A 57671-nucleotide genomic window follows, 5' to 3' on the forward strand; every position below is an offset into this window, starting at 1 on the left:
CCAATGCCGCTGCCACCTACAACCGTACCGATGCAAACGGCAATGTGGTGATCAACCCGGAAACCAACAAACCGTTCGTCGATACCGTCAACCTGGCCAATCCGTATGCACTGGCCCATGGCGGCAAGTGCGCGCCTGGCAATATGGACTTCTACGGCGATGGCAACTGCTATTTCGACTCGCCGTCGACCATTGAAATCAATCCCGAATCGAAGCGCGACTCGCTGTTCAGCTCGGGTACCGTCAAGCTGGGCAAGACCGGCTGGCAAGGTTTCTACGACTTCGCCTACACCGAAGCGAGCATCAAGGCCAGCATCGCGCCGTACCCGGCCGATTTCTCCATTTCCCCGAATTCGCCCCTGTTCAGCAAATACATTGCCTCGCAGTTGAGCCCGTCGCAGCTGGCCAATGCCGTGAGCGGCGTCGCCAAGTACCGCCTGTCCGAAATGGGTAACCGCGTGTACGACTACGGCAACAAGGCGACCCACCTCGTCGGTGGCGTGGAAGGCAGTGCATTCGGCTGGGATATCAACACGGCCGTGACGTACTCGAAAAACAAGCAGACGCAGGACTACGTCAGCGGCTTCCCGCTGTCCGACAAGTTCAACGCCCTGCTCGACGCCGGCACTATCGACCCGTTCGCCTACCCCGTGGGCGCCATGCCGGACGCCATGCGCCAGGCCCTGCTCGGCACTGGCTTCAGCGGCACCTACAACACGCAAACCGTGGAAATGAAGGGCGTCGACGGCCGCGCTTCGCGCCCTGTGTTCTCGCTGCCGGGCGGCACCGCCATGCTGGGCGTGGGCGCCGACTACCGCAACACCTCGTTCAAGATGCAACAGGCGGATGTCGCCAAGCAGGCGCAAATCCTGTTTGACAATGCGCAAGTCGACAGCGAATACGCACGCGACAACGCTGGCGCCTATGCCGAGCTGATGCTGCCGATTTCGAAAAAACTGGAAGTAACCGGTTCGGTGCGTTATGACCAGATCGGCGCCATCGACGACAAGCTGACGGGCAAGACGGTAGGCAAGAAAGAAAACGCCACCACCTGGAAAATCAGCGGCAAGTATTCCGCGACCAAGAGCCTGATGTTCCGCGCCGCTGCCGGCACCGGCTTCCGCGCCGCCAGCATGCAGGAAATCGCCGGACCGCTGGAAGACTGGGGCGTCACGGGCGGTAACTACCAATGCCCATTGACGGCGGCAAACGGCATGGGCGGTCACCCGCTGGCCAGCTACTGCAGTGGCGTTGGACGCCAGCAATTCGAAGCCTTCCAGGGCGGCAATCCTGAGCTGAAGCCGGAAACGTCGAAGCAATGGAGCATCGGTACCGTGTTCGAGCCGATCGACAGCCTGTCGATGTCGTTCGACCTCTGGAACGTGGAAATCCGCGACCAGGTCACGGCCGTCTCCGAAGGCTTGATCTTCAACAATCCAGCCAAGTATGCCAACCTGTTCACCACCAAGCACATCACCTCGACGGGCCTCGACGTGCTGGCCATCAAGCTGCTGCCGATTAACATCGGCAAGGTGGAAAACCGCGGTATCGACTACGACTTCACCCACAAGATGAAGTTGCTGGACGGCCGTCTGACGAGCCGCCTGATGGGTACCTATCTGCTGCGTTCGCGCTACACGACGCCGGGCACCGATGATCAGTGGGAAACCAGCCTGAACCGCTACGGTTCGAACGACAAGGTCAGCTTCCGCAACATCATCCGCGCCACCACCTCGTATGAGACGGCCAAGTTCACGCATACGCTGAGCGCCAGCTACCGCAATGGCTACACGGACAAGGAACAGACGGTCGACGATTGCGCCGTGATCGTCGCCGGCAGCCCTGGCGAATGCTATGGCATCCAGCTGGAAGTGCCGAGCTACACCACCTTCGACTTCCAGACGGCTTACCGTCCTATGAAGAACGTGGAAATCACGGGCGGCATCCTGAACCTGTTCGACCGCAATCCGCCGTTCACCCTGCGCAACACGGGTTCGCATCAAATTGGCTACAACCCATCGTACTCGAGCGCCCTGGGCCGCCAGTTCTACCTGAGCGGTTCCTACAAGTTCTAAGCTGATTGCATCGGCTGAAAACTGAAAAAGCCCGGAAAGCTTAGCTTTCCGGGCTTTTTTTCATGCTGCGCGCCACCTTATTCCGCGTCGCCCTGCAGGCGGCGCTGCCTGACGGCCGCCGCCAGGTTTTCCAGCACGGCCACGCTGGCGCTCCAGTCGATGCAGCCATCCGTGACGGACTGGCCATAGATCAATTCCTTGCCCGGGATCAAATCCTGGCGGCCCGCCACCAGGTGCGACTCCACCATCACGCCGACGATGCGGCCATCGCCACCGGCCACCTGGCTGGCGATGTCGGCACACACGGGAATCTGGTTTTCCGGTTTTTTCGAGCTGTTCGCATGCGAGGCGTCGATCATCAGGCGCGCCGCCAGGCCTTGCGCGGCGATCGCCTTGCACGCCTCGTCCACGCTGGCCGCGTCATAGTTCGGGGTTTTTCCGCCGCGCAAGATGATGTGGCAATCCTCGTTGCCGTTGGTCGAAACGATGGCCGAGTGGCCGCCTTTCGTGACGGACAGGAAATGGTGCGGCTGCGAGGCGGCCTTGATGGCTTCCACGGCGATTTTCACATTGCCGTCCGTGCCATTCTTGAAGCCGACCGGACAGGACAATCCCGACGCCAGCTCGCGGTGCACCTGCGACTCCGTCGTGCGCGCGCCGATGGCGCCCCAGCTGATCAGGTCGGCGATGTATTGCGGGCTGATCACGTCAAGGAACTCCGTGCCGGCCGGCAAGCCCAGCTCATTGATATCGCGCAACAGTTCGCGCGCCATGCGCAAGCCGTCGTTGATGCGGAAGCTGTTGTCCATGTACGGGTCGTTGATCAGGCCCTTCCAGCCCACCGTGGTGCGCGGCTTCTCGAAGTAGACGCGCATGACGATTTCCAGTTCGCCCGCGAAACGCGCGCGCTCCTTGACCAGCAGGCGCGCATATTCCATCGCCGCCTTGGTGTCGTGGATGGAGCAAGGCCCGATCACCACCATCAGGCGGTCGTCCTGGCCATGCAGGATACGGTGCAGGGCAATGCGGGCGCTGGCGGCAGTCTGTTCGGCTTGCTCCGAGCAGGCAAATTCGCGGATCAGGTGGGACGGCGGGGTCAGTTCCTTCATTTCGCGAATGCGCAAATCATCGGTGCGGGGCATCATTTTCTCCAAAATTTAAGGAAGGGTAAAACATCTGGGTAAAAAAAAACCGCCATCGGTGGCGGTTTTTTAGAATTTGCTGGGATCTCGTTTTGCTGCTACGTGAACCGACCGCTACTCCACCGCCTTTGGGTTGGAATTGCTAAAGTAAAAATAAGCGGTAAAAAAGTGGCGAGCGAACATGCGAGTCATCCGTAAGTGATGAACGACTATAAACCTAAATTGCAAGGGTTGGCAAGCATATTTGTCGGCAAAGCCGCATGCCGCTGCCGTTTTACACTGCATAACCCGCAAAAAAGCATAAAAAGTTGCGCGCTGTGAATCTCGCCGCGACTCTGCATCCCCGGCGCCACCGTTGTGCCCGTCGTGGCAACCACGCCACGCCAGCCATTCTATCGACGACAAGCGGTGCACTCCTTGATCCAGGTCTAGTCCCGGCGTCGCCGCACGGACAAAACTCAAGGACGTATCGACGACCTTTGACTGCCTGACCTTTCCGGAGAACCGCATGATCCCTACACCATCCTTGCATTTCGCTGCCTTTTCACCACCCAGACTGGGCCTGGCACTGGCCAGTGCACTGCTGAGCCTACCCGTCCTGGCGCAGGACGCCGCGCCGATTGCGCGCGTGGAAATCACCGGCTCGAACATCCGCCGCGCGCAGGCGGAAACGGCGTCGGCCGTGCAAACCCTGAGCGCGGCCGACATTGAAAAATCGGGCAAGTCCAGCGTGGCCGAACTGCTGCAGACCCTGGCCGTCGACAACCAGGGCTCCGTCCCCACCACCTTCGGCAACGGCTTTGCCGCCGGCGCCTCCGGCGTGTCGCTGCGGGGCCTGGGCACGGCCTCGACCCTGGTGCTGCTGAATGGCCGCCGCGTCGCGCCGTATGGCCTGGCCGACGACGGGCAGAAAGTGTTTGCCGACCTGAACATCATTCCCCTGGAAGCCGTGGAACGGGTGGAAATCCTCAAGGATGGCGCCTCGGCCATCTATGGTTCGGACGCCATCGCCGGCGTCGTCAACGTGATCCTGCGGCGCGACTACCAGGGCACGGCCATCAAGGGCAATTACGGCAAGACGAAGGAGTGGGATGGGCGCGACGCGCGCGCCGCCATCACGCACGGCTTCGGCGACATCGACACGGACCGCTACAACGTGCTGCTGAACCTCGAGTACAGCGAAAAAGCCGCCATCTGGAACCGCGACCGGGCCGGGCGGGGCGCCGTCGGCCGCAGCGACTTGCGCGACCTGGGCTTCAGCGCGCAGGAAACCCTCAGCGGAGCGGGCGCCATCACCACCAACAATGCGGCCGGCAGCGCCGTCAACGGCAATGTGCGCAATCCCGACACGCTCGACTACTACAACCGCGGCAACCTCGCTGGCGCGGGCTTTACGCGCACCTTCCCCGGCGCCGCCTGCGGCAATTTCACGACTCACCCGCAGGGCGATCCGGGCGGCGGCTGCCTGACCGATGCCGCGCAGCAATATGGCCAGATCCAGCCCAAGCAAAAAAACATCAATTTCTTCGGCCGCGGCGCCTGGCAACTGACGCCGGAGCTGCAGACGTATGCCGAGCTGAATCTGTATCACAGTGAATCGCACTCGGCCACCACGCCCTCGACGGTCAGCGGCTCGGTCGGCTATCCGGGCGGCCCCGTCAGCAATGCAGGCGTATCGCTGGGCGCCGCCCACCCGGACAATCCGTATTTCGGCACGGCGGCGCGCCTGCGCTACCTGGCGGCCGACGTGGGGCCGCGCCTGTCGGAAGTCACATCCACCTTCATGCGCTTTGTCGCCGGCATCAAGGGCAGCGTGGCGGGCTGGGATATCGACAGCGCCTTGCTGTACTCGCAGAACAAGGTGTCGAACGACCTGGACGGCTACCTGCAGCGCGACGTCGCCTTCGCCCTGCTCAACCCGAGCGCCGCCAATGTGGAGCGGGCCAGCCTGAACCCCGCGTATGCGGCCCTGCCGGCCGGCAGCCTGTGGCGCATCGCGGAAAACGCGGGCCTCAATTCGCGCGAGCTGTACGCGGCCCTGTCGCCGCGCATCTCGAACGACGCCAAGACGCATATCGCGCAGATCGACTTCAAGGCCAGCCGCGAGGTGGCCAAGCTCGACGGCGGCGCCCTGGGCGTGGCCGTGGGCGCGGAATTCCGCCACGAATCGACGGAACTCAAGCCCACCACGGGCACGGAACGGGGCAATATCATTGGTCTCGGCTATTCCGCCTACAAGGGCAGCCGCAATGCCTCGGCCATCTATGCCGAGATGCTGGCGCCCGTGCTGAAGAGCGTGGAACTGTCGGGCGCCCTGCGCGCCGACCATTTTACCGACGTGGGCAACTCCTATACGCCGAAAGTGGGCGTGAAATGGACGCCCGTGCGCGAACTGGCCCTGCGCGGTACCTTCGCCAAGGGCTTCCGCGCCCCCAGCGCGGCGGAAAACGGCGTCGGCGGCCTGGCCGCGTTCTCCACCGCCAGCGATCCGCTGCGCTGCGCACTGGGCGTGGAAGCGGCCTGCGATCCGGCTTCCATCGCCGTCATCACCTCGCCCAATCCGAAGCTGTCGCCCGAACGTTCGCGTAGCTATTCCGTGGGCGCCGTGTGGGACCCATTGCCGCGCACCAGCATTTCCGTCGACCTGTGGCAAATCCGCCGCAAGAATGAAATCAACCAGGAGCAAACGGATACGGCCATCGCCGAAGGCCATGTGGCGCGCGACCCGTCGACGGCCACCGGCATCGCCGGCGATCCGGGCGCTATCACGGCCGTGCTGGCCAATTATGTGAATTCGGCGCAAACGACGGTGCGCGGCATCGATATCGACGCGCGCCAGCGCTTCAGCCTGGGCAGCGACTATGGCAACCTAACCTTCGACTTGAAGTGGACGCATCTGTACAAATGGCTGCGCACGGAACAGGACGGCACGCAGCGCGATTTTGCTGGCACACATGGCAATTGCGACGTGTCCAACTGCATGGGCACGCCGGACGACCGCATCAACCTGGGCGCCACCTGGGAACGCCAGAACTGGCGCGTCACGGCCAACGTCAACTACCGCGCGCCGCTCGATAACCTGCTGTTCAAGAATGACCCCGACGGCTGCGCCACGCACTTCGCCGACGGCACGGACGCGCCGCGCGGCTGCCGCATCGCCTCGTTCACCACGGTGGACCTGACGGCCCGCTGGCTGGCCACGCCCAAGCTGGAAGTGTTTGCGACCATACAAAACCTGTTCGACAAGATCGCCCCGCTCGATCCGCTCACGTATGGCGCCACGGGCTACAACCCGCTCGACTACGCGGGCGCGGCGGGACGCTTCATCAGTGCGGGGGTGAAGTACAAGTTCTGAATTTCGTCATATTTTCAACGTATCAGGCGTTTCAGGAACCGTAGCGAGCAAGCCCAATATTGGGTTGAGTAGCGCAGCTGTACTTCAGGTACAGCGAGCAACGCAAACTCAAGAGTGGGCTGCGCAGTAGGTTCCTGAAATGGCGATCTAAGCCGTGCCGCCGACGGTAATGCCGTCCAGGCGCAAGGTCGGCTGTCCCACGCCCACGGGCACGCTCTGCCCTTCCTTGCCGCACACGCCCACGCCCGAGTCCAGGCGCATGTCGTTGCCGATCATGGAAACTCGGTTGAGCACGTCCGGGCCATTGCCGATCAGGGTCGCGCCCTTCACCGGGTAGCTGAGCTTGCCATTTTCAATCATGTACGCTTCGCTGGCCGAAAAGACGAACTTGCCATTCGTGATGTCGACTTGGCCGCCGCCGAAGTTGACGGCATATAAGCCGTTTTTGACGGAGGCGAGGATTTCGCCCGGGTCCTTGTCGCCGCCCAGCATATACGTATTCGTCATGCGCGGCATGGGCAGGTGGGCGAACGATTCGCGGCGCGCATTGCCCGTCACGGGCATCTTCATCAGGCGCGCATTCATTGTGTCCTGGATATAACCCTTCAGGATGCCATCCTCGATCAGGGTCGTGCACTGCGTGGGGTTGCCCTCGTCATCGATATTCAACGAGCCGCGCCGGCCAGCCAGGGTGCCGTCGTCGACCACGGTGACGCCCTTGGCGGCCACGCGCTCGTCGATGCACCCGGAAAACGCGGACGAGCCCTTGCGGTTGAAATCGCCTTCCAGGCCATGGCCGATGGCTTCGTGCAACAGGATGCCGGGCCAGCCCGGCCCCAGCACGATGGTCATGGGGCCGGCGGGCGCGGGACGCGCTTCCAGGTTCACCAGGGCCGAATTGACGGCGTCCGCCGCGTATTGTTCCAGCACGGCATCGCTGAAATAGTCATAGCTGTAACGCCCGCCGCCGCCTGCCGAGCCCGTTTCGCGGCGGCCATTCTGTTCCGCGATCACCGTCAGCGAGACGCGCACCAGCGGGCGGATGTCGGCCGCCAGCACGCCGTCGCTGCGCAGCACCAGCACCACGTCATATTCGCCGGCCAGGCCCGCCATCACTTGCACGACCCTGGGATCTTTCGCCCGCGCCATCTTTTCCACGCGTTCGAGCAATTGCACCTTGGCCGTGGCGTCCAGCGAGGCGAGCGGATCGTTGGGCAGGTACAAGGACCGTCCGCCCTGCGGCTGCATCTGGCCCGCGATCTTGATCCTGCCGGCGCCGGCGCGCGCAATGGTGCGCGTGGCCGCAGCCGCTTCCAGCAGGGCACGCTCGGAAATGTCGTCGGAATACGCAAACGCCGTCTTGTCGCCGGACACGGCGCGCACGCCCACGCCCTGGTCGATGGAAAAACTGCCCGTCTTGACGATGCCCTCTTCCAGGCTCCAGCCTTCGCTCTTGGTCGACTGGAAATACAGGTCGGCATAGTCGACCTTGTGCGTAAACATCGTGCCCAGGGCTTTCAACAGCTTGTCCTCGTCCAGGCCGAACGGCGTGAGCAGAATCTCGCGCGCCACGGCCAGGCTGGACAGATTGGGTTCAAATGGCTTCATAACTTTGCACTCGCTAATTATATTCAACTCATTCTCAGTACCTGACAGAAGCGTAGCGAGCGGCAGTGATTTGTGGCCGAGAAGCGCAGCCGTGCTTGAGCACGGTGAGCATCGCAGGCCGCAAAGCACGACGCGCAGTAGCTTATGTCAGGTACCCTCACATAGTGCGGTGCGCCAGGGCTGGCAAGGATTCGCGCACGCCGGCCAAAAACACCAGGTCGATCTCGCCGCTCACCACGCCCTCGCCTTCGGGCAACACGGTTTTCACTTCGCCCCACGGGTCGATCAGCATGCTGTGGCCCCAGGTGCGGCGGCCGTTCGGATGCAAGCCGCCCTGCGCCGAGGCCAGCACATAGCACTGGTTTTCGATGGCGCGCGCGCGCAGCAGCACTTCCCAGTGGGCGCTGCCCGTCGTATGGGTAAACGCGGCCGGCACGACGATCAGCGCGCAATCGCCCATGGCGCGGTACAGTTCGGGAAAGCGCAAGTCATAGCAGATGGACAGGCCGACCCGTCCGAACGGGGTCTCGATCGAGCGCACCTGCGCGCCCGGCACGATGGTGCGCGATTCGTTGTACGACTCGGCGCCGCGCGTAAAACCGAACAGGTGGATCTTGTCGTAGCGGCCGGCCGGTTCGCCTTGCGGGTCATACACCAGCGTGGTGTTGAGGACCTTGCCCTCCTCGCCGGAAATCAGGGGCAAGGTACCGCCGATCAGCCAGATGCCGTGCTGGCGCGCCATCTGCGCCATGCCATCCTGGATGGGGCCGCTGCCGGGCTGTTCCGCGTGGGCCAGCTTGTCCGTTTCCTGCTTGCCCATGATGGCCCAGTACTCGGGCAGGACCACCAGCTGCGCGCCACCGGCGGCGGCCTGCGCCACCAAGCGACGCGCCGTGGCCAGGTTGTCTTCCACGGAAGGCGAGGAAATCATTTGTACTGCTGCGACTGTATGCATCATTGCCACCTCTTCTCCATTCGAACGCCGCGCCTATTTCGCCACGGCCTCCGCCGCTGCGGCGGCAGGCACGGCGACAGGGTCCAATTTACCACCATCGAGCTTGGTCACGACGGGCGCTTTCCACGGCCCGGCGATCTGCATATGGTAAGTGAGCGCCTTCATCACGGGCGCGCGCAGGAACAATTGCGCCAGGAAACTACCCAGGCCGATGACGGGGTTCACGGCCAGCGCGTACACGAGCGGCCCCGTACCCAGGTTGAATTCCGGGATCACCACCACGTGCAAATTCGTCGTTTCATTGGCGATATCGGCCGTGCCATCCATCAGCACGGTTGCCGCCACGCCATGCATCTTGAGGTTATCGGTGCTCACCACGCCGCGCTTGATGCTGGCGTTGGCCGTGATGCCGTCGAAGGCCAGGCCTTCGGAAAACACGTCGTGGAAATCGAGTTTCAGCAAGCGGGGCAAGGCTTGCAGGCTGAGCACGCCCAACAGCTTGGCCGCGCCCGGATCCTGCTTCAGGAACTGGCCCGATTCCACGTTCATCTCGATCTGCCCCGACAAGGTGGGGATGTCGAGCGAATACGGCAAGCCGTTCCAGGCGATGTCGCCGCTCAGGCGGCCCTTGCCGCGACGCACCGTGTCGGCAAAGCCGAAGCGGTCGAGCAACTTGCCCGCATCGACGATATCGAGGCCGAAACGCAGGCTGGTCGTGCTTTGCCCATCCTTGATGACCCATTTGCCATTGCCGCTCAGGGCGCCATCGGGATTCGACAGTTGCAGCTTGCCCACGCGCCATTCGCGCCCGCCCGCCGCCATGGTGTTATAGGCCTGCAACTCCAGCCGGCCGATCTTCTTGTTGAACAGTTCAAATTGCTCGGCGACGATATCGAGCGAGGGAATCGACTGGGCGCCGTTCTTTCCCTCCAGCAAATTCTTCACGTCGTTGGCGGCCGACTCCGGAATGATCAGCGACGACAGGCGCGCCGTCATCTTGCCCAGGCCGGACGGCGTTTCCAGCCAGGTCACATAGCCTGACACTTGTTTTGCATCAATATTGGCTTGCCATACATCCTTCTGGTGCGTGGCGCCCACGACCACGTTTTCCAGCTTGCGCTCGCCCAGCATCAGTTCGCTGGCACGGGCGGCCATCATGTCCGGCACCACGTATTGCGCGATATCGGGGGCATCGTCGGCGGCGCCGCTGTCGGCGGATGCCGAGCCGCTGCCGGCGATCTCGCTGCCGGCGGCGATCCAGCTGTCCACGTCCAGGGTTTTCATGTTGACGTTGAACATCATGCCGCTGTCCGGTTCCGGCGCCGGCACGTTCACGCCGATGCCGCCGCGCACCAGGCGCCAGGCGTCCTTGCCCTGCTTCTGGCGCTGGTAACGCGCGGCAATGCCGGATCCCAGCGCGATGCGGATATCGTCCGTGCGCAGGCCCGCGCCGTTGGCCGCATTGCCCGTCAAGGTGAATTTCACGGGCAGGCTGTCGCCGGCCGGCTTTTTCAGGGGGGCGGGGAAATCCAGGCCCAGGCCCGTCAGCGGCGATTCGACATTGACCACCACCTGGTGATCGCGCGCCGTGATCAAGCCGCTGTAGCGCGCGCCGCCGTTCAAATGTTTCGCCAGGCGCTGCAGCACGGGCGCCGGATACGTCTTGCGCAAGCCGTCGATGGTCATGTTGCCGGCAATCTTGACCTGGATGGAACTGTCCGCCTGCGTGCCGCCCGAGATGGCCAGCGGCCCGCCCAGCAGGCTGCCGTTCAAGCCGTTCAGGTTGACGCCCTTTTCGTTGAATTCGATCTTGCCCTGCGTACCCAGTACGGGCGGCATGTCGTGGAACAGCACCACGTCGTTGCCCGCCAGCTGCAAGCTGCCCTGCACGGTCGATTCGAGCATGCGCTCGATCGGCAAGTGCAATTTGAGGGCCAGCCTGGCGTTGCCCGTCGCCGTCGTTTCATCCGTGAAATGCTCGATCCAGCCCAGCACGGGGCTGGCCGTCACGTACTTGAGGAATTCCTGCATGGGGCCGGCCGCGTTGCCTTCAATGTCGAGCAAGGTATCGAACACGGTCAGGTCGGGGATCACGGCTTTGACATTCGTCAAGGCCACGCCGCCCGTGATGGCCGTATCGCCGCGGATTTCCATGCGCGCCCGTTCAAACACGAAACTGCCCTTGATCTTGTCCGCCTGCGGCCACAGGGGAGCCTTGCCGGCCAGCGGGCCGCTTTCCGCAAATTCGCCGGGCGCGTAGTTCAGGGTGCCATTTTCGAGCTTGCCGGCCACGCGGAAATCGCCCCGATTGCGCTGGGCGGGCGTGTCGGCCTTGAAGGGGAAATGCTCGAGTTCGCCGCGCAGGCGCAGGCTGACATCGCGCGCCACGCCGCCTTCCAGCGCCCCCGTCAGCCAGTGGCGCAGGTGCTCGGGCGTTTGCAGCGGCAGGTAGCGGCCGATGGTGTTGATCTGGAAATTGTCTATCGTGCCCGTCAAGTCGACCTGGCCCAGGTTCTTGCCGTCGAGCGGCATGCGGTGCGTGCCTTGCAAGGCGACGCGCAAGCCTTGCTGATTGAAGTCAAGCTTGTCCAGCTCGACTTGCAGCATATTCTCCGCTTCAAACGTCCAGCGCGCCTGCATGGCGAATTGTTCGAACGGCATGGCCGGTTCGCTCAGGTACGATGGAAACTGCAGCACCAGGTCTTGCGCATCGATAGCGATGCTGCCGCCCTTGTCGTTGGCGTCGATGGTGCCGCTGAGTTTATCGAAGCCGGGAATGGCCGGTGCGGCTGCCTGCGCGGGGCTGCTCGCCGTCTTCGCCACGGCCAGGCGCGCCGGCTGCGCATTCAGGCCCAGGTCGATGAGCTTGCCACGCAGCCGGTAGCTGGCCGGTGTCGCCATCTCGCCTTCCCATTGCGCCGAGAAATCCTGCAAACGCCCGCGCGGCGCCAGGGCGTCGAGGCGCTGGCGCTGCTGTTCGCCCAGCGGCAGCTTGTCGGCCAGCGCGGCCAGGGTTTGCAAATCGAGCGACTTGGCCGTGATTTCCGTGCGCGCCGGCTTGCGCTTGGTGGCGGCAATGAAACGCTCGGACAGGGTCGTGGGCGGCAGGCTGAGACCGTCGCGTGTTTCTACCGCGAAATTCGTCAACTCCACCTGATGGCCATTCGCGCCGAAGGTGGGCTTGCCGTCCGGCACCTGCGCCGACAGCTCTTCTTTTGCCGAAATGCGCCCGCTGACCGACAACAAGTCGAGCGGGGCGATATGCTCGCCCAGCTGCGCCTGCACATCCGTCAAGCCCACGTCGGCCGTGAAGCCGGCCAGGCGCGCGTGATCCAGGCTCAACCAGGCGCGCAAGGCGCCCTTGCCCTGGCTCAGCTCGAACGGGTAATCGAGGTAGCGGCGCCAGGCGGCCAAGTCGGCGTTTTTCAGGTCCGCATACAGCTCGCCCTTCCACATCGACACATCCGAGATGCGCGTGCTGAAAGGCGGATGCGTGAAGTGAGCGCGCACATCGATGGGCGCGGCCAGGCTGGCGGGCGGCGTGGCCTGCAAGCCCAGCCGGTGGCTGCGCCAGCGGTTGCGCAGCAGCAAGTTGACCTGGGTTAAAGCCAGCTCCGGCGTGCCGCGCGCTTCGTCCGTCCAGCGCACCTTGCCGTCGCGAATGATGATGTCATGCTGCGACAGCAGCCAGTCGGCGCCCTTGCCGTCGCTGCCCTGGCTGCTGTCGACGAGCACGCCGGCCACATACAGCTTGCCATCCATGCTGCGCCGCACGTCCAGGTCGGGCCGCGTGATTTCCAGGGTAGTGAAGCGCACGGAACCGAGCACGCTCCACCATGACACAGTCGCCGAAATGCTCGGCAGGCTCAGCGCCTGGCGCCCCGCCTGGTCGCGCAGGGTCACGTCGCCGAGGAAGAGGTTCGGCCGCACGCCATGCCAGGAAGCATAAATGCGCGCGATACTGACAGGGTTGCCCAGCGCGCGGCTGGCCGCCCGCTCGATATCGCCTTTGTAATAGTCGATATTCGGCAAGATGGCGTAGCGCAGGAATAAAAACAGCACGGCGAAGGCGAAATACGCCAGCAGCACCAGTTTGATGGTAAAACCCAATACATGGTGGGTGGCCAGGTTGGCCATGCGATAGGCGGCACGCAGCCTCTGCCAGCGCAGGGCCAATGGCACATGTTCTGTCACGCTTGCTTCTGGCGGTTTTTGCATCAATAAGCTAATAAACTGGCCCGGCGTCAAATAATGGCAAAAATCGTCTGCATTCGTGGTGCGCGCCTGCATCCTTGCGCTTGCGTCTGAGCAAAGCCTCCCTTACCATCGTCCGGAAGAGCACGCACTACCGGCGGTATACGGCCAGCGGCACAATTTTACCGCATCCCCCGCCGTTCGCAGCCAAGTTAAACAAGAACATGCACGCAGCATCCACGAGACCCTTACCGATACCATGAGCACACAGCCTTTGATTTCCGCCTCCCGTTTCTACCAGCGCTGGCTGGACGCCGCCCCCGAGCGCGCCGCGCAGGTGGCGCAACTGGTGCGCGCGCCGCTGGACGGGCTCGACTTTGCCGCCAGGCTGGCCGCCCAGGCGAACGCCGCCACGCCGCCGCTGCCGCCCGAACGGGCCATGCGCCGCCTGCGCAACCTGCTCGTCTGCGGCCTGATCGCGCGCGATCTTGGCGGCCAGGCCGACTTGAACGAAGTCGTGACCGCCATGACGGGTTTTGCCGATTTCGCCATCCGCACGCATGTGGACGCCATCATGGCCGAGATGGTGGCCCTGCACGGCATGCCCGTCGGCGAGGAATCGGGCGAGGAACAAGCCTTGATGGTGCTGGCGATGGGCAAGCAGGGCGGCGGCGAGCTGAACGTCTCGTCGGACATCGACCTGATCTTTGCCTATCCAGAAGATGGCGATACGCAAGTCACCTTGCCGGGCCAGCGCAGCCTGTCCAACCACGAGTTTTTCATTCGCATGGGCAAGAAACTGATCGCCGCCCTGGCCGAGATCACGCAAGACGGTTTTACTTTCCGTGTAGATATGGCCCTGCGTCCGAACGGCAATTCCGGCCCGCTGGCCGCCAGCCTGGGCATGGTGGAACAGTACCTGATCGTGCAAGGGCGCGAATGGGAGCGCTACGCCTGGGTCAAGGCGCGCGCCGTGACGGGCAAGCCGGAAGACATCGCCGCGCTCGACGCCATCGTGCGCCCCTTCGTCTTCCGCCGCTACCTCGATTTCGGCGTCATCGATGCCATCCGCACCATGCACGGCCAGATCCGCGCCGAGGTCAACCGCCAGGAGCGGCTGCACCCGGACCGCAGCAATAACGTCAAGCTGGGCCGTGGCGGCATCCGCGAAATCGAGTTCCTCGCGCAAGTGTTTCAATTGATACGGGGTGGGCGCGACGCCGAGCTGCGCGAACGTTCCACGCGCGCCACCCTGCGCACGGTGGCGGACAAGGGGCTATTGGAGCCGGCCATCGTGGAACAATTGCTGGGTTCCTACACTTTCCTGCGCAACCTGGAACACCGGCTGCAGTATCTTGACGATGCGCAAACCCATACCTTGCCCGCGAACGAGGCCGACCGCCTGACCGTGGCGCAGATGATGGGTTTACCCGACACGCCCACCCTGCTGGCCCAGCTGGAAGCGCACCGCGTGTTTGTTGCCGGTCAATTTGACGAAATGTTCAGCGACAAGAGCAGCGGCACGCCGCCGGCCGACACGGGCATCGACCCGCAAACGTCGAACGACTGCGCCGCCTCGGATCAGCAGGAAGCCATCGAGGCGCGCTTCGCCGCCCTGGGTTTCCATGAACCGGCCGCCTGCGCGCGCCGCCTGCTGGCCACCTGGCAAGCGCCGCGGCTGCAATCCTTGCCCGAGGCGAGCCGCACGCGTTTAGTGGCCCTCGTCAATTCAGCCCTGCCCCTGATCACCGATTGCTCCGTGTCCAACGGCAACGCCAGCCAGCTGGCCACCCTGGGCCGCCTGCTCGATTTCCTGGAGGCCATCGCGCGCCGTTCGGCCTATCTGTCGCTGCTGACGGAATACCCGCATACGCTCGAGCGCGTCGTGCGCATGGTGTGCGCCAGCGGCTGGGCCGCCACCTTCCTCACGCAGCATCCGATCCTGCTCGACGAGCTGCTGGACGAGCGCATCCGCAATACGGTGCCTGACCCGGCCGCGCTGGCGCTGGACTTGCAGCGCCAGCTCGACGACGCGCCCGGCGACACGGAGCGGCAGATGGATATCCTGCGCGAAACACACCACGCGCAGCTGTTCCAGTGCCTGGCGCAAGACCTGGCGGGCGACCTGAGCGTGGAGAAGCTGGCCGATTACCTGTCCCAGCTGGCCGACATCATCGTCGCCGCCACCGTGCAAGCCGTCTGGCAAACCTTGCCGGCGCGCCACCGCGAGGTGCCGAAATTCGCCGTCATCGCGTACGGCAAGCTGGGCGGCAAGGAGCTGGGCTATGTCTCGGACCTCGACGTCATCTTCCTCTTCGACGACGACGACCAGGAAGCGCCCGGCCTGTATGCCAAGCTGGCGCAGCGCTTCATTACCTGGATGACCTCGCACACCTCGGCCGGCATTTTGTTCGACATCGACATCGCCCTGCGTCCCGACGGCGCCTCGGGCATGCTGGTTTCCAGCGTGCAAGCGTTCGAGCGCTACCAGGGCAGCGCGGCCTGGGTGTGGGAACACCAGGCGCTGACGCGCGCGCGCTTCTGCGCCGGCGATGTCGGCATCGGCAAGCACTTCGAGCGCATCCGCGACACGATCCTGCGCAAGGAAAGGCCGGAAAACGGCCCCCTCAAGGGCGAAGTGGTGGCCATGCGCAAGAAGATGCTGGACGCCCACCCGCCCCGCCCCGGCAACTTTGATTTGAAACAAGATCCGGGCGGCATGATCGACATCGAGTTCATGGTGCAATACCTAGTGCTCCAGCATGCGGCGCAGTACCCGCAGCTGACGGCCAACTCGGGCAATATCGCCCTGCTGCGCCTGTGCGGCGAACTGGGGTTGATCGACGCCCAGCTGGCCGCCCTGGTGGCCGACGCCTACCGCGCGCTGCGCAAGCTGCAGCACCAGCTGCGCCTGCAAGGACAGGACCTGGCCCGCGTGGAACCGGAAAGAGTGCGCGTACATGCGGACAACGTCATGCGTCTGTGGCAAGCCATCTTCGGCGCGACCGCCTGAGGCCGGCCCGGGCATGCCGCTTCATTACCTGTCCCGCCTGAGCGGATCGGCGCGCGATACGCAAGCCAATCTGCAGCTGGGCTGCGTGCTGGCGCTGGTGGCCGGCGCCGTGAATGCGGGCGGCTTTCTTGCCATCGGCGGCTATACCTCGCACATGACGGGCATCGTCTCGGGCATGGCGGACGACTTGGCGCTGGGCAATATCACGCTGGCCCTGGCGGCGCTGGGCGCCTGGCTGGCCTTTGTCAGCGGCGCGGCCGTGACGGCCATCATGGTGAACTGGGGCAAGCGGCGCCGCCTGCACAGCCAGTTCGCCGCCAGCCTGCTGCTGGAAGCGGCATTATTGCTGCTGTTCGGCTTGACGGGCAATTACCTGGCCACCATGCCCGACGTGCTGGGCCCCGTCACCATCTTGCTGCTGTGCTTTGTTATGGGTTTGCAGAACGCCATCATCACCAAGATTTCAGGCGCCGTCATCCGCACCACGCACGTGACGGGCCTGTCCACCGACATCGGCATCGAACTGGGCAAGATGGCGTATTACAACCGGCGCCACCTGCCGGACCGGATGGTCAAGGTCAACCGCGGCAAGCTGAGAACGCACAGCCTGCTGATCGTCTGCTTCTTCATCGGCGGCGTCAGCGGCGCCCTGGCCTTCAAGCACATTGGCTTTCCTGCCGCCACCATCCTGCTCGCCGGCGTGCTGACCCTGCTGTCGGGCGTGCCCGTGCTGCGCGACTTGCGCCTGCTGTGGCGCTTTTACCGGCGCCGCCTGCACATCCTCCGTTAGTAAAAATATTTTTCTTTAAAGCAATAATATACTGGTTTTAATGCTAATATTTTTCTGTGTCCGGCGAGCCAATCAGGCTTGGCAGGACGGCGTTTTGATTTGACACCCTATCGTTGTCCAATTGTGAAAGCGAGAAAAATGATTTCCATCAAAAAAGCCCTGTTTGTCTTTGCCGCCGCTGTCGGAGTTGCCGCCTCGTTTGCCAGTAACGCGACCGAACATGCACGCAGACCGCCGGATACGTGCACCTATCTCTTGAACAGCTGCTATCAGGGCAATAACAATGACTGCGAGCTCTGGTACGCACAGTGCGCCAACGTCGACCCTGAGTAAGCGGACTAAAGCAACAGACGAAAAAAAACGCCCCGAAGGGCGTTTTTGCTTATGCGGTCAAAAGATTACTTGGCCGACATCAGTGCAACGGTGGTGTCGAGCATGCGGTTCGAGAAACCCCACTCGTTGTCGTACCACGACGACACTTTTACCAGGCGGCCCGACACTTTGGTCAGGGTCGAGTCGAAGTTCGACGACGCCGGGTTGTGGTTGAAGTCGATCGAGACCAGCGGTTCGGTCTGGTACGTCAGGATGCCTTCCAGGGCGCCTTCCGAAGCGGACTTCATCAGGGCGTTGACTTCTTCCACGGTGGTGTCGCGCTTGGCGATGAAGGACAGGTCGACCAGCGACACGTTGATGGTCGGCACGCGGATGGCGAAACCGTCCAGCTTGCCATTCAGCTCAGGCAGCACCAGGCCCACGGCGGCAGCGGCGCCCGTCTTGGTCGGGATCATGCTCATGGTGGCCGAACGGGCGCGACGCAGGTCTTCATGCATCACGTCGGACAGCACCTGGTCGTTGGTGTAGGCGTGCACGGTGGTCATCAGGCCAGTTTCGATGCCGATGGCGTCGTTCAGCGGCTTGACCAGCGGTGCCAGGCAGTTGGTGGTGCACGAAGCGTTCGAGATGACGGTGTCCGTCGATTTCAGGACCGAGTGGTTCACGCCGAACACGACGGTAGCATCGACGTCCTTGCCGCCTGGTGCCGAAATGATGACTTTTTTCGCGCCGCCCTTCAAGTGAGCCGAAGCTTTCTCTTTGGTGGTGAAGAAGCCCGTGCATTCCAGCACGACGTCCACGCCCAGCTCGCCCCATGGGATTTCAGCCGGGTTGCGCTGTGCGAATACGCGGATCGGATCGCCATTGACGATCATGTTGTCGCCTTCGACGGTGACCGTGCCCGGGAACTTGCCGTGCGCGGTGTCGTAGCGGGTCAGGTGGGCGTTCGATTTGGCATCGCCCAGGTCGTTGATGGCAACGATCTGGATATCCTGTTTCTTGCCGCCTTCGTAGAAAGCGCGCAATACATTACGGCCGATGCGGCCGTAGCCGTTGATTGCAACTTTGATCGTCATACTCTGCTCCTGATTAAAAAAAAAGGTATCAGCACAGCACCCCGGCCAGCACATGGCCAGGGTCTGCTCAAAATCAATATTAGCCAGCGATAACGGCTTTAACCTTGGCTACGACATTCTCGACCGTGAAGCCGAAGTGCTTGAACAGCACGCCGGCCGGAGCCGATTCGCCAAACGTGTCGATACCGACCACGGCGCCTTCCAGGCCCACGTATTTGTACCAGAAGCTGGTCACGCCCGCTTCGATGGCCACGCGCGGCACGCCTTTCGTCAGCACGCTGGCCTTGTAGGCGGCGTCCTGGCGGTCGTACACGTCGGTCGACGGCATCGACACCACGCGCACGGCGATGCCTTCGGCCGCCAGCGCGCTGGCGGCGGCGACGGCCAGTTCCACTTCGGAACCGGTGGCGATCAGGATCGCCTTGGCGTCGGCCACGTCGTTCAGCACATAGCCGCCGCGGTAGATGTTCTCGATCTGTTCGGCGCTACGTTCCTGGTACGGCAGGTTCTGGCGCGAGAAGATCAGGGTCGACGGGCCATCCTTGCGGCGCACGGCGGCGCCCCAGGCAGCAGCCGACTCGACGGTGTCGCACGGACGCCAGTTGTCCAGGTTCGGGATCAAACGCATCGACGAGACGTGCTCGACCGATTGGTGCGTCGGGCCGTCTTCGCCCAGGCCGATCGAATCGTGGGTGAACACGAAGATCGAACGCAGTTTCATCAGGGCAGCCATGCGCAGCGCATTGCGGCTGTAGTCGGAGAACGTCAGGAACGTGGCGCCGAACGGGATGTAGCCGCCGTGCAAGGTGATGCCGTTCATGATGGCGCTCATGCCGAATTCGCGCACGCCGTAGTTGATGTGGTTGCCAGGCTGGCCCGAACGCACGGCCACGCACTCTTTCCAGTTGGTCAGGTTCGAACCGGTCAGGTCGGCCGAGCCGCCCAGGAATTCCGGCAGGGACGATGCCAGTGCCTGGATGGCGTTCTGGCTAGCCTTGCGGGTGGCGATGTTTTCTTTCTTCTCGACGCAGGAAGCGATGGCGGCCGACAGCGCCGTTTCAAACGCGGCTGGCAAGTCGCCCTGCATGCGGCGGCTCAGTTCAGCGGCTTGCTGCGGGAATTCGCGGCCGTAGGCGGCGAAACGCTCGTTCCAGTCCGCTTCCAGCAGGGCGCCTTGCTTCTTGGCATCCCAGGCTGCGTACACGTCGGCCGGCATCTCGAATGGGGCGGCATCCCAGCCGATGTATTCGCGCACGGCGGCGATTTCCTTGTCGCCCAGCGCAGCGCCGTGGACCTTGTCGCCGCCTTGCAGGTTCGGCGAACCCTTGCCGATGATGGTCTTGCAGCAGATCAAGGTTGGCTTGCTGGCCTTCTTGGCGGCGGCGATGGCGGCAGCCACGGCGGCAACATCGTGGCCGTCGACGGCGCGGATGACGTTCCAGCCGTACGCTTCGAAGCGGGCCGGGGTGTCGTCCGTGAACCAGCCTTCGACTTTGCCGTCGATGGAAATGCCGTTGTCATCGTACAGGGCGATCAGTTTGTTCAAGCCCAGGGTGCCGGCCAGCGCGCACACTTCGTGCGAAATACCTTCCATCAGGCAACCATCGCCCACGAACGCGTAGGTGTAGTGGTTGACGATATCGTAGCCAGGCTTGTTGAATTCAGCGGCCAGCAATTGCTCCGACAAGGCCATGCCGACGGCGTTGGCGATACCCTGGCCCAGCGGGCCGGTGGTCGTTTCCACGCCTGGCGTGACATCGACTTCCGGGTGGCCCGGGGTTTTCGAATGCATCTGGCGGAACGCCTTGATGTCATCCATCGACAGTTCGTAACCGGTCAGGTGCAGCAGCGCGTAGTGCAGCATCGAGCCGTGGCCGTTCGACAACAGGAAACGGTCGCGGTTCTGCCATTTTGGATTCGCGGGATTGTGGCGATAGTGACCGCTCCACAGGGCAACTGCGATCTCGGCCATGCCCATCGGCATGCCTGGATGGCCGGAATTGGCCTTTTGTACAGCGTCCATTGCCAGTGCGCGGATCGCATTGGCCATTTTGGTAGTCGGGAGCGTAGTTGTCATGATGGTATGGGTCAGTCGCGAGTTTGGAATTCGTTTGCAACAGCACGGACAGGGAAGCCGGCTGCTTTCTGTGGTCAAGTATTTTACCAGACTGGGGGGCCGCAAATTAGAATTGCGGCGTACTGGCCCGCCAAATGGCTATACTTTGACGTCTTTCCCCCCCACTTATACCCCCGTTGAGGATTTGCATGCCGCGTTTTTTCTGTCCCCAGCCGCTCGTTGCCGGCACCACCATCGCCCTGCCGGAGGCTGTCGCCCACCATATCCAGGTCGTGCGCCTGGCGCCGGGCGACGTGATCACCCTGTTCAATGGCGAAGGGGGCGAAGTGCAAGCGAGCCTGGTAACGGTCGCCAAGCGCAGCGTGACGGCTGAAATCCAGACGCACGTGGCGCGCGAAGCGGAGCTGCCGTATGCCGTGACCCTGGCGCAGGCCTTGCCGGAAGCGTCCAAAATGGACTGGATTATCGAAAAAGCCATCGAACTGGGCGCGGCGGGCATCGTGCCGCTGTCGGCGCAGCGCTGCGTCGTGCGCCTGTCCGCCGAGCGGGCCGAGAAAAAACTCGCACATTGGCAAGGCATTATCGTTTCCGCTTCGGAACAATGCGGGCGCAACCGCCTGGCGCAGCTGGCGCCATTGCAGGATTTCAATCACTGGAGCCGCCAGCAAGATTTGCATAAACGCATCATTTTGACGCCGCGCGCGGAGCAGTCGCTGGCCGACTGGGCCCGCCACCAGCCGCCGCAGGCGATCACCGTGATGGTGGGCCCGGAAGGCGGCTTTTCGGAAGCGGAAGAAAAGGCTGCGCTGGCCGCCGGCGCCATCGGCCTGGCCATGGGCCCGCGCATCCTGCGCACGGAAACGGCGGGCCTGACGGCGCTGGCCACCCTGGCGGCATTGTGGGGCGGGATGTAAGAGGCCAGAAACCATATTGAAGGCAACGCCGGGGGCGCTCCCACGCCTGCCGTGGACATAGCCAAAAAAAATGCCGCCCCCTGTCTGACAGGGCGCGGCATTTTTACTGAAATCGTGTCTTTTGCAAGCCGCCGGCAAGCCGGCGGCCATCACACAATTAGAACTTCTTGTTGAACTCAGCGGTGAACTTCATCGAACGAGGTGCGGTGTAGCTCAGTACCGATTCATACAGAGCATAGCGTCCCTGGTTGGTGTTGTAACGCTCGACCACTTTTTGCGTGGTTTGCGTGTCGAACACATTGAAGATGTCCAGTTTCACAGACAGGCCTGGCACATACGCTGGTTTGTACGCCACGTTCAAGTCCAGGTTTTTGTCCCATGGCAGATTGCCCACGGTGCCACGTGGCGAAGGAACGTTCTGATTGCCAGTTGCACCGAAGCAATAGTGCGAAGCGGACTGATAGTTAAAGCCGATGTCGTCTGCCGACTGCGTGTTCGGATTGGTACCGACGCACGAACGTGGGCGGCCCGAAGCGAGCAAGGCGGCTGCACCCACGGTCCACTCTGGGGTCAGGTCGTAGAAGCCATAAGCCTTGATCTGATGCTTACGATCATTTGGCAGGCGGCCATCCGCATAGCGCATCAGTGCTGCGTAATCCCAGGTCTGGGTAGCGGCAACGTCTGCCTGACCAGTCGTGGTATCGGACAGCGTCTGACCTTCGGTATTGCCGCTGCTGCGCGACAGGGTGTAGTTGACCTTACCATACCAGCCGTTACGGTATGGATGCTCAGCAAACACATCAAGTGCAGCGTAAGTACGCTTGGCCTTGTCGAAGCCCAGGTCTTCCTTCGTCAGGTGGACGCGGGTGTAGTTGGACTGCGTACCTGCGAAGTCAACCAGGAAATCATTTGCTTCGCCCGGGTTGAACGATGCGCAGTTAAAACCGCCGTAGTTCGAAGTATCGATACCGTTACGCTTGGCGTATTTTGCAAACACGCGGCCATCGCAGAAGTCATCGATCGTCGATTTCAGGGTACGGTAAGTAACCTTGGCACCGAAATTCAGGCTAGGGTTGTAGGCCTTTTCAAAGCCCAGGGTCAACTCATCCTGGAACGATGGCTTCATGTCCAGTGCAGCAACGGTTTTCGGATCTTTTGCTTGACCGAATTCGTTGTTTGCAGACAAGACACCCGTCAACTGGGTCAAGCCCGTTGGCGCACCATGTGCATCCGTACCCGTGTAAGCGTAGTACTGGTTGGTGTTCAGCGAACCGTTTGCACCGCGCAGAGCGATCACGGTTGGCATTTGCAGGGTGTAACGGCCAGCGCTACCGAATACTTTGAACGATGCATCGCCGTTCACGTCCCACACTGCTGCTACGCGTGGAGCGTATTGGTTCTTCATCTCAATATACTTGGTGCCGTCCTGGTTGGCATTGTAGAAGCCTTCGCGACGCAGACCTGCGGTCAGCAACACGTCCTTCGTCACTTGCCAGCGATCTTCAATGTACTGAGCATCCTGACCAGCGAAAGCATTCGATACGGTCGAGGACAGAACACGCGACACATAATAACCTTGCGATGCGAGCGGGCCCTTGCCTGCCAGCGCGCCAACTTGGCCGCCAGGAACGTCAAATGGCTTGCTAGCATCTGGTGTCCTGCCGTACAGCCACAGTGCGCCACCGGCCAGAGCGTCGCCAGCATCTGCCGAGGACATCTTGTTATTGTCCAGACCAGCACGCAGGGTGTGGTTGCCAATCTTGTATTCCAAATCCAGACGCTTGGACGTTACGCGGTCGATCGAACCATTGACTGGTTGATTGGTCGAGAACGGCTGGCCGCCCGTGTAGTTCAAGCCTGGCGCCTGATCCGCCTTTGCCGCGGTCACTTGTGCCAGCGTTGGATCGTAGCCCGTAGGCTCATAGATATGCTTGGCGCGCGACTGGCCATACAGGGCCGTGACGGTCAGGTTATCGGAAATGTTACCAACGTAGCGCGCAATGTTGGCTTCGCCGCCGTTCGGGTTGAATGGGCCGTATTCTTCGTGGGTAGACGAATTGACCTTGCTGCCGACGGCGCGGGTATCGTATTTGTACGAACGGAATTGCGTATCGGTCTCTGGCAAGTCACCGATCGTGGTGAACTCGATACGATGATTATCGGAAATATTCCAGTCCAACTTACCGAAGTAGCGCTGCGTGGTGGTCTTGTAGTCACGCCAGCCGTTACTATCGTTAGTCAGCGCGGTACGGCCGCCGAAGACGCCATTGCTTTCGGCGCGAGTTTGTTCCAGTGCAACGAAACCGAACAAGGTATCCTTGATCAGCGGACCACCAACATAGGCGGAGTACTGTTTTTGCTCGAATTCATTGTCTTCGCGGCGAATACGCAGGGTCCCGTCTGTTTGCGGGAACGCGCCGGTATTGGCGTAGTACATGTCACGCGACTTGGCGCGCAACGACTTCGGTGCGATCGAGACCAGGGCACCGGCTTCCCAGGTGTTGGTACCGGATTTGGTCGTGACGTTGACCACGCCGCCAACCGAACGGCCAAATTCAACGCCGTAACCGCCCGTCAAAACTTGAGCCTGAGCGATCGCGCCAAATGGCAGTTCCATCGCGCCCAACTGCGACAGCGGGTTGGTTACCGGGAAACCGTTGATGTAGTAGGCATTTTCCGAAGCGCCGCCACCACCGAAGCTGGCTCCGGCTGGATAGGTCGGATCGCCACGGGTGGTATTCGGGGAGAGTTGAACGATTGCCTCGACGTTACGTGCGATCGGCAACTTGTCCAGCTCGCGCGCGGTAAAGGTCGCGCCATTGGTCGAGCTCGAGATATCGATGCGGTTGCGACGACCCGTCACTTGCACGGCCTGAACGCCGCCAGCAACAGGGAAAATCGCCTCGACGCCTTGACCGGCCAGCACTTCCAGCGACGTGGTGCCAACAACCGATTCGCCCTTCTTCAGCGTCACGGTATAGGTGCCGATAGGCAGACTCGTGGCACGGAATGAACCGTTTGCATCAACTGCCGTGGAACGCGTCTGGTTGGTACCATTGTTTTGCAACACGACGGTATCGCCAGCGCCGCTGCCGACCTTACCAAAAATACTACCTGCTGCGTTCGACTGCGCCATGACGGGAGCAACGACCATGGCGGACATGGCGCCGGCGCTGAAGGCCAGCGCCAGCGCACGAACTAAAACTGTTTTTCTCAACATGTGGTTTCCTAATTATTAGATTAAGCGTCTCTGGTAGAGTTGCTTGGTAAATTTTAAGCACTAAATCATGTTTAATACGTTTTTATTTCCGGTTTTAGTTTTTGATGATTTGACACTCTCCCACCACTGATATGGCAGGCTTCAGACAAAACAGGAAAAACCTACTTGCCTAAGCGATACATAAAACCATATGCGATTGTTCACTGTCAACATAGTAGGAAAATATGATGCAAAGATACAACAAAAATGAATGGCGCCGGACAATGGCAAATGCGTCCAAGATTGTGCGGCAATGCACCAATTTGATGCACTGCAAAAAAACGCATATTAATATGCGAAAAATTATTGTTTGAAAACACACGACGTTGCGCTCGCCTCGCGCCCATGGCCAGAACGTGGAATACCTGCCATGGCGCTCCTGCAGCCCTTGAAACGCCGCCTTCCGAGCATGCGAAGCATGCGTGATGGCAGCAGACCTGTTGCAGATTGACAACACCCGATGGAATTGAACTATTCAAACCTGAAGTTTTCAATTACATTGTATGAATACTTCTCACGGAGTTATTTGCGTTTGAATATAAGTTATTAGACGCACCAACGATTATCAGTATCCGGAAATAGAATTTCCATATTCATTATCAGAATAAAAAAACAAATAGAAACACACCCTGCATTCTCCCCTCCGAGAAATAAAAAATCAGCGCCATCAAAAAATCCATATCTGGAAAATCAGAACATATAACGCAATAACGCAATGCTCTTATTTCTCGATGAGAATCGCATGGAATAACATCTGCAGTTATTGCATACAATAATCTGGAATTAAAAACAGGTTTTGATGGCCGGTGCCGGCTCGCAGCTTCCCTCCCATGCGCGCATGGTTAAATGTGGCAACGCCAGCAGCACGCTGACCCGCCATGCCACGATGGCAGCCTTCCCGCGGCTGCGGAACATCCCCTCTCCCCGCATCGCTGCAGCACCTCTTGTCCATTCAACTTGGCAAGAAAATTCATAATTTGCCTATACATATTGATATTCAACTTCTTATCGCAGCTTCAAAAATCGTCCGATCAACAAGCATCTAATTTGATATCGCAACAACAGCGCACCGTGCACAAAATGGGCAATATCTAAAAACAGGCAACGGCCCCGGCCATCAAGCCTTCGGACAAAGTCAGCCTGTCGCATTGCCCATGCCTGCCGTGGCGGCGAAACGACAGGCTGGCGCACCAGAATGGTGCGCTGCGGAAGCGCGCTGTCGTGCCGCGCCATCGCGTCAGGCATCGGCGCAAACGCGGCGTCAGGAGACGCGCCGCTTCCCGTGCGGCACCCGGCCGCCGATAACGCCCATGCGGCAGGAAAATGGCCCGACATCCGCCCAGGCCGCCATGCATTGCCTGCAAGAAGGAGTAAAATGCCGCCTTGCGCCGCGCCACGCGGCTGCCCACTCTCCGCTAGATACGGAGCCCTGCACTTTTCGGATAGACACCATGCTGCGACTCAACGAAGTAAAACTCCCTCTCGAACACGACGAAGCGGCCCTGCCCGCCGCCATCCTGGCGCGCCTGGGCATCGCTGCGGCCGATTTGCTCGGCTTTACCGTCTTCAAACGCAGCTATGACGCGCGCAAGCGCAGCGCCGTGGTGTTGATTTACTCGCTGCATGTCGAGATCAAGAACGAAGCGGCCGTGCTGGCGCGCCTGAGCCACGACATCCACCTGATGCCCGCGCCCGACACCGACTACAAATTCGTCGCCGGCGGCGAACAGCTGGCTGGCCACACCAATGAACCGCGCCCCATCGTCATCGGCACGGGCCCGTGCGGCCTGTTCGTGGCGCTGATCCTGGCGCAGATGGGCTTGCGCCCCCTCATCCTGGAACGGGGCAAGCAGGTGCGCGAACGCACGGTCGACACCTTCGGCTTCTGGCGCAAGCGCGAGCTCAATCCCGAATCGAACGTGCAGTTCGGCGAAGGCGGCGCCGGCACCTTCTCGGACGGCAAGCTGTACAGCCAGATCAAGGATCCCAAGCACTACGGCCGCAAGGTCTTGACGGAATTCGTCAAGGCGGGCGCGCCCGAGGAAATCATGTATGTGAGCAAGCCGCACATCGGCACCTTCCGCCTGGTCAAGATGGTGGAAGAAATGCGCGCCAATATCGAGCGGCTGGGCGGCGAATACCGTTTCAGCAGCAAAGTGGTCGATCTCGACATCGTGCCAGGCGCCGACGGCGGCCAGGTGCGCGGCGTAGTGCTGGACAATGGCGAAACCATCGCCAGCAACCACGTCGTGCTGGCCATCGGCCACAGCGCGCGCGACACCTTTGAAATGCTGCACAAGCGCGGCGTGTACATCGAAGCGAAACCGTTCTCGATCGGCTTCCGCGTGGAACACCCGCAATCCCTGATCGACAGCTGCCGCTTCGGCCCCAGCGCCGGCCACCCGATCCTGGGTGCGGCCGACTACAAGCTCGTGCACCACGCCAGCAATGGCCGCTCCGTCTACAGCTTCTGCATGTGCCCGGGCGGCACGGTGGTGGCGGCCGCCTCGGAACCGGGCCGCCTGGTGACGAATGGCATGAGCCAGTATTCGCGCAACGAGCGCAACGCCAACAGCGCCATCGTGGTCGGCATCACGCCGGCCGACTATCCGGGCGACCCGCTGGCCGGCATCGCCCTGCAGCGCGAACTGGAAGAGCGCGCATTTGCCTTGGGTGGCGGCAACTACGATGCCCCAGGGCAATTGGTCGGCGACTTCGTCGCTGGCCGCGCCTCGACGGAATTTGGCAGCGTGTTGCCGTCGTACAAGCCGGCCGTGCACCTGACGGACCTGGCGCCCTCGCTGCCCGAATACGCGATCACGGCGCTGCGTGAAGCGTTTCCGGCGTTCAACAAGCAAATCAAGGGCTATTACAAGGCCGACGCCGTGCTGACGGGCGTGGAAACGCGCACCTCGTCGCCGATCCGCATCAAGCGCCGCGACGACGACCTGCAAAGCCTGAACACGCGGGGCCTGTTCCCCGCCGGCGAAGGCGCCGGCTATGCGGGCGGCATCCTGTCGGCCGCCGTCGACGGCATCAAGGTGGCCGAGGCAGTGGCGCTGTCGATGGCGGCGCGCGGCTAGGCCACGCTGCCTCCGCCCTGCGGCGGGACGAAAAAAAACCGGCACCATGTGCCGGTTTTTTTATACCTGTACCTGACGATTAAAACTTGTACGAGGCATTCAGGTAGCCGGTACGGCCGCGCGGATCATAGTAGCGGTCGTCATAGCCGAATTGCTGGCCGCGGTTCGCGCCGGACGTCGATGGCACGAACGGGGGGCTCTTGTCGGTCAGGTTCAGCACGCCTGCGGTGAAAACCCAGCTCTTGCTGGGAGTCCAGACCGTCTGCCAGTCAAGCGTCGAATAGAACCCGACCCGCATCCGGATATCTTCCTGGCCCGTCACGGCGCCGGAAGCGTCGATCACGTCGACCGTCGTTTTCTGGTCTTTGTAGCCGGACAGGAAGTTGACCGTCAGCGAATTGGCCCAGTTGCCCGTTTTCAGGGTGTTCGTCCACTGGCCGCGCGTGCGGAAAGTCACGGTGCCCAGTTCGGCATAGTTACCCAGCGCAGAATAATACTGACCACCGCGTTCCAGCTGTATATCCTCGCGCAACATCTGCGTCGCGTTCAGCTGCGAGGTAAACAGGCCGATACCCGAGCGGTAACGGGCGCTGATATCGATATCGACGCCGGTGGCGAACGATTTGCCCAAGTTCTGGTTATCGGCCAGGAAGGCCAGGTAGGTCTTGCCCGTACCGACGTCCGTATTCACGCCCCACGATTTCGGATATGCCGTGGGATTGGCGAACACCAGCTGCTCGGTCAACTGGCCGAAGGAATCGCGGATCTGTACATGCCACAGGTCGGCGCCCAGGGTAATGGCGCTGATCGGCTCGTAGCGGAAGCCCAGGGTGGCCTGTTTCGACTTCTCTGGCTGCAAGTTGCGGTTGCCGCCGGCCAACTGATCGTACTGGTGGTTGCCTGGCTGGCATTGGGCATTGAGGCGCGTGGCAATCGCTTGCAGGGCCGGCGTACAAGTGTACTTGTCGCTGGTAACGCCATAGCCGCGCTGCAAGGCGTTGACTTGTGGCACTGTCGGCGCATGGAAACCATTGCCAACGGAGCCGCGGATCAGCAAGGTGGGCGCCGGCGTCCACTTGAAGCTGGCCTTGGCCGTCGTGGCGCCGCCGAAGTCCGAGAATTCATCGAAACGCAGGGCCGCGCCCAGTTCCAGTTCCTTCAGCACCGGCGCGATAATTTCGCTGAACACGCCCTTCGACGTGCGACTGGCGCTGTACGGCTTGCTGCTGGCGGCATCGCCGAAACGCTGGTCGCACTCCAGTCCCGCCGCGCCGCCGCACAAGGTGCCCTTCACTGGGTCGGCCAGGATGCCCTGTGCAAACGGGCTCGGTTTGGAAGAGAATTCCTCGCGATTGATGTTGGCGCCCACGCCCAGCATCATGGCGCCGCCCGGCAAGCGTCGTATTTCCGTCGAACCATTCAAATTGATGGTTTGCAAGCGCGACGTGCCGCCATCCCAGTAGCCGGTGAAGGCGGCCGCCTTGATGGCTTCCTGCGCCGCAGCCGATTGCTTGCCCGGACCGACGAAGGGATCGAGTAAACCGCTCGATGTCAGGTTGCCGACGGCAATCGCGCCAGGATAACCGGAAATACTGCCTTTTACGCGGCTTTCCGAGAAGTTGTAGGAGGCATTGTAATCCCAGCCGGCGGCCACGCCGCGCGTGCCCACCACCACACTGGCGAAGTCCGCCGTATCCTTCGAGGTGCGCTGTCCCATGTCGAACAGGCGATAGGCCGCCACGCTGTCACCGGTAATACCGATCGGCAACAAATACTTGTCATGCAGCGGCGTTCCCTTATCGATGGAAATCTCGCCCGGCACGGGGGCGATACGCGAGGTCTGCTTGGTGCGCGACAACAGTACGTCGGCATACACTTCGTGACCGGCGACTTTGAAGGTACCGGACGCCATGAAATTGTCGCGTTTGCGTTCCGGATAGATCTCCAGATCCTTAACAAAATCATAACCGCAGTAGTCATTCAAGCGCGGGGTGCCATCCGGGTCCGCATACGGTTCAAGCACGCGGAAAGTCTTGGCGGGGCAGGAGCCGTTGAGCTTTTGATAGGGACTGATCAACTGACCATTGTCATCAACGGCGTTGGCGGGAATCGGGCTGACCGAAAACTGCTGCTTCTGATAGCGTTTGCCGTTGGCCGAGAATTGCACCTTGCCCGTGTTGGCGAACGAGCGGTCGACCGAGGTCAACTTGTCGCGTTCATCGTGGCCAAAGGTCAGCACCACGTTGTAGCCATCGTCTTCCAGGTTGCCGAAGCCCTTGGTGGCACTGATACGTTTCTCACGCGCACCGTTCTTTGGCGCCGAATAGCCGATGGAGACGTCGCCTTCCGTCGTGTCGTGCTTGGTAATGAAGTTGACCACGCCGGCAATGGCGTCGGCGCCGTACAGGGCGGACGCGCCGTCGGTCAGCAGTTCAACCCGCTGAATGGCGGAAATAGGAATCGAATTCAAGTCGAAACCGGCGGCAAAGCCAGTCAGGGTCTGGCCGCCGAACTGGGCCAGGCGCTTGCCATTCAGCAAGACGAGCGTACGCGTCTCACCCACGTTATGCACGGAAATACCGGAGAAACCGAAGGTGCTGCCGCCGACCGAGGAACTTTCGCTGGTGGCGCCCTGGGCGGAAGAGAGTTTCTTGACCAGGTCGGTGACCGAAGTGGCGCCCGAGGTACGGATGGCTTCGGCGGTCAACACGGTGACGGGCAAGGCACCTTCGGCGGCGATGCGCTTGATCGACGAGCCGGTGACTTCCACGCGCTGTATCTGCGTATCTTGCGCCACCGCAGACTGCGAGGCAACGGACAAAGCCGCTGCCATGCCACCGGCACAGACAATGCGAACGGCACGGGAGATGACGGTTTCTTTAAGCATGACGAACCCTTTTCATTTTTGCATTATGTAAGCAACAAAGCTGCTATCCGGACTGCATCCACTCTCCTAAAGGCACTCTTCCTGCACCGCACGTTCGACAGTGTGCCAGCCCCGCTCCCGCATGAGGGAAGGCGAACCACGATGTCGGTACAACAGCCGAGGCCAGCCAACTGAAAGTTAGCTAGACAACTACATAGAATCACGGGGATATTCTTGGTGTCAACAGAACTCACGTCGCGTATGGCATACAAACAACATTGTGAAAAAAATAGAAGTCAGGCAGGCATGCCACCCAAAGATAGCGTACAGAGCAGCCGTGGTCAGCTGGCCAGCGGCAGCCTGATCTGTATATGACAGCCGGGCGTGCTGTCGATGGCGCACACCTGGCCGCCCAGTTGCTGCACGATGGTGTAGACGATGTGCATGCCCAGGCCGGAGCCGCCCTGGCCCCGCTTGGTGGTGAAGAACGGTTCGAACATATGCTCGCGCACGGCCGGCGCCAGGCCGATGCCGTCGTCGGAAAAATCGAGCAGCAGCCAGCGCGCAGCCGCGTCGGTGTCGTCCTCCTCGATGCGCGCGCGTATCGTGATGCGCCCCGGCCCGCCCTGCGGATAGCCATGGCGGGCGCTGTTCATCAGCAGGTTCGAGAGGATTTGCGACAGCTTGCCGGCCGCCAGGCGCACCTGGCAATCTGGGGCGATATCGAGTTCCACGCCCAGCGCCGCCTTGCGCAATTCCGGACTGTGCGCCGACACCAGGCCATGCACATAGTCGTGCAGCGCCAGGTCGGCCACGTATTCGCTGACCTGGTCCACGGCCAGTTGCTTGAAATTGCCGATCAGGTCGGCGGCGCGCGCCAGGTTGCGCTCGATCAAGGCGGCCGCTCCCTTGAGCGACTCGGCAATGTCGATCAGTTCGGCACGGCTGACCTTGGCGCCACCCAGCAGCTGCACCAGCTGGTCGGCATAGCTGCCCATGCTCGACGCGGCCGTCAACGCCACGCCGATGGGCGTGTTGACTTCATGCGAGACGCCGGCCACCAGCGAGCCGAGGGCCGCCATCTGCTCTTGCTCGATCAGGTTGGCCTGCGCCGCCAGCAGCGATTCGGTGCGCACGCGCACGATTTCTTCCAGCTGCTGGGTGCGCTCCTGGTGCTGCAGCTCGGCCGCGCCGCGGGCCGAGAAGATCGACAGCAGCAGCAGCGCCAGCAAGCGCTTGTTTTCATCGATGGGCCGCGTGTCGATGGCCGACAGGATGCCCAGGGTCTTGCCATCGGTGTCGATCAGCGGCATGCCGACATAGCTTTCCGCCTGCATGTCGACGAGGAGGGTATCGAATGGAAAGCGACGCTGGATATCGCTGCCATGAAAACACATGCTCTGGCACGTCACGTCCTGGCATGGCGTGTGCTGCAGGCTGTATTCGATATTCGGCTGGTAACCGTCGCCGCCCCATAGGGCGAGGGTGCGGATGCCTTCGCTGCCATCTTCCAGGCGCACCAGGCGTCCGGCGATCACATAGTGCACGTCGAGCGCTTCGGCCAGGTCCTTGACGAGGATGCGCAGGAAGTCGTCGCCCCGGGCGTGCGCCGTCGAGGCGGTAATCGAGCGCAGAGCCGCTTCCGCCAGGGTGCGCCGCTGCTCGGCATCGAACAGGGGTTCTTGCGAATTCACATCAAACAACGGAATACTCATGAATGCTCCTGCACGGCACCGGAAGCGCAGGCACACCTGCCGGCGCGGCGACTCTCAGCCATGGCCCGCCCCAGCGGACCTGCCGCGATTGTACCCCTGGCTATTGCTTAATAATACAGATACACAGGAATTTTTTACAGCCAGCCGGAACGCTTGAACAAGTAATACATATAACCGCAGACACAACTCATCACTGCCACGGCGGCCGGATAGCCATAATGCCAGTCCAGCTCCGGCATGAACTTGAAGTTCATGCCCCAGATGCCGGCAAACGCCGTAAACACGGCGAAGATGGCCGCCCAGGCCGCCAACTGCTTGTTCACTTCGCTCTCGTCGATGGCCACCATCGACAGATTCACCTGGATCGCCGTGCTGATGGTGTCGCGGATGGTGTCGAGCGTGCCATTGATGCGCGCCAGGTGGTCGTGCACGTCGCGGAAATACTCCTGGGTATCGTGGCACAGGGGCGGCACGCGCCCGCCGTGCAGCTTGCCCACCGCTTCCATCAGGGGCGCCACCACGTGGCGCAAGACCATGACCTTGCGCTTCAATTGATACAGCCGTTCGATATTGTCACGCTCGGTGCCACGGTCGAAGATGCGGTCTTCGATCAATTCCAGCTCCGATTCCAGCGCGTCGAGCACGGGAAAGTAACGGTCGACGACGGCGTCCATCAGCGCGTACAGCACGAAGGCCGAGCCCTGGCGCAGCAGATGCGGTTCGCGCTCGGCGCGCGCGCGCACGCCGAGGAAACCCTGCGAGCTGTTGCTGCGCGACGAAAGCACATAATTGGCGCCGACGAAAATGTCGACTTCGCCCAGCACCAGTTCATTCTCGACCATTTCCACGGTTTTCACGACGGCAAACAGGGAATCGCCATATTCCTCGATCTTCGGGCGCTGGTGGCCCCGCTGCGCGTCTTCCACCGCCAGTTCGTGCAGGCAAAACTCGTGCTGCATCTGTTTCAGCTCGTCCGGCGTGGCGTCGAGCAGGGCGACCCAGACGAAACAATCGGGGCGCTCGACGTAATCGCTGATGTCGTCGATCGGCAAGTCGGCCAGTTTTTTGCCATCCTGGTAGGCCACGCAGTTTATGAGCATGCTATTCCACAGTTCAAGTTAACACCGGACGAAACAGTCCGGCAGGCGCCAGCTTACCTTATCGCCTGCAGTGCGTGTTGTGGCGTGCGAGGGACGCCGCGTGGAAAAGCGGACAGGGGAGCCCCCGTCCTGACCTGCATCAATCGTCCTTGGCGCCGTCGATGCCCAGTTCCGATATCTTGCGGGTGATGGTGTTGCGGCCGATGCCCAGGCGCACGGCGGCGTCGTTCTTGCGCCCGTGCGTATGCTTGAGCGCCGTCTTGATCAGTGCCGACTCGAACTGGCGTCCCAGCACGGCCATGACTTCCTGCTGCCCCGCGCCCAGCATGCCGGCCGCCTGCAATTCCAGTAAACCAATCCAGCCCGGCGGCGCGCCGTTGGCGGGCGCGGCCGCCTCGAAGACCTGGCCGCCATGCACATGGGCAACGACCGCCGGCGCAGGCTCGCCTGCCGCCGTGGCGGCACCATCGCCCTGCCCCTGCGTCAATTCCAGCGGCAAATCCTTGATTTCCACCGTCTGGCCCGGCGCCATCACGGTGATCCAGTTGCACAGGTTTTCCAGCTGGCGCACATTGCCGGGCAAATCGAGGCTGCTGAGGAACTGCATCGTCGGCTCGCTCATGCGTTTGGCTTCCACGCCCAGCTGGCGTGCGCTTTGCACCAGGAAGTGGCGCACCAAGATGGGGATATCTTCGCGCCGCTCCCGCAAACTGGGCAGGCGCAGACGGATCACGTTCAGCCGGTGATACAAGTCTTCGCGGAACAGGCCGTCGCGCACGCGCTGTTCCAGGTTCTGGTGCGTGGCCGTAATCACGCGCACGTTCGCCTTCATGGGCTGGTGGCCGCCGACGCGGTAGAAATGCCCGTCGGACAGCACACGCAGCAAGCGCGTCTGCAGGTCGAACGGCATGTCGCCGATCTCGTCGAGGAACAGGGTACCGTTCTCCGCTTGCTCGAAGCGGCCCCGGCGCGTCGTCTGGGCGCCCGTAAACGCGCCCCGTTCATGGCCGAACAGTTCCGATTCCAGCAAATCCTTGGGTATTGCCGCCGTGTTGAGGGCAATGAACGGCTGCGCTGCGCGCGGGCTGTGCTTGTGCAGCGCGCGCGCCACGAGTTCCTTGCCGGAACCGGATTCGCCCGTGATGAGCACCGTCACGTTCGATTGCGACAGGCGGCCGATGGCGCGGAAGACTTCCTGCATGGCTGGCGCCTGGCCGAGGATTTCCGGCGTTTCCGACGGCCCCGACTCGACGCTCGTCTCGCGCAGGCTTTCTTCCAGCGCGCGGCGGATCAGCTCGACAGCCTTGTCGATGTCGAAGGGCTTGGCCAGGTATTCGAAGGCGCCACCCTGGAAGGCTGCGACGGCCGAATCGAGGTCGGAAAAGGCCGTGATGATGATGACTGGCAAGCCGGGAAAGCGCGACTTGACCGTCTGCAACAATTCCAGGCCGGAGGCGCCCGGCATGCGGATATCGGACACGAGCACTTGCGGCGTGTCAAATTCCAGTGCGGCGATGGCGTCGCGCGCATTGGCAAAACTCTTGGTGGCGAGATTTTCCCGCGCCAGGGCTTTTTCCAGCACCCAGCGGATTGATTCGTCGTCGTCAACTATCCAGATTGGCTTCATTAGTGTGTGCGTCCCGCAATGGATTTCATGGGTGGGATACCTCCTCGCTTATGGCAAGGGTAGAACGATCCTGAAATCGGTGTATCCAGGCCGGCTTTCGCACTCGATCACGCCCAGGTGCTGTTGCACGAAGGTTTGCGCCAAGGTCAGTCCCAGCCCGCTGCCGCCTTCCCTACCCGACACCAGCGGGTAGAAAATCCGGTCGCGGATCTGGGGTGCGATGCCCGGTCCATTGTCAATGATATGCAAGTCTAATGCCAGGCCGTAACGGACCTTGGCCAGGGTCACCTGGCGCGCCACGCGCGTCTTGAAAATCAGCTCCGCATCGCCCGCCTCGATGCGCTCGGCCAGGGCCTGCGCCGCGTTGTGCGCGATATTGAGCACGGTCTGTATCAATTGCTCCTTGTCGCCGCGAAACTCGGGGATCGAAGCGTCGTAATCGCGCGCAATGGTCAGTCCGCTGGGAAATTCGGCCAGGATCAGGCTGCGCACCCGTTCGCACACTTCGTGGATATTCACGTCGCCCACGATGTGCGGACGGCGGTGCGGCGCCAGCAGGCGGTCGACCAGGGTTTGCAGGCGGTCCGCTTCCTTGATGATGACTTGCGTGTATTCGCGCAGTTCGCTCAGGTGCAGGGCCGGCAATTCCAGTTCCAGCAGCTGGGCCGCGCCGCGGATGCCGCCCAGCGGGTTCTTGATCTCATGCGCCAGGTTGCGGATCAGCTCCTTGTTGACCTGGCTCTGGTCGAGGATGCGCTCCTCGCGGTCGAGCTTTAACTGCTGCACGTTCTCGCGCAGCTCGATCAGCACACCGTCGCTCGGCGCGTCGAGCGCGCTGACGATGCTGTGCACGCGCAGCGGCTCGCGCCCCAGGCGCTCCAGGCTCAGGTCCTGGCGCAGGTCGGAAAACTTGTGTTCGAGCGCCTGCGCGCAAATGCCGGCCAGTTCCTCGGGATTGAGGAACAACGCCGTCAGCTTTTGCCGCGACAGGGCCTTCAAGGAGCTTTCCAGCAAGTTTTCCGCCGCCGCGTTGGCATAGCTGATGCGGCCGTCGCCATCGAGCAGGATCACGGCCGAGGCCAGCAAATCAAGGCCGGCCAGGTGGGCGGGACGGCTGGAATGGTTGTCTAGTGTCATGTGCTTTACCGGATATTCGCGATCTCGCGTTTCAGGGCCTCGACGTTTTGCTGTGTCCGGCTAATGTTGTCCTTCAACTGCGCCACTCTTTCCTGGTATTTCGCGTAGTTGCGCTCATTGCCCTGGCGCTCGGGCTGGCCGCCGTTAAATTCCAGGCGCTGCGCCGCCAGTTTCTGCTCTTCGCTGCGCAACTCGTCCTGCAGGATCTGGCGCCGGTCCAGGTCGCGCGCGCGCTGCTCGGCGCCATCGACCTTGGGAAACGCGCCGGCGGCAGGCGCAGCCGTGGCCGCCGCCTGCAGGGCGGGCCGTACCGGCGCACCGGCCAGCGGCGCCGTCCTGCGTGGCGGCTCCGTCATGGCGCCCGGCAAATCGAGCAACTGGCAATGTTTGCCAGCACTCCTGTCCGTGTATGTCTTGTGTCCTTGCGCATCGGCGCACACATACAGCTGCCCGTGCGCCTGTGCCGCCGCGCCCAGCAATCCTGCCATCAGCGCCATTCTGTAATGCTTGGTCAATCTTCACTCCTGTCGGCTCGTGCCGCATCGTTCCTGGGCCGACTATACAACACCGCACTGTCACCGCCTTGGCGCCTTGCATAAAAAAACGCGGGCAAGACCATCGCCTCACCCGCGTTTTTTATTCACTACCGGCACATTGCCGGCGTGGCGCCATTACAGCGAGTAGTACATGTCGAACTCGGCAGGATGCGTGGTCATGCGCATGCGCTGTACGTCCTGCATTTTCAGTTCCAGGTAAGCGTCGATCATGGAATCGCTGAACACGCCGCCGCGGGTCAGGAACTCGCGGTCCTTGTCCAGGGCTTCCAGTGCTTCTTCCAGCGAAGCGCACACGGTCGGGATCAGTGCATCTTCTTCCGGCGGCAGATGGTACAGATCTTTCGAGGCGGCTTCGCCCGGATGGATCTTGTTGGCAACGCCGTCCAGGCCAGCCATCAGCAGTGCGGCGAAGCACAGGTACGGGTTCGCCAGTGGATCCGGGAAGCGCGCTTCGACGCGGCGGCCTTTTGGATTGGCCACGTGCGGGATACGGATCGAGGCGGAACGGTTTTTCGCCGAGTACGCCAGTTTCACTGGAGCTTCGTAGCCTGGTACCAGACGCTTGTACGAGTTGGTGCCCGGGTTGGTGATCGCGTTCAGTGCCTTGGCGTGCTTGATGATGCCGCCGATGTAGTACAGGGCGAAATCGGACAGGCCGGCATAGCCGTCGCCGGCGAACAGGTTTTTGCCATCTTTCCATACGGATTGATGCACGTGCATGCCCGAACCGTTGTCGCCAACGATAGGTTTCGGCATGAAGGTGGCGGTCTTGCCATAGCTGTGCGCCACGTTCCACACCACATATTTCAGGTTTTGCGTCCAGTCGGCGCGCTCGACCAGGGTCGAGAACTTGGTGCCGATTTCATTTTGACCGGCGCCGGCCACTTCGTGATGATGTACCTCAACCGGGATGCCCAGCGATTCCAAAATCAGGCACATTTCCGAACGCATGTCCTGGAAGCTGTCCACTGGTGGTACTGGGAAATAGCCGCCCTTGACGGTAGGACGGTGGCCGCTGTTGCCGCCTTCGATGTCCTTGCCGGTCGACCACGAACCTTCGTCCGAACCGATCTTGACGAAGCAGCCCGACATGTCGATCTTCCAGCGCACGCTGTCGAAGATGAAGAATTCCGGCTCAGGACCGAAGTAGGCGGTGTCGCCCATGCCCGACGATTTCAGGTAGGCTTCGGCGCGTTTCGCGATCGAGCGCGGGTCGCGGTCGTAGCCCTTGCCGTCCGACGGTTCGATCACGTCGCACTGCATGAACAGGGTCGTTTCTTCCATGAACGGGTCGATATTGGCCGTGTTTGGATCCGGCAGCAAGATCATGTCGGACGCTTCAATGCCTTTCCAGCCAGCGATCGAAGAACCGTCAAAGGCGTGGCCCGACTCGAATTTGTCCATGTCGAAGTGCGACACGGGAACCGTCACGTGCTGCTCTTTACCACGGGTATCGGCAAAGCGGAAATCAACGAATTTGACTTCGTTTTCTTCTACCATCTTCAAGACTTCTGCGGCTGTCATTGCCATGCGTATCTCCTAAATGAATGTGGGGTGAGCCGACCTTAGTGCGTCTGGGCTGATGAAGCGAAGCAAACATTGCGTGCCACCAAAACTCATAAGGATCATAGCAGATTCCATGCCAGCTCCCGGAGCCCCCTGGTGCCGGCGACAAAATTACTGCCATCCCAGTGAAAGTTTTCATGCCCGCGATTTTGACACGCGTTTGCGTCAAATCAAGAATGCACTAAGCAAGTGCAAAAAACGAATAACGCACCATTATCGTGCATTTTGTGCGAATTACCGAAAAATGCCTCGTTGTGGTGCATGCGCCGTGCACCATGGATTCCCGTTTGCGGGGCGCGGACGGCGCACTATAATCGTACACACACCTGCCCACTTTCATCGAGGACGCCATGACCACCGCCGCCGACATCCTGACCACCGCCCGCAGCCGGGCCAATGAAGGTACGCCGTATGCCGGCGCCGTCACGCCGCAGGAAGCGTATGACTTGCTGCAAGGCGATGCCGCCGTCAAGCTCATCGATGTGCGCACGACTGCCGAGCGCGACTGGGTGGGCCGGGTCGACATCGCCGATACCCAGCATGGTGCGGTGCAGTGGGCCACCTACCCGGGCGGCGTGCCGAATCCCGACTTCCTCGCGCAGCTGGCGGCCCAGGCCGGCAAGGACGAGGTGCTGCTGTTCCTGTGCCGCTCCGGCGTGCGTTCGCGCCATGCGGCCAAGCTGGCGACCGAACACGGCTATATCAACTGCTTCGACATCCTCGAAGGCTTCGAGGGCGACAAGGACGCCGACGGCCACCGCAAGCAGATCGGCGGCTGGTGCAAGGCGGGCTTGCCGTGGCTGGGCGCCTGACGCTGGCTGCCGAGTTATCTGAACAGTGTTTGATCTGGCGGGCCACCATGCGGTCCGCCATCGGCTACAACCATCCATGTGCGCCCGCTTTTCTCAAGAGCGGCGCCGATTCTCCTTGCGAACATGTACCTTATATAGTACAACGTAGAGGTGCGTCATGGATGCTTCCGGCTTGCGGCAGATTACCCTGCGGTTCTATGCGAACGGCAATGGTGGCGAACCCGTGCGCGACTGGCTCAAATCCTTGCCCGTCGAAGAACGTCATGTAATCGGGCAAGACTTGATGCATGCGCAATGGCGCTGGCCCATGGGCATGCCCTTGTGCCGGCACCTGGGGCAGGGCTTGTCGGAGGTGCGCAGCAGCCTGCCCGGCAACCGCATCGCGCGCGTGCTGATCTGCCATCACGGCGATTGCCTGGTGGCGCTGCACGGCTTTATCAAGAAAACCCGCGCCACGCCGGACGACGACCTGGCGCTGGCCCGCAAACGCCACAAGGAATTGACATGAACGCCATTGCTCCCCACCTCGGCAGCAGTCTCGACGACTTCCTCAAGGAAGAAGGCATCTTTGAGCAAACGCAAACCCGTGCCATCAAGGAAGTGATCGCCTGGCAACTGACGCAGGCCATGCAGGAACAATCGCTGTCGAAGACGCGCATGGCGGCGCTGCTGCAGACGAGCCGTTCGCAACTCGACCGCCTGCTCGATCCCGGCAGCGACGTGACGCTCTCCACCCTGGAGCGGGCCGCCGCGCTGCTCGGGCGCAAGCTGTCGATCACCCTCGTTTAAGCGGGTTAAGTTCTCAGGCCGGCTCGCCCGCCTCCGCGGCCGGGTGCTCGCCCATCAGGGTCAATATGCGCTTGCGCACGAAATTGATGTGGCTGCGCAAGCCATACAAGCCATCGGCGAACGACAGGGGTATCGAAATCTGGTTGACCATTTCCTCGATCTGGTCGAGCCGTTTCAATTGTTCCGCATACACGTGCGCGCGCAGCCCTTCCGGCACGTCTTCCAGCGCCTGCTCGACCGTGCGCAGCTGGCCATACCAGCGGTACACGCGCGAACGGATGCGCCACACGTACAGGGGCGGCACGACGCGCGACAGGGGCAGGATCAGGGCGCCCAGCGCCACCACCAGCACCCACATGCGGTCGAAGAAATTGGCCAGCCAGAAACTCATGTAGCGCTGCAACACGGGCGCGCCATCCTTGTAGAATTTCAACGCTTCCGGCGCCACGGGAATTTCCGTGTAGCGCGCGGACGGGAACTGCCCCTGCTGCTGGAACCAGCCCGTGCCGCCATGGATGCCGGCCGCCGCCTGCACGAACAGGTCGACCAGGGCCGGATGCAAGTCTTCGCGCGCGACCAGGGTGGCCGTCGGCGCGATCAGGTGATAATCCTGCGCGGGAATGTTTTGCCCCAGGTCGACGATGCCACGTGGCAAGACGACGTGGGTCAGGAACGGAAGGCGCCGCGTGTACGCCTCCGCTTGCGAAAAATCAAACAGCTTGATGCCCGGTGTTTGCAGCAGCATCTGGATCAGCGGCGCTTCCGGCGCCGAGCTGAACACGAGACCATCGATGCGCCCTTCCAGCAACTCCACCGTGGCGGGCGTGTTCTGCAAGTCGCTGACCGTCAACTCCTTGGCTTCCACGCCATTGACGGACAGCAACTGCCGGAACAGGCCGGGCACGCCCGTGCCTTCCGGCCCCAGGTTGATCTTCATGCCCTTCAATTGCGTCAGCTCCGTCACGGCCTTGTCTTCGCGCATGAACAGCCAGACGGGTTCCGTAAACAAGCTGCCCAGGGAAATGAGGCCGTGGCGCTCGGCATCTTCGTGTTCCGTCGAGCCACTTTGCACGAAGGCGATATCGGTCTTGCCCGCGTTCAAGCGCTGCAGGTTTTCCTGCGAGCCCAGCGACGGCTGCAAGGTCACCTTGATGCCGTGCCTGGCCAGGGTGGCCGCGTACTTCTTGCCGAACTCTTCGTAGGCGCTATTGTCCTGCCCTGTCGACAGGGTTACCTTGCGCGGCGGCGCCGGGTCGACCAGCCAGTAAGCGAGCGCGCAAAACGCGCCGACCAGCAGCAAGGTGGGACCGGCGGTGGCGAGGAAATCGCGCACGGAAAAGCGGCTGAACGCGAGGATTTTGGACATGTGGTGGCGCATAGGTTTCATGGGTGGCTACGATGCCAAGAAAAGCTCAACTATGCAAGGCACTTTCACATGCGCGGCGTGGTCATTTCCGCTACAGTGGCAGATCACTCATTCGCCCTTCGGAGCCCTGCATGCTGAAAATTCTTGGAAAAGCCGCCTCGATCAATGTCCGCAAAGTCTTGTGGACGTGCGAGGAACTCGACCTGCCGTACGAACGCGAAGACTGGGGCAGCGGCTTTCGCGCCACGGACGACCCGGCCTTCCTTGCCCTGAACCCGAACGCCATGGTGCCCGTGCTGCTCGATGGCGACCTGGTGCTGTGGGAATCGAACACGATATGCCGCTACCTGTGCGCGCAGGCGGGCCGCGACGACTTTCTGCCGAGTAATCCACGCGCCCGCGCGGAAGTGGAAAAATGGATGGACTGGCAAATGGGCGACCTCAACAACAGCTGGCGCTACGCCTTCATGTCGCTGGTGCGCCACAGCCCCGCACACCAGGATGCGGCCCAGCTGGCCGCAGGTATTGCCGGATGGAACAAGATGATGGGCGTGCTGGAACAGCAGTTGCAGCGCACGGGCGCGTATGTGTGCGGCGAGCAATTTACCTTGGCGGATATCGTGCTGGGCCTGTCCGTCAAGCGCTGGCTGATGGCGCCCATGCAGCGCCCCGAGTATCCTGCCATCGCCGCGTATCACGCGCGCCTGGAAGGTAAAACGGCCGTGTTTGCTGGTTAATCCAGTTCGATTGCCTCGACCGTGCCGCCGATGACGTAGCAATCGCCATCGCGGCGCACTTCCTCCAGGGTTGCCGGGTCGTCGTGCGCATACGTGCCGTCGACATCCACGCACCACACGTCGCCAAAGCGCAGCAGCTTCACGCCACAGCAGATGCGGTTGATGAAGTTGCCCGGCGTCTTCATCATCAATTCCCGCACCTCTCCCACCGTGATGGCGACTTTGCGCCAGATGTTGCCCTCCAGTTCATGATTCCTCGCGTACAACACGATGCGCACGCTCTGCACGCCCCGGGGTCCATATGCTTGCTCAAATGATACGAGCGCGCCATCGTCGAAGCGGTGATATTGCGCAAAGATCTGCTGTGTTCTTTCCATGGATTCTTTCTCCTCCATAAAAAAACCGGCCCATTCAGGCCGGCTTTTTAATGCAGCAACGATTTAATTCGTGCACTGCTTGGCCACGCCTTCGGCTGGCGCAGGCGGTTCGATCAGCGGCATCAGGCTCGGCGCCAGGGACACCAGCAGTTGCACGGGCAAGGCGCTGGTGAAATCGTAGTTCTTCGATTCCGGCCCCCGCACATACGCCGTCATGCTGCCATAGAAGCGCTCGCCGATATTGAAGACGAACGTGGCCGAACGGTTCACATAGCGCGATTCGATCAGGCGGCCACCGGCGCCATACACGTCGAAGCGCTGGTCGCCCGTGCCCGTCTTGCCGCCCATCGGGATCGGCACGCCGTCGGCGCCGACAAACGCCGTCTTCGCCCGTTTCGCCGTGCCGTCCGACACCACTTCGCGGATGGCCTTGGCGACTGCCTTGGCCACGTCCGGCGACAGCACTTGCTCCGCTTCCACCTTCGTGCCCCGCTTGACCATGGTGTCGTACGGCGTATTGGCGGCGAAATGCATGGAATCGATGCGCACGCTGGGTTTGCGCACGCCATCGTTGATGATGATGCCCATCAGCTCGGCCAGCGCGGCGGGACGGTCGGCCGACGCGCCCAGGGTGGTCGCATACGACGGCACGAGCGAGTCGAACGGGTAACCCATCTTCTTCCACTGGCGGTGGATTTCCAGGAACCCTTCCACTTCCAGCAAGTTGGCGATGCGGCGGTCCTGCGCGTGCTTGCGGTGCGTATTGAACAGCCATTTATACACTTCCTGGCGTTCCTTTTCGCTGGCCGCCACCATCTGCGACAGGGTGGAACCTTCGTGCTGGCGCAGATACGCCACCATCCACAGTTCCAGCGGATGCACATTGGCAAGGTAGCCCCGGTCGGCCAGCGACCAGTTTTCCATCGCATACTGCTGGTACATCTTGGCCACGCGCTCGGGCGGTACTTCGTTTTGCGACGGTAGATTGGCGTTGAGGAAATCGCCGAATTCCGCGACGGTGCCCTTCGGATTGATGGTGCGGAAGATATTCGCCAGGCGTACGGGGGTCGGGCGGATACTGGCCAACAGGATCTTTTCCTGCTCGTCGACGCTCTTGCCGCGGTACTTCTGGTAGAAGCGGTGCAGGAATTCGCGCCCCTCCTTGTCGGCAAAACGGCTCAGGTACTGGGCCCGGCGCGGATCGTCCGCGTCCGCCAGCAGCGAGGCCGAGGAATCGGGACGCGAAAACATGTAGTAGCGGGCCACGTCGCGCATCAGGCGCACGAACACCAGGTTGGTCGACTGGCGCAGCGCCTGCTGCACCGTCATGATGCGGCTGTCGTCGAGCTTGGAGAAGTTGCCGAAATGATGCAAGCCGCCGCCCGTGAAGAAGCCTTCGCCCGGATTGCCCGAATATTTGCGTTCCATGGCGGCCGCCAGCATGGCGGGCAGATTGCGCGCCTCGCCCAGCGACAAAGGTTTCAAATAGGCAATTGCCCACTGCGACAGCATGTCCTTCGGATCGACGGCAATCTTGCCCAACTCGGCGGCGCCCATGCCGCTGTAGCGCTGGTGCAACTGGTCGATGATGTCCATATACGTCACCAGGGTGCGCAGCTTGGCCGTGGAACCGAGGTCCAGCTTGGCGCCTTCGTTGATGTCGAGCGGCTGGTCGTAGTTATCCGTCTGCACGCGCAGCAAGTTGGCTTGCTCGCCCTTTTGCAGCAAAGTAAAACTGTAGACCACGTTGGCGGGGTCGCCATTGCCCAGCATGCCCTTGCCCGTCAAGCCGGCCGCTTTCGCCACTTCCGGGTCGCGCAGCTCGCGCAAGACCTTGGTGACGGCGTTTTGCGCCTGCGCGTCGAGCGTGCTGACCACTTTCAGGTCGAGACGGTCGAGGTTATACAAACGCGGATCGCCCAGCATGCTGGCCAGGTGGTTGCGCACGGCATTCGATGCCTTGCGCGTGACGAACGAGGTCGACGCTTCCGATTGCACGCCCGAGGCCGTCGATGGGCGCAGCTTCTCGGCGATGGCCGCATTGCGCAGCTGCGGCGAGATCACGCCCGCTTGCGCCAGCAGGCGCAGATGGCTGTTGGTCAACTCTTCCAGGTCGGCGCCGCCTGCCACCAGGTAGTGCGAGGGACGGCGCTGCGCGATCAGCAAGCTCAGCGCCTGCTTGTAGGCGAGCGCACTGCCCGGCTGGTCCATATTGCCTTTGAGCAAAGTTTTCACTTCGGAAAATGGACGGCCATACCAGACCCACATGCCGTCGCCGATCCCGTTGACCTCGCCAAAGCCGCTCTTTGCCGACAGCGGCACGGTATTGAGGTAATTGACAACGATCTTGCGCCGCGCTTCCATGGTGTTTTCGCCATCCTGGTACGAGCGCAGGCTGGCCGACAGCATCTGCAGCAGCTTGTCCTGCATGGAACTGGTGCGGCCGTCTTCCGAATGGCGGTATTTTTCAATTTGCGTGGCCAGCGTGCTGCCGCCGCCGCCGCGGTGGCCGCCGAACAGGTTCAGCGCCTTGTCCAGAATCGCCTTGCTCAGGCGGTCCCATTCCACGGCCGGATTGCGCTCGGGCGTGCCCGGATCGAGCAATTCGCGGTTTTCGATGAACAGCAGGCTTTGCACGAGCGCGGGCGGCGCTTCGGCAAAGCCGTCGAACATGCGCTCGGGATAGCTGGCCGCGAACAGGGGTGCGGCGCGGCAATCGAGAATGCTCAATCCCGCGCGGTTCTTCTCGTGATAGGTGGCAAAGATGCCCCGGTCGACCAGTTGCACCATCTTCGGCGACATGCGCGCCTGCGCCGTCACTTCATAGTCGCGCGCATTGAGCTTGCTAATAAAATCCGGCAAGCTGGCATAGCCGAGGCGCTCGTCATACGGGCCGTGCTGCGGATAGCGGATGGCGCCCGCCGGTGCGGGGCCGGGCTCGACCTTGAACGACAGCTGGCGGTCCAGGCGCGTGAAAAATTCCGCCTGCAGGGCCGACGTGCGCACTTCGCGCATGACGAACCAGGCCACGCCGGCAATCAGCGCCAGCAGGATGATGGCAAAGATGGGCCAGATGCGCGAACGGCGCTTCTTCGGCGGGCTCGCCGGCGGCGGCGCCTCGGCAGCTGGATCAGAGGGGGGCCGCTCTTGCGCGGCCAGATTGACGCCTGTGTCTTTCATGGGATGCTGGGGTAAGGTTGGGTTTGGACGGCGCGGGAAATGCGGCAGCGATACCGCTCCGCGCAGGGTAAGACGAGGGCCAGCCAGGGCCGGTCACAACAAAGCTTGCTTAACATGATGTCCATACCGGTAAATCAAAAAAACACGCTACTGCACAGGCAGGCGACCCCGCGTTTGACACGCAAGGCCCCTGTTCACCATTCCACCACATCGGCATGAAAACGACTGACGAGCGCGCACAAAAATCTTGCTTCATTGAAGATTTTCGCAAAAAAACAACGTCTTGGAATGTACGCTTGCGTACATAGATGCACGGCGGGCTGGACGCCGGCAAAAAAGCTGCCGGCGCCGGGCTGGCTGCATGTCAGATGGTGGTGTATTCCGCCTGCAAGATATCGAGTGCGGCGCACATCTGCGCGAAGGCGGCCGCCGCTTGCGCCGGCTCGCCCTTGACGCCCAGTTCGATATGCCGGCGCGTCTGCGCGTCGCCCACGCTGGGCAAGCTGAAAACCTTGATCAACGGAAACTCCGCTTCCAGCCGCACCATCAGCGGCGTCAGCAGGGATTCGGCCGTTTCGTACACGAGCAAGGCATGTTCCGCGTGCGGCACCTGGTTGAACAAATGGGGGTAATGCGTGTCCAGCACCCATTCGATCATGGGCCAGGACATGATGGGAAAGCCGGGCACGAAGTAATGCTCGCGCACGGCAAAGCCGGCAATCTTGTTGTACGGATTCGGAATCAGCTCGGCGCCTTCGACAAATTCCGCCATTTTCAGGCGGTGCAGGTTTTCCGGCGAGTGCAAATCGGCCGGCACGCCCGCCTCTACGCCCATTTCCGTGATGCGCTGCTGGATATTGATCTTGCCCTGCGGATGCAGCACCAGCGGCAAGCCCAGCGCATCGGCCGCCGCCTGGCGCGTATGGTCGTCCGGCGTGGCGCCGATGCCGCCAAAGCTGAAGACGATGTCACCGCTGGCAAAGCTGCGCTTGAGCAAGGCGACCAGGCGGGCAGGCTCGTCGCCCACGTATTCCGCCCAGCTCAGCTGCAATCCCCGCGCCTTGAGCATTTGCACCACTTTCGGGAAATGCTGGTCCGTGCGCTTGCCCGACAGGATTTCGTCGCCGATGATGATCAATCCGATAGCCATGAAGCTTCCTCGTAGAATTCGATAAAAATACTCAAGCGTCCGCCGGCGCCACGTCAGTCATGCCGCGTACGCCCCGCAAACGCGACAGTGCTTCCAGGCAGTAATACTGGAACCACAGACCCGTAAAGATGAAGATCAGCACGTACAGCCAGATGGCGAACGCCGCCAGGAAGGGGAAGAACACCACCGACATCGCGCCGCCCATCCACAGCAAGCCCGGCACGGCGCCGGCCGCGCCGGACACCATGCCGATGGCCAGCAGGGGCCAGCGCTGCGTGCGCATGATGGCGTGGCGCTCGTCCACGCTGGCGTAGTCGGCCATGGCGTCGTACGCCATCACGCGGTAGGTCAGCCAGCCCCACAGCACGGCTTGCCCCGCCAGGGCGGCCGGCGGAAACGCGTACAGGGGCAGCAGGATGACCCAGGCGACGATAAAGAGTAAAAACGTGGCCAGGGACGTCCCCACGCTGCCGAGCAGGCTGCCGCCATGTTTCTTTTCCAGCTGAGGAAAGTGCCGCCCGCCGATATGGCGGCCGATGGCCGGCATGGCGAACAGGCCCATGAAGATCAGCGCCGTCAAGATCATCAGCGGCAGCAGCATGAACATGGCGATCAGCGGCACGATCACGGCTTTCAGCACGCCCAGGCCGAAAGTGGTCAGCACCTGGCCGCTGGTGCGGAAGAAATCGTACTGCGTGAACAGCGCATGCAGGCTGTCGATCAGCGGCTGCAAGCCCACGTACAGCAAGCCGCCCCACAGCACCAGCGACAGGATGAACGGCGCCACGCTCAGCAGCAGTATCCTGCCATGCAATTGCGACAGGAAAGCACGGCCATACGAATTCAACACATTACGCATCAACGGCGTCCTTTTCGTTTAATTCTTGCAAATTCCACCATGCGGCGCAGGCCCAGCCATTGCTGCTGCCAGAAACCGCGGCCATAGTTGCGCCCCGGCCGGCCGACACCGTTGCTGTCGATGCGGGCCAGCTGGTCGCGCACGCCCGTGCGCGCATAGCCCGCCGAGAAATTCGCGGTGCCCAGCAGCATATCCCAAATCGGCAAGACCACGCCGAAGTTGCAACCACCCATGCTGCCCTTGCCTTTCGACTCGTGCCCCACGCCGATCGCGTGATGCGTGCGGTGGAAACGGGGCGAGATCAAGAGCCGCTCGCCGATGCGGCCGAAGTGTATCCTCACATTTGCGTGCTGCAAGCTTTGCAAAATGCGCGAAATCGACACCAGCAGCACGTACTGGCCCGGCGGCACGCCGATGCCGAGCGCCACCAGCGCCATCACCACGTCGCGCAGGAAGTCATCGAGCAAGTGATTGCGGTCATCGCTCCACAAGTTCATGTTTTGCTGGCTGTGATGCAGGCTGTGCAAGCCCCACCACCAGCCGAAATGGTGCGAGGCCCGGTGGTAGCAATAGTCGACGAAGTCCAGTATCACAAAATAAATGATAAAACTGAGCAAGGGGCTGATGCCGGGCAACAGCGATTCCAGGTTCAATGGATGAATATTGTCGAAGCGCAAGGCGCCCGCCAATGCATCCATCAGCGGATCGAGCGTAAAGAACACCACGACGGAAAACAGGCCGATGCGGTGCAGCACCGTATAGATAAAATCGTTCCAGCGGGCGCGCGGGTCCGTCATCTTTTGCGCGGGAATCAAGGCTTCGAGCGGACGCAGCACGAGAAACAGCAGCACCAGTTCGCACAGGCCGATCAGCAGCCACTCCGTGCCCTCGAACGCTTCTTCCGTGAATTCGCCAAAGCCCAGGTGATATACGAGCGGGTTCACCACCGTCTGGAACAGCCATCCTTGCGCCGCTCCAAAGGCGTCGACCACGGCATCGATGACGGGCGTGACGAAGCTGACGATGTCGGCGGCGATCATGGCTGGCCCTTCTTCTGCGCATAGGCAGGGTGCTCGCGCAGGGTGGCAAAGCAGAAACCTTTGTCTTGCAGGCCGGAAATCAAGGCGTCCAGGTTGGCCGGTGCCCACGGCTCCTTGCGCGACCAGATGCCCATGTGTGCGATGAAAATGTCGCCGCTGCGCAAGTTCGCCAGGGCTTTCTTCAGCAGCGTGGCGTTCGGATACTTATCGCTGGGCAATTCATCGCCCGAATAGCCGGCCGGCGCCCAGCCCGCGTGCTGATAGCCGCAGGCGCTGCCGGCCGCCAGGGTGCGCGGCGACGTGTAGCCGCCCGGCGCGCGCCAGAACGGGTCGAGCTTGCGCCCCGTCAGCTCCTGGAAGCGCGTATCGACGCGGCGCAATTCCTCGCAGAATTGCTGATCCGTGAACGACGCCAGCTTGCCGCCATCCTTGCCGAACTGGGGCTTGACCTGGATCAAGCCGTTGGCCAGATCCTTCTTCCAGTACACGTGGTCAAACGTATGCGTGCCGAACGCATGGCCTTCAGCCACGCGGGCTTTCCAGTACGGCGCCCACGAGGCATCGAGCGAATAGTCGCCGCGCGTGGTCTTTTCATTGGCCAGGAAGAAGGTTGCCTTCACATGGCGCTTGTTCAACACGTCGGCGATCAGTTGCGCTTGCGACTGGCTGCCCGTGTCAAACGTCATGTAGATGGTGCCCTTGCAGGCGGCCGGCGCTGGCGATGCAGCTGCAGATGCGGCTGGGGCAGCAGATATGGCGGCAGGTACGGCAGCAGGTGCGGCGGCATGCGCGGGCGACAGCATGGCGTTGGCGCACAGCAGCATGGCGGGCGCGTGGCCCGCGAAAATGAAGCGTTTCATCATCACCGGCTCATCACATGCGCGGCGAGTGGGTGGCGAAATACACGCCATGGGGCGAGCGGCCCACCGGGATGGTCTTGATCACCTTGCGCGTGGTCAGGTCGATCACGGCCACTTTCTTGATCCAGCGCAACGTTACCCACATGGTCTTGCCGTCCGGCGTGATTTCCATGCAATCGGGGCCGCCCGGCACATTGATGGTGCCCACGTTTTCCAGGGTTTGCTGGTCGATGATGTTGATCGTGTTCGACACGCGGTTCGAGACGAACGTCATGCGGTTGTCGCCCAGCGCGCGGAAATTGTGCGTGCCGGCGCCTGCCTTGATGCGCTTGACGGTCTTTTGCGTGCGCCAGTCGATCACTTCCACGTAATCGCTGCCCATGATGCCCACCAGCAAATGCTTGCCATCGGGCGTCATCGTGATGCCGGCTGGCGCCGGACCGACAGGCATGGTCCATTTCACCGTTTGCGTGGCCAGGTCGATGGCGCTGACCTGGTTGCTGCCCTGCTGCGTAATGAAAGCCATGGTGCTGTCGGCCGTGAACGCCATATGACTAGGCAATTTTGGCAGCGGGATGCGCTTGGCCAGGGTCAGGTTCTTGCCGTCATAGCGGTACAGGTCGATGCGGTCCAGGCGCAAGGAGTTCGAGATGAACCATTTCTGGTCCGGCGAAAAGCCGATCTGGTACGGGTCGAGGATGTTGCTGATGCGGCGCTGGATCTGGCCCGACACGGGGTCGAGGAAAATCAGCTCGTTGCCAACGGAACTGGCGACGATCAGCGACTTGCCGTCCGGCGTTTCCATCAGATGGTGCGGTTCCTTGCCGACGGCAAAGGTGGACAGGGGAGCATAGGTTTTCTGGTCCAGCAGTTGCACCGTAGCATCACGGGAATTGAGCACCACCACCACTTCGGCTTGCGCCGTCGATATTGCGGAAACCAGGCACAGCGAGGAAAAAACAAGGCGGCGTAGACTGCGGAACATGGCAAAAATCACTGTTAAATACAAAACATGCATTTTACGTGGAACACTGTATTTATTGTGTGAAATCCCCCCTTAAATGCTGCCGGCAGCCACACATCGCCGTAATTTCCGTTTTTTCCCCGTCCCAGGCCTGGAATGGCGCTTTGCAACTCATTGCTCTACAATCTGAAGCTTTCATCGCCTACACAAGGATAATCATGACCACCACCACTACCGCTTCCGGCCTGCAATACATCGACACCACCGTTGGCGAAGGCGCTGAAGCGCAAGCCGGCAACAATGTTGTCGTGCATTACACGGGCTGGCTGCAAAACGACGACGGCAGCGCCGGCGCGAAATTTGACTCGAGCAAGGACCGCAACGATCCATTCGAATTCCCGCTGGGCGCCGGCCGCGTCATTCAAGGCTGGGACGAAGGCGTGCAAGGCATGAAAGTGGGCGGCAAGCGCCAGCTGATCATCCCGGCAGCACTGGGCTATGGCGCACGCGGCGCCGGCGGCGTGATTCCTCCGAACGCCACCCTGATTTTCGACGTCGAACTGCTGGGCGTATAAGCACCGACTCCGCAGCGCTCAAGCGACTGTACCGACGCCGCCCCTGTTCACTCAGCGGCGGCGTTTTTGTTTTGAGTGTGTCCTCTAATGCACGGCGCGCTTTTTTCACTATGATGTCAGGCACTGCAGCACGCACGGTGGCCACTCCGCCGGGCCTGCCGCACTTTTCCAGCGATTCCATCAGCACACAGGAGCCATCATGAGTTTACAAGAGCAATTCGAACAAGCGCAGCTCGATTCCAAGACCCTGTCCGAGCGTCCGGACAATATGACCTTGTTGAAAATCTACGCCTTGTTCAAGCAAGCGTCGAGCGGCGACGCCACGGGCGAGCGTCCTGGCATGACCGACTTCGTCAACCGCGCCAAGTTCGACGCCTGGGCGGCCCTGGCCGGCACCTCGAAGGAAGAGGCGCAACAGCAATACATCGACCTGATCGAAGACTTGAAGGATTAAACCTGAAAACGCCTGTTTTGCAGAGAAATGGGCCGAAAACGGCTGAAAACTCACCAAAAACCACAAAAACAGGCTGAAAATGCAAAAGTGGCTACCAAATCGGTAGCCACTTTTTTTACGCCTGTCTCAGCCGCAAACTTACTTTTTCGCCGCCGCCAGCGCTTGCGCGATCCAGCCGTCAAACGTCTGCTGGTGGAACTTGATCCAGCCAGCCGTATGACGGGCGATATCGGCTTGCGTGTTTTCGCCGCGGCGCATGCGCTCGTTCTGCGCATTGATGTCCGCCACGGGCAATTGCATCACTTCGAACAGCTTGGCTGCGGCCGGATTCTTCTCCGCCCAGGCCTTGTTCGACACGATGCGCGCCGTGTTGACGGCAAAGCCGTAGTCGCTGCCATCGTCGAGACGGGTATTCACCTTGTCCGGATTGGCCGAGAACGGCACTTTCAGCCAGACCACGTCCTTGCCCGGCACCAGCACGCCGCTGACCCAGTACGGCGTCCACGTGTAATACAGGATCGGTTCGCCACGCTTGTAGCGGCCCAGGGTGTCGGCGATCAGGGCCGCATAGCTGCCCTGCACGTGGGTCACCGTCTTGCGCAATTTATACGCATCCATGTGGTTCTCGATCAGCGCTTCGCAGCCCCAGCCGGGGTTGCAACCGGTCAAGTCGGCCTTGCCATCGCCATCATGGTCGAACAGCTTGGCCAGGTTGGGATCGCGCAACTGGTCGATATTCGTGATGTTGTACTTTTCCGCCGTCGCCTTGTCGATCAGATAACCTTGCGCGGCAGGCCCCGCATACTGGCCCGTGCGCGACAGCTTGGCGTCGCCGCCCGCATTGTTATAGAAATCCTTGTGCATCGGGTCCCAGTGCACGGCCATGAAGGTGGCGTCACCGTTGGCAATGGCGATATGCGCCGTCGGATATTCCACTTCCTTGATGGGCTGCACTTCGTAGCCCAGCTTTTCCAGGGCCTTGTCGACCAGCATGGTCTGGAAGGTTTCTTCCGCGATCGAGCTTTGCAGCGGTTGCACCTTGACGCCCTTGCCGGGCAGCGCATCGGCAGCGGCGGCCGGCGTCTGCGCCATGGCCAGGCTGGTGGTCAGGGCCATGGCGGCGATCGCCAGGGCGGAAAACAGCTGGAACTTGCGTTGCGATTTTTGCGTCACTTTGAAATTGTCGATTTGATGCATGTGTATCCTTTATTGTGCGTTGGCCAGCGTTACTTGCTGTTCAACATTATTTTTCTCCGCATTGCCGCGCACCAGGCGCAGCACGAAACCGGCAGGACCCGTCTGGTACCAGTGGCGCACGCCGCGGCGTGGCTGGCCCATCGCTTGCGTCAAGCGGTCCAGGGTGATGGCCAGCAGCACGATGCCCAGGCCGCCCACGGTGGCCAGGCCCATGTCCAGGCGGCCGATGCCGCGCAATACCATCTGGCCCAGGCCGCCCACGGCGATCATCGAGGCGATCACGACCATCGACAGCGACAGCATCAGCGACTGGTTGATACCGGCCATGATCGATGGCATAGCCAGCGGAAATTGCACGCGGGTCAGCAACTGCCACGGCGAGGCGCCATAGGCGCGGGCCGCTTCGATCAGGTCGGGACGCACCTGGCGGATGCCGAGGTTGGTCAAACGTACCAGCGGCGGCAGGGCAAAGATGATCGTCACGATCACGCCAGGCGCATTACCGATACCAAACAGCATCACCACGGGCACCAGGTAGACGAAGGCGGGCGTCGTCTGCATGGCGTCGAGCAGGGGGCGCAGGATATTCTGCGCGCGGTCGCTGCTGGCAAGGAAGATGCCCAACGGCAAGCCGATGGCCATGCAGAACGCCAGCGACGTCAAGACCAGCGACAAGGTCGTCATGGCTTCCGGCCAGATGCCCAGCATCGACACCACCAGCAGCGCCAGCACGGTGCCGATGGCCAGGGTGCGGCTGGTAAATTGCCATGCCAGCAAGCCGATGATGGCGATCACCGTCAGCGACGGGGCGGCCAGCAGCACGCCTTCCACGCCGGACAGCACGCTGTCGATCGGCGCGCGCACGGCCTGGAAGAAGGGACGGAAATGCGCGACGACCCAGCCCAGGCCCTGGTTGATCCAGCTTTCCAGCGGCAGCGAGCCGTCGAAAATCTGCGTCAGGTGAAAGCCGGACGCATGTTCCGGCTGCACGGCAGGCGCGGCGGCGTCCAGCCAGGCGGTGCTGGCGTCGGTAGGCGGCGTCAGCGCCCAGGGATTGATTTGAGCGGCCTGTTCAACAACAGGTTCTACTGTGGAAACGGTGCTTGGATTCATGCTTGTCCTTTCTGTTGTTGTTCGGCTATGGCTGGCGTGTCGCGGTCAAGGAACTTCAGCAAGGTTGTCTTGCTGATGGCGCCGCGGAAGCTGCCGTCATTGGCCACCACAGGGACGGCGTAAGGCAGTTGCGCCACCTGGCCGAACAGACCGGCGACTGGCTCATCTGCATTGATGGTCTGCACGTCGGGCAGATAGGCATGCGCCAGGCCCAGCGGACCCACATGGCCGTCGAGCGCACTGCGCAGCGAATCGGCCGAGACGACGCCGAGGAACTTGCGCTGCGGATTGACGACGTAGGCAAACGCGCGATCCTGCTCTTCCAGCATCGACAGCGCGGCGCGCGAGCCGCGGCTCGGCGACTCGGACACGACGATCTGGCTCTTGCGGGCGATATCGCTGGCCTTGAAGACGGCCGCCGCATCGACGCCGCGCACGAAGTTGCGCACGTAATCGTTGGCAGGCTTGCGCAGGATTTCTTCCGGCGTGCCCACTTGCACCACGTGGCCGTCTTTCATGATGGCAACGCGGTCGCCGATGCGCATGGCTTCGTCGAGGTCATGCGAAATGAAGACGATGGTGCGGCGCTTGATTTGCTGCAAGCGCAGCAGTTCCGATTGCATTTCCGTACGGATAATCGGATCGAGCGCGGAAAACGCTTCATCCATCAGCAGAATCGATGGATCGCAGGCCAGCGCACGGGCCAGGCCCACGCGCTGCTGCATGCCGCCCGACAATTCGTCGGGATAGCTGGCGCCGTAGCCGTCCAGGCCCACTTGTTCCAGAGCTTGCTGGGCCAGCGCATGGCGCTCGGCCTTGGGCATGCCGGCCAGTTCCATGCCGAAGGCAGTGTTGTCGAGCACGGTAATTTGCGGCAGCAGCGCGAACGACTGGAACACCATGCTGATGTCCTTGCGGCGCAGGGCGCGCAGCTGGGCGTCCGGCAAGGTATTGATGTCGTTGCCGTCGATCAGGATGCGGCCGGCGGTCGGCTCGATCAGGCGGTTCAGCATGCGCACCAGGGTCGACTTGCCCGAACCGGACAGGCCCATGATGACGAAGATCTCGCCCGCTTCAATGGTAAAGGTGGCGTCGAAAACGCCGATGGTGCAGTCAGTCTGGGCCAGGATATCCTGCTTGCTGGCGCCCTGGTGGACGAGTTCAAGTGCTTCTTCTGGCTTGTCGCCGAACACTTTGAACACATGGTCGATAATGATTTGTTTTGCCACGATGTGGTTCTCCCTCGATTTGACGAATGGAATGAAACCCAGCAAGCTGCCAGCTTGCGGCGGGAATCAGCAAACCCTGTTGCGTCGGCTACGCCACGGCGCAAAAGCGCACGGGAGCGACAGGAAACAGGGGGTGACACGCATGTGACCAGCGGATGGCCAAAGCCGGTGCCGGGGTGCCGTGTGCGTGCTAAAAGAGGCTGTGGTTCAGGACTTTTAACAACGCTAGCGCCATGCAAATACATGGCACCAAATGTATTTGACCGAAAAAAAATCGACCAAGCTACTTTTAACTGGATGCGGGTGTAAAACCCAATGAATTATTCACCACTCAGCGAGTGGGGAGTACTGCGAAGCAGATGGTGAAACGCGGTGTAGCTGTTGTAAATATGACTCAAGTATAACGCAAAAAGCCGCCAAAGTCCAATGGCTTTCCAAATAGAAATGTGCTAGCAATGTTCGCCAGCGTACAGTCAGACGTGAAAAAGGCGAAAAGCGACGTGTTTTCATCGTCTTTTCGCCCATCGCTGCGACACGTTTTCTAGCACCAAACATGGCGCCAGACAAGCGGGTCAAACTGGCTCGGTAAACACCTTGCGCATCTTTTCGGCGATCTTGCCTTCAATCGTGGAAGCGAAGGCGCTGAGCATGAAGCCCAGCTTGATTTGCAGCTGCGCCTGCTCTTTTTCCAGGGTCAGCGAACCATCGACGCCGCTGCGCTCGAAGCGCAGCACATCGCCATCCCAGGCGCAGGCCAGGTCATATTCCTGGGCCAGCTTGTCGGCCACTTGCTGCGCCGCTTCGCGCGCCTTTGCTGCTGTCAGCTTATGTTGCTGAACTATATTTATATCCGCCATCAAACGATCCTTTTATTATAAAAACGGGTGCCATACGGCCAGCATCATACCAGCCGCCACGCGGCAGCCGCAGCCATGGGGAACGGCGGCACACGGAAAAAACCGCGCTTTCTTGCGCCGCACTTGCGCCGCATCAAACCGCAACCACCGAAGCAGGCCGACTATCTCCATTCCAGTTGCGAGTGTCTTGGAGAGCTACCATGGACCAGAAAGTCATCGTGCCGGTCGAAGCCGTGCTGACCAAATGCGTGTCCTTGCCTGTCGGCTACGTCCCTACCCCCTCGGCGCCCTACCGCCTGCACCGCAAGAATGCGCAACTGACCCTGCAGCCGGGTCCGCCCCGCCTGACGGACGCCACGGTCCGCAACCTGGCCGCCGTGCCCGTCGGTTCGCGCGTGCTGATCTGGAAGCAAGACCCGTCCGTGAGCGAGCTGGGCACGCGCAAGGCCTTCCTGCCCGGCCTGCTCCTGCAAGGTCCGCGCGACGCGCGCATCACCTTTGGCGAGCCGGGCATCGCCCAGGTCAGCCCGAACGCCTTTGGCGACTTCATCGTCTCGCCCAACACCGACCAGTTCGACGCCGTGCACACGTTTGCCATCGTGCGCATGACGCTGACCATGTACCAGCGCGCGATGGCCAGCAACAACACGGCGCCGCCCCTGCCCTGGCAATGGAATAGCGCCAGCAACACGGCACCGCTGCGCGTGTTCCCGCACGGCTTGCCCAATGTCATGAATGCCTATTACAGCCGCAGCGACAAGGCCCTCAAGTTCGGCGACTTCATTCCCAGCGGCGCCACCGAGCGCGTCTACACTTGCCGTTCGCTCGACATCGTCTCGCATGAAACCGGGCACGCCATCCTCGATGGCCTCAAGCCGAATTGGCTGCTCAACAATAATCCACCGCAGACGGGCGGATTGCACGAATCATTCGGCGACCTGACGGCCATCTTCCTGGCCCTGTCGCAACTGGACCAGGTCGAAGCCGTGATCGCGCAAACCAAGTCCGACCTGCACGACAAAACTTTCCTGGCCGACCTGGCGGAACAGTTCGGCCTGGCGCTGGGCCGGCCGAACGGCTTGCGCAATGCCGATAACGACATCAAATTGTCGGAGGCCGGCACGGAAGTGCACGCCATCTCGCAAGTGTTTACAGGCGCTATCTACGACATCCTGGCCGACATCTTTGCCCACGAACGCCAGCCCCAGCTGGAAGATGACGCGGCCGTGCTGCACCGTTGCGGCGACTACCTGCGCAGCCTGGTCTTGCGCGCCCTGGTGGCGTCCCCCGACCAGGCGGCCACGTACGCCGACGTGGCCGGCCACATGCTGACCCTGGCGCAAGCCGACGGCTTTACCAGCTACCTCGATTTCATCCGCAACAGCTTTACCGTGCGCGAAGTGCTCAAGGACAATGCCATGACGGAGGATGGACAAATGACCTTTGCCCCCGATGTCATCGACGAAGCGGGCGCCGTGCAAGACAGGCGCGCCTGCTGCGGTACCATGAACCATGCGGAATACAGCGAATCGGATCAATTACTGGAAGCGGAGCGCGAAGCGCTGGCGGCCTGGTGCCGCAGTTACGCCCCCCGGTAAACGCCCTGCGCCGCAAGCCCGCCAGCGGTCAGCCGCAGGCGACGGCATGCCGCATCATTTCCCCACCACCGT

Annotated in this window: 40 protein-coding genes (1 of these 40 running past the window's edge); 14 read left to right on the forward strand and 26 right to left on the reverse strand. The window is 61.7% G+C overall.

Going from position 1 to position 57671, the window contains the following annotated elements; translation table 11 throughout:
• Positions 1-2075 carry the 3' portion of a TonB-dependent receptor gene (locus CLU94_RS08295; protein ID WP_180278618.1) on the forward strand. 772 nt of this gene lie to the left of the window's left edge, so only the last 2075 of its 2847 coding nucleotides appear in the window; its start codon lies off the left edge, out of view; its stop codon occupies positions 2073-2075.
• A 77-nt stretch (positions 2076-2152) separates the two neighbouring features.
• On the opposite strand, the gene aroG is transcribed toward CLU94_RS08295, so the two are convergent.
• Complete coding sequence (aroG, locus tag CLU94_RS08300; protein WP_099665300.1) at positions 2153-3217, reverse strand: 3-deoxy-7-phosphoheptulonate synthase AroG; 1065 nt, start codon at positions 3215-3217, stop codon at positions 2153-2155.
• Between the two features lie 508 nt (positions 3218-3725).
• Between aroG and CLU94_RS08305 the strand changes: the two genes are divergently transcribed.
• Positions 3726-6572, forward strand: a complete 2847-nt coding sequence (locus tag CLU94_RS08305) for a TonB-dependent receptor (protein WP_099665301.1) — start codon at positions 3726-3728, stop codon at positions 6570-6572.
• Positions 6573-6719: 147 nt separating this feature from the next.
• Here CLU94_RS08305 and tldD read toward each other — a convergent pair whose 3' ends face one another.
• The 3 genes from tldD to CLU94_RS08320 form a co-directional block, all read right to left on the reverse strand.
• Positions 6720-8180: a metalloprotease TldD gene (gene tldD, locus CLU94_RS08310; RefSeq protein WP_099665302.1), complete on the reverse strand. Its 1461-nt coding sequence runs from the start codon at positions 8178-8180 to the stop codon at positions 6720-6722.
• Between the two features lie 157 nt (positions 8181-8337).
• Positions 8338-9138, reverse strand: coding sequence for a carbon-nitrogen hydrolase family protein (locus CLU94_RS08315; protein WP_099665303.1), 801 nt, complete (start codon positions 9136-9138; stop codon positions 8338-8340).
• 30 nt (positions 9139-9168) lie between these two features.
• Complete coding sequence (locus CLU94_RS08320) at positions 9169-13329, reverse strand: YhdP family protein (protein ID WP_306558297.1); 4161 nt, start codon at positions 13327-13329, stop codon at positions 9169-9171.
• Positions 13330-13588: 259 nt separating this feature from the next.
• On the opposite strand from CLU94_RS08320, the gene glnE reads away from it, so the two are divergent.
• The 3 genes from glnE to CLU94_RS08335 all read left to right on the forward strand — a co-directional run bounded on the left by glnE (position 13589) and on the right by CLU94_RS08335 (position 17465).
• Complete coding sequence (gene glnE / locus CLU94_RS08325) at positions 13589-16342, forward strand: bifunctional [glutamate--ammonia ligase]-adenylyl-L-tyrosine phosphorylase/[glutamate--ammonia-ligase] adenylyltransferase (protein WP_373609983.1); 2754 nt, start codon at positions 13589-13591, stop codon at positions 16340-16342.
• Positions 16343-16355: 13 nt separating this feature from the next.
• Complete coding sequence (locus CLU94_RS08330; protein WP_099665304.1) at positions 16356-17132, forward strand: YoaK family protein; 777 nt, start codon at positions 16356-16358, stop codon at positions 17130-17132.
• A gap of 138 nt (positions 17133-17270) precedes the next feature.
• Positions 17271-17465, forward strand: coding sequence for a hypothetical protein (locus tag CLU94_RS08335; protein ID WP_077400267.1), 195 nt, complete (start codon positions 17271-17273; stop codon positions 17463-17465).
• A gap of 65 nt (positions 17466-17530) precedes the next feature.
• Here the strand turns inward: CLU94_RS08335 and gap are convergent, their stop codons facing one another.
• Positions 17531-18541 carry a type I glyceraldehyde-3-phosphate dehydrogenase gene (gene gap / locus CLU94_RS08340; RefSeq protein ID WP_046685413.1) on the reverse strand — a complete coding sequence of 337 codons (1011 nt, stop codon included), beginning with the start codon at positions 18539-18541 and terminating at the stop codon, positions 17531-17533.
• A 79-nt stretch (positions 18542-18620) separates the two neighbouring features.
• Positions 18621-20618 (reverse strand): transketolase, encoded by a 1998-nt coding sequence (gene tkt / locus CLU94_RS08345; RefSeq protein ID WP_099665305.1) that lies wholly within the window; start codon positions 20616-20618, stop codon positions 18621-18623.
• A 188-nt stretch (positions 20619-20806) separates the two neighbouring features.
• On the opposite strand from tkt, the gene CLU94_RS08350 reads away from it, so the two are divergent.
• A complete protein-coding gene (locus CLU94_RS08350; RefSeq protein ID WP_099665306.1) occupies positions 20807-21532 on the forward strand; it encodes a 16S rRNA (uracil(1498)-N(3))-methyltransferase in 726 nt (241 codons plus the stop codon).
• A 157-nt stretch (positions 21533-21689) separates the two neighbouring features.
• Here the strand turns inward: CLU94_RS08350 and CLU94_RS08355 are convergent, their stop codons facing one another.
• Positions 21690-24752 (reverse strand): TonB-dependent receptor, encoded by a 3063-nt coding sequence (locus CLU94_RS08355; protein ID WP_099665307.1) that lies wholly within the window; start codon positions 24750-24752, stop codon positions 21690-21692.
• 1490 nt (positions 24753-26242) lie between these two features.
• Between CLU94_RS08355 and CLU94_RS08360 the strand changes: the two genes are divergently transcribed.
• The gene (locus tag CLU94_RS08360) at positions 26243-27874 is read left to right on the forward strand and encodes an NAD(P)/FAD-dependent oxidoreductase (RefSeq protein WP_099665308.1); all 1632 of its coding nucleotides are present in this window, start codon (positions 26243-26245) and stop codon (positions 27872-27874) included.
• 79 nt (positions 27875-27953) lie between these two features.
• Here the strand turns inward: CLU94_RS08360 and CLU94_RS08365 are convergent, their stop codons facing one another.
• From CLU94_RS08365 to glnA, 7 genes are all read right to left on the reverse strand, one after another.
• The gene (locus CLU94_RS08365; RefSeq protein ID WP_257218724.1) at positions 27954-30707 is read right to left on the reverse strand and encodes a TonB-dependent receptor plug domain-containing protein; all 2754 of its coding nucleotides are present in this window, start codon (positions 30705-30707) and stop codon (positions 27954-27956) included.
• Positions 30708-31081: 374 nt separating this feature from the next.
• The gene (locus CLU94_RS08370; protein ID WP_099665309.1) at positions 31082-32455 is read right to left on the reverse strand and encodes a GAF domain-containing sensor histidine kinase; all 1374 of its coding nucleotides are present in this window, start codon (positions 32453-32455) and stop codon (positions 31082-31084) included.
• 134 nt (positions 32456-32589) lie between these two features.
• Positions 32590-33555 carry a magnesium/cobalt transporter CorA gene (gene corA, locus CLU94_RS08375; RefSeq protein WP_034760218.1) on the reverse strand — a complete coding sequence of 322 codons (966 nt, stop codon included), beginning with the start codon at positions 33553-33555 and terminating at the stop codon, positions 32590-32592.
• Positions 33556-33694: 139 nt separating this feature from the next.
• Positions 33695-35182, reverse strand: a complete 1488-nt coding sequence (ntrC, locus tag CLU94_RS08380; protein WP_099665310.1) for a nitrogen regulation protein NR(I) — start codon at positions 35180-35182, stop codon at positions 33695-33697.
• Between the two features lie 48 nt (positions 35183-35230).
• On the reverse strand, positions 35231-36319 hold the full coding sequence (gene glnL, locus CLU94_RS08385; RefSeq protein ID WP_099665311.1) for a nitrogen regulation protein NR(II): 1089 nt from the start codon (positions 36317-36319) through the stop codon (positions 35231-35233).
• Between the two features lie 5 nt (positions 36320-36324).
• Entirely contained in the window at positions 36325-36807 is a 483-nt protein-coding gene (locus tag CLU94_RS08390; RefSeq protein ID WP_099668212.1) for a DUF4124 domain-containing protein, read from the reverse strand.
• Positions 36808-36990: 183 nt separating this feature from the next.
• Complete coding sequence (glnA, locus tag CLU94_RS08395) at positions 36991-38406, reverse strand: type I glutamate--ammonia ligase (protein ID WP_070219258.1); 1416 nt, start codon at positions 38404-38406, stop codon at positions 36991-36993.
• Positions 38407-38792: 386 nt separating this feature from the next.
• Between glnA and CLU94_RS08400 the strand changes: the two genes are divergently transcribed.
• The 3 genes from CLU94_RS08400 (at position 38793) to CLU94_RS08410 (ending at position 40043) form a co-directional block, all read left to right on the forward strand.
• On the forward strand, positions 38793-39254 hold the full coding sequence (locus CLU94_RS08400) for a rhodanese-like domain-containing protein (protein ID WP_099665312.1): 462 nt from the start codon (positions 38793-38795) through the stop codon (positions 39252-39254).
• 157 nt (positions 39255-39411) lie between these two features.
• Positions 39412-39762 carry a type II toxin-antitoxin system RelE/ParE family toxin gene (locus tag CLU94_RS08405; RefSeq protein ID WP_099665313.1) on the forward strand — a complete coding sequence of 117 codons (351 nt, stop codon included), beginning with the start codon at positions 39412-39414 and terminating at the stop codon, positions 39760-39762.
• Positions 39759-40043, forward strand: coding sequence for a helix-turn-helix domain-containing protein (locus CLU94_RS08410; protein ID WP_099665314.1), 285 nt, complete (start codon positions 39759-39761; stop codon positions 40041-40043). The genes CLU94_RS08405 and CLU94_RS08410 overlap by 4 nt, the downstream gene beginning before the upstream one ends.
• A 13-nt stretch (positions 40044-40056) precedes the next feature.
• On the opposite strand, the gene CLU94_RS08415 is transcribed toward CLU94_RS08410, so the two are convergent.
• Positions 40057-41409, reverse strand: a complete 1353-nt coding sequence (locus CLU94_RS08415) for a TAXI family TRAP transporter solute-binding subunit (RefSeq protein WP_099668213.1) — start codon at positions 41407-41409, stop codon at positions 40057-40059.
• A 131-nt stretch (positions 41410-41540) separates the two neighbouring features.
• Between CLU94_RS08415 and CLU94_RS08420 the strand changes: the two genes are divergently transcribed.
• A complete protein-coding gene (locus CLU94_RS08420; RefSeq protein WP_099665315.1) occupies positions 41541-42146 on the forward strand; it encodes a glutathione S-transferase family protein in 606 nt (201 codons plus the stop codon).
• On the opposite strand, the gene CLU94_RS08425 is transcribed toward CLU94_RS08420, so the two are convergent.
• The 7 genes from CLU94_RS08425 to CLU94_RS08455 form a co-directional block, all read right to left on the reverse strand.
• Positions 42143-42523 (reverse strand): hypothetical protein, encoded by a 381-nt coding sequence (locus tag CLU94_RS08425; protein ID WP_099665316.1) that lies wholly within the window; start codon positions 42521-42523, stop codon positions 42143-42145. The two genes, CLU94_RS08420 and CLU94_RS08425, sit on opposite strands and share 4 nt — an antisense overlap.
• Before the next feature lie 63 nt (positions 42524-42586).
• On the reverse strand, positions 42587-45703 hold the full coding sequence (locus CLU94_RS08430) for a transglycosylase domain-containing protein (RefSeq protein WP_099665317.1): 3117 nt from the start codon (positions 45701-45703) through the stop codon (positions 42587-42589).
• 364 nt (positions 45704-46067) lie between these two features.
• Positions 46068-46853, reverse strand: coding sequence for a competence/damage-inducible protein A (locus CLU94_RS08435; RefSeq protein WP_099665318.1), 786 nt, complete (start codon positions 46851-46853; stop codon positions 46068-46070).
• A gap of 31 nt (positions 46854-46884) precedes the next feature.
• Complete coding sequence (locus CLU94_RS08440) at positions 46885-47712, reverse strand: EI24 domain-containing protein (protein ID WP_099665319.1); 828 nt, start codon at positions 47710-47712, stop codon at positions 46885-46887.
• A complete protein-coding gene (locus tag CLU94_RS08445) occupies positions 47712-48752 on the reverse strand; it encodes a sterol desaturase family protein (RefSeq protein ID WP_099665320.1) in 1041 nt (346 codons plus the stop codon). Before CLU94_RS08445 ends, CLU94_RS08440 begins: the two co-directional genes overlap by 1 nt.
• Positions 48749-49615 (reverse strand): polysaccharide deacetylase family protein, encoded by an 867-nt coding sequence (locus CLU94_RS08450; protein ID WP_373609984.1) that lies wholly within the window; start codon positions 49613-49615, stop codon positions 48749-48751. Before CLU94_RS08450 ends, CLU94_RS08445 begins: the two co-directional genes overlap by 4 nt.
• 10 nt (positions 49616-49625) lie before the next feature.
• Positions 49626-50597 carry a YVTN family beta-propeller repeat protein gene (locus CLU94_RS08455; protein ID WP_034760259.1) on the reverse strand — a complete coding sequence of 324 codons (972 nt, stop codon included), beginning with the start codon at positions 50595-50597 and terminating at the stop codon, positions 49626-49628.
• Positions 50598-50794: 197 nt separating this feature from the next.
• Between CLU94_RS08455 and CLU94_RS08460 the strand changes: the two genes are divergently transcribed.
• A complete protein-coding gene (locus tag CLU94_RS08460; RefSeq protein WP_034782471.1) occupies positions 50795-51151 on the forward strand; it encodes an FKBP-type peptidyl-prolyl cis-trans isomerase in 357 nt (118 codons plus the stop codon).
• 199 nt (positions 51152-51350) lie between these two features.
• The gene (locus CLU94_RS08465; protein WP_034782468.1) at positions 51351-51605 is read left to right on the forward strand and encodes an acyl-CoA-binding protein; all 255 of its coding nucleotides are present in this window, start codon (positions 51351-51353) and stop codon (positions 51603-51605) included.
• A 138-nt stretch (positions 51606-51743) separates the two neighbouring features.
• Here CLU94_RS08465 and proX read toward each other — a convergent pair whose 3' ends face one another.
• From proX to CLU94_RS08485, 4 genes are all read right to left on the reverse strand, one after another.
• Complete coding sequence (proX, locus tag CLU94_RS08470; RefSeq protein WP_099665321.1) at positions 51744-52802, reverse strand: glycine betaine/L-proline ABC transporter substrate-binding protein ProX; 1059 nt, start codon at positions 52800-52802, stop codon at positions 51744-51746.
• Positions 52803-52811: 9 nt separating this feature from the next.
• Positions 52812-53915, reverse strand: coding sequence for a glycine betaine/L-proline ABC transporter permease ProW (gene proW / locus CLU94_RS08475; protein WP_099665322.1), 1104 nt, complete (start codon positions 53913-53915; stop codon positions 52812-52814).
• Positions 53912-55144, reverse strand: coding sequence for a glycine betaine/L-proline ABC transporter ATP-binding protein ProV (gene proV, locus CLU94_RS08480; RefSeq protein WP_099668215.1), 1233 nt, complete (start codon positions 55142-55144; stop codon positions 53912-53914). Before proV ends, proW begins: the two co-directional genes overlap by 4 nt.
• A 572-nt stretch (positions 55145-55716) precedes the next feature.
• Positions 55717-56001, reverse strand: coding sequence for a polyhydroxyalkanoic acid system family protein (locus tag CLU94_RS08485; RefSeq protein ID WP_099665323.1), 285 nt, complete (start codon positions 55999-56001; stop codon positions 55717-55719).
• Positions 56002-56201: 200 nt separating this feature from the next.
• On the opposite strand from CLU94_RS08485, the gene CLU94_RS08490 reads away from it, so the two are divergent.
• Positions 56202-57599: a hypothetical protein gene (locus CLU94_RS08490; protein WP_099665324.1), complete on the forward strand. Its 1398-nt coding sequence runs from the start codon at positions 56202-56204 to the stop codon at positions 57597-57599.
• The last annotated feature ends 72 nt before the right edge of the window (positions 57600-57671 follow it).

The organism is Janthinobacterium sp. 13 (assembly GCF_002749695.1).
Lineage (GTDB): Bacteria > Pseudomonadota > Gammaproteobacteria > Burkholderiales > Burkholderiaceae_D > Janthinobacterium > Janthinobacterium kumbetense.

Bases quoted from the DNA above. Each gene is read 5' to 3' on its own strand.
- aroG (WP_099665300.1), bottom strand. From the start codon at position 3,217: ATGCCCCGCACCGATGATTTGCGCATTCGCGAAATGAAGGAACTGACC.
- CLU94_RS08305 (WP_099665301.1), top strand. From the start codon at position 3,726: ATGATCCCTACACCATCCTTGCATTTCGCTGCCTTTTCACCACCCAGA.
- tldD (WP_099665302.1), bottom strand. From the start codon at position 8,180: ATGAAGCCATTTGAACCCAATCTGTCCAGCCTGGCCGTGGCGCGCGAG.
- CLU94_RS08315 (WP_099665303.1), bottom strand. From the start codon at position 9,138: ATGATGCATACAGTCGCAGCAGTACAAATGATTTCCTCGCCTTCCGTG.
- glnE (WP_373609983.1), top strand. From the start codon at position 13,589: ATGAGCACACAGCCTTTGATTTCCGCCTCCCGTTTCTACCAGCGCTGG.
- CLU94_RS08330 (WP_099665304.1), top strand. From the start codon at position 16,356: ATGCCGCTTCATTACCTGTCCCGCCTGAGCGGATCGGCGCGCGATACG.
- CLU94_RS08335 (WP_077400267.1), top strand. From the start codon at position 17,271: ATGATTTCCATCAAAAAAGCCCTGTTTGTCTTTGCCGCCGCTGTCGGA.
- gap (WP_046685413.1), bottom strand. From the start codon at position 18,541: ATGACGATCAAAGTTGCAATCAACGGCTACGGCCGCATCGGCCGTAAT.
- tkt (WP_099665305.1), bottom strand. From the start codon at position 20,618: ATGACAACTACGCTCCCGACTACCAAAATGGCCAATGCGATCCGCGCA.
- CLU94_RS08350 (WP_099665306.1), top strand. From the start codon at position 20,807: ATGCCGCGTTTTTTCTGTCCCCAGCCGCTCGTTGCCGGCACCACCATC.
- CLU94_RS08355 (WP_099665307.1), bottom strand. From the start codon at position 24,752: ATGTTGAGAAAAACAGTTTTAGTTCGTGCGCTGGCGCTGGCCTTCAGC.
- CLU94_RS08360 (WP_099665308.1), top strand. From the start codon at position 26,243: ATGCTGCGACTCAACGAAGTAAAACTCCCTCTCGAACACGACGAAGCG.
- CLU94_RS08365 (WP_257218724.1), bottom strand. From the start codon at position 30,707: ATGGCAGCGGCTTTGTCCGTTGCCTCGCAGTCTGCGGTGGCGCAAGAT.
- CLU94_RS08370 (WP_099665309.1), bottom strand. From the start codon at position 32,455: ATGAGTATTCCGTTGTTTGATGTGAATTCGCAAGAACCCCTGTTCGAT.
- corA (WP_034760218.1), bottom strand. From the start codon at position 33,555: ATGCTCATAAACTGCGTGGCCTACCAGGATGGCAAAAAACTGGCCGAC.
- ntrC (WP_099665310.1), bottom strand. From the start codon at position 35,182: ATGAAGCCAATCTGGATAGTTGACGACGACGAATCAATCCGCTGGGTG.
- glnL (WP_099665311.1), bottom strand. From the start codon at position 36,319: ATGACACTAGACAACCATTCCAGCCGTCCCGCCCACCTGGCCGGCCTT.
- CLU94_RS08390 (WP_099668212.1), bottom strand. From the start codon at position 36,807: ATGGCAGGATTGCTGGGCGCGGCGGCACAGGCGCACGGGCAGCTGTAT.
- glnA (WP_070219258.1), bottom strand. From the start codon at position 38,406: ATGGCAATGACAGCCGCAGAAGTCTTGAAGATGGTAGAAGAAAACGAA.
- CLU94_RS08400 (WP_099665312.1), top strand. From the start codon at position 38,793: ATGACCACCGCCGCCGACATCCTGACCACCGCCCGCAGCCGGGCCAAT.
- CLU94_RS08405 (WP_099665313.1), top strand. From the start codon at position 39,412: ATGGATGCTTCCGGCTTGCGGCAGATTACCCTGCGGTTCTATGCGAAC.
- CLU94_RS08410 (WP_099665314.1), top strand. From the start codon at position 39,759: ATGAACGCCATTGCTCCCCACCTCGGCAGCAGTCTCGACGACTTCCTC.
- CLU94_RS08415 (WP_099668213.1), bottom strand. From the start codon at position 41,409: ATGTCCAAAATCCTCGCGTTCAGCCGCTTTTCCGTGCGCGATTTCCTC.
- CLU94_RS08420 (WP_099665315.1), top strand. From the start codon at position 41,541: ATGCTGAAAATTCTTGGAAAAGCCGCCTCGATCAATGTCCGCAAAGTC.
- CLU94_RS08425 (WP_099665316.1), bottom strand. From the start codon at position 42,523: ATGGAAAGAACACAGCAGATCTTTGCGCAATATCACCGCTTCGACGAT.
- CLU94_RS08430 (WP_099665317.1), bottom strand. From the start codon at position 45,703: ATGAAAGACACAGGCGTCAATCTGGCCGCGCAAGAGCGGCCCCCCTCT.
- CLU94_RS08435 (WP_099665318.1), bottom strand. From the start codon at position 46,853: ATGGCTATCGGATTGATCATCATCGGCGACGAAATCCTGTCGGGCAAG.
- CLU94_RS08440 (WP_099665319.1), bottom strand. From the start codon at position 47,712: ATGCGTAATGTGTTGAATTCGTATGGCCGTGCTTTCCTGTCGCAATTG.
- CLU94_RS08445 (WP_099665320.1), bottom strand. From the start codon at position 48,752: ATGATCGCCGCCGACATCGTCAGCTTCGTCACGCCCGTCATCGATGCC.
- CLU94_RS08450 (WP_373609984.1), bottom strand. From the start codon at position 49,615: ATGATGAAACGCTTCATTTTCGCGGGCCACGCGCCCGCCATGCTGCTG.
- CLU94_RS08455 (WP_034760259.1), bottom strand. From the start codon at position 50,597: ATGTTCCGCAGTCTACGCCGCCTTGTTTTTTCCTCGCTGTGCCTGGTT.
- CLU94_RS08460 (WP_034782471.1), top strand. From the start codon at position 50,795: ATGACCACCACCACTACCGCTTCCGGCCTGCAATACATCGACACCACC.
- CLU94_RS08465 (WP_034782468.1), top strand. From the start codon at position 51,351: ATGAGTTTACAAGAGCAATTCGAACAAGCGCAGCTCGATTCCAAGACC.
- proX (WP_099665321.1), bottom strand. From the start codon at position 52,802: ATGCATCAAATCGACAATTTCAAAGTGACGCAAAAATCGCAACGCAAG.
- proW (WP_099665322.1), bottom strand. From the start codon at position 53,915: ATGAATCCAAGCACCGTTTCCACAGTAGAACCTGTTGTTGAACAGGCC.
- CLU94_RS08485 (WP_099665323.1), bottom strand. From the start codon at position 56,001: ATGGCGGATATAAATATAGTTCAGCAACATAAGCTGACAGCAGCAAAG.
- CLU94_RS08490 (WP_099665324.1), top strand. From the start codon at position 56,202: ATGGACCAGAAAGTCATCGTGCCGGTCGAAGCCGTGCTGACCAAATGC.